Annotated in this window: 49 protein-coding genes and 1 pseudogene (2 of these 50 running past the window's edge); 29 read left to right on the plus strand and 21 right to left on the minus strand. The window is 44.0% G+C overall.

The annotated features are described in order from the left end of the window. On the plus strand, nucleotides 1-1,217 hold the 3' portion of the coding sequence (gene xseA / locus GKR61_RS05075) for an exodeoxyribonuclease VII large subunit (protein ID WP_036953267.1). It extends 151 nt beyond the left edge of the window; 1,217 of the gene's 1,368 nt are visible here — the last part of the coding sequence; its start codon lies off the left edge, out of view; the stop codon is at nucleotides 1,215-1,217. Here xseA and aes read toward each other — a convergent pair. The 6 genes from aes to maeB all read right to left on the minus strand — a co-directional run bounded on the left by aes (nucleotide 1,206) and on the right by maeB (nucleotide 11,194). Beyond that, nucleotides 1,206-2,174 carry an acetyl esterase gene (aes, locus tag GKR61_RS05080; RefSeq protein WP_154599207.1) on the minus strand — a complete coding sequence of 323 codons (969 nt, stop codon included), beginning with the start codon at nucleotides 2,172-2,174 and terminating at the stop codon, nucleotides 1,206-1,208. The two genes, xseA and aes, sit on opposite strands and share 12 nt — an antisense overlap. A gap of 163 nt (nucleotides 2,175-2,337) precedes the next feature. Then, nucleotides 2,338-4,599: a TonB-dependent receptor domain-containing protein gene (locus tag GKR61_RS05085; RefSeq protein WP_036953263.1), complete on the minus strand. Its 2,262-nt coding sequence runs from the start codon at nucleotides 4,597-4,599 to the stop codon at nucleotides 2,338-2,340. Nucleotides 4,600-4,752: 153 nt separating this feature from the next. After that, entirely contained in the window at nucleotides 4,753-6,885 is a 2,133-nt protein-coding gene (locus tag GKR61_RS05090) for a S9 family peptidase (RefSeq protein WP_154639658.1), read from the minus strand. A gap of 42 nt (nucleotides 6,886-6,927) precedes the next feature. Next, complete coding sequence (locus GKR61_RS05095; protein WP_154599206.1) at nucleotides 6,928-7,731, minus strand: energy transducer TonB; 804 nt, start codon at nucleotides 7,729-7,731, stop codon at nucleotides 6,928-6,930. Between the two features lie 136 nt (nucleotides 7,732-7,867). Next, nucleotides 7,868-8,761: a ChaN family lipoprotein gene (locus GKR61_RS05100; RefSeq protein WP_230083121.1), complete on the minus strand. Its 894-nt coding sequence runs from the start codon at nucleotides 8,759-8,761 to the stop codon at nucleotides 7,868-7,870. 153 nt (nucleotides 8,762-8,914) lie between these two features. Then, nucleotides 8,915-11,194: an NADP-dependent oxaloacetate-decarboxylating malate dehydrogenase gene (maeB, locus tag GKR61_RS05105; RefSeq protein ID WP_154599204.1), complete on the minus strand. Its 2,280-nt coding sequence runs from the start codon at nucleotides 11,192-11,194 to the stop codon at nucleotides 8,915-8,917. 448 nt (nucleotides 11,195-11,642) lie between these two features. Between maeB and GKR61_RS05110 the strand changes: the two genes are divergently transcribed. The 4 genes from GKR61_RS05110 (at nucleotide 11,643) to GKR61_RS05125 (ending at nucleotide 14,651) form a co-directional block, all read left to right on the plus strand. Then, a complete protein-coding gene (locus GKR61_RS05110) occupies nucleotides 11,643-12,263 on the plus strand; it encodes a LuxR C-terminal-related transcriptional regulator (RefSeq protein WP_036953257.1) in 621 nt (206 codons plus the stop codon). A 207-nt stretch (nucleotides 12,264-12,470) separates the two neighbouring features. Beyond that, on the plus strand, nucleotides 12,471-12,842 hold the full coding sequence (locus GKR61_RS05115) for an ArsC family reductase (RefSeq protein ID WP_230083122.1): 372 nt from the start codon (nucleotides 12,471-12,473) through the stop codon (nucleotides 12,840-12,842). Nucleotides 12,843-12,852: 10 nt separating this feature from the next. Beyond that, on the plus strand, nucleotides 12,853-13,983 hold the full coding sequence (gene dapE, locus GKR61_RS05120) for a succinyl-diaminopimelate desuccinylase (protein ID WP_036953255.1): 1,131 nt from the start codon (nucleotides 12,853-12,855) through the stop codon (nucleotides 13,981-13,983). Next, nucleotides 13,980-14,651, plus strand: coding sequence for a M15 family metallopeptidase (locus tag GKR61_RS05125; RefSeq protein WP_036953254.1), 672 nt, complete (start codon nucleotides 13,980-13,982; stop codon nucleotides 14,649-14,651). Before dapE ends, GKR61_RS05125 begins: the two co-directional genes overlap by 4 nt. 43 nt (nucleotides 14,652-14,694) lie before the next feature. Here the strand turns inward: GKR61_RS05125 and GKR61_RS05130 are convergent, their stop codons facing one another. Next, nucleotides 14,695-15,087, minus strand: coding sequence for a DUF454 family protein (locus GKR61_RS05130; protein ID WP_036953425.1), 393 nt, complete (start codon nucleotides 15,085-15,087; stop codon nucleotides 14,695-14,697). A gap of 118 nt (nucleotides 15,088-15,205) precedes the next feature. On the opposite strand from GKR61_RS05130, the gene GKR61_RS05135 reads away from it, so the two are divergent. Then, nucleotides 15,206-15,400, plus strand: coding sequence for a YpfN family protein (locus GKR61_RS05135; protein ID WP_036953252.1), 195 nt, complete (start codon nucleotides 15,206-15,208; stop codon nucleotides 15,398-15,400). Here GKR61_RS05135 and GKR61_RS05140 read toward each other — a convergent pair. Next, a complete protein-coding gene (locus GKR61_RS05140; protein WP_154639592.1) occupies nucleotides 15,381-17,429 on the minus strand; it encodes a tRNA(Met) cytidine acetyltransferase TmcA in 2,049 nt (682 codons plus the stop codon). The genes GKR61_RS05135 and GKR61_RS05140 overlap by 20 nt on opposite strands. A gap of 8 nt (nucleotides 17,430-17,437) precedes the next feature. Continuing rightward, entirely contained in the window at nucleotides 17,438-17,890 is a 453-nt protein-coding gene (locus GKR61_RS05145) for a DUF441 domain-containing protein (RefSeq protein ID WP_036953250.1), read from the minus strand. Nucleotides 17,891-18,279: 389 nt separating this feature from the next. Between GKR61_RS05145 and GKR61_RS05150 the strand changes: the two genes are divergently transcribed. The 5 genes from GKR61_RS05150 (at nucleotide 18,280) to GKR61_RS05170 (ending at nucleotide 21,706) form a co-directional block, all read left to right on the plus strand. Then, a complete protein-coding gene (locus tag GKR61_RS05150; protein WP_154639593.1) occupies nucleotides 18,280-18,705 on the plus strand; it encodes a PPC domain-containing DNA-binding protein in 426 nt (141 codons plus the stop codon). A gap of 62 nt (nucleotides 18,706-18,767) precedes the next feature. Beyond that, nucleotides 18,768-19,349 (plus strand): membrane protein, encoded by a 582-nt coding sequence (locus tag GKR61_RS05155; RefSeq protein ID WP_036953246.1) that lies wholly within the window; start codon nucleotides 18,768-18,770, stop codon nucleotides 19,347-19,349. Nucleotides 19,350-19,357: 8 nt separating this feature from the next. Further along, on the plus strand, nucleotides 19,358-20,062 hold the full coding sequence (locus GKR61_RS05160; RefSeq protein WP_195848377.1) for an energy-coupling factor transporter transmembrane component T: 705 nt from the start codon (nucleotides 19,358-19,360) through the stop codon (nucleotides 20,060-20,062). After that, nucleotides 20,053-20,919, plus strand: a complete 867-nt coding sequence (locus GKR61_RS05165) for an energy-coupling factor ABC transporter ATP-binding protein (protein ID WP_230083123.1) — start codon at nucleotides 20,053-20,055, stop codon at nucleotides 20,917-20,919. The genes GKR61_RS05160 and GKR61_RS05165 overlap by 10 nt, the downstream gene beginning before the upstream one ends. Then, complete coding sequence (locus GKR61_RS05170) at nucleotides 20,906-21,706, plus strand: energy-coupling factor ABC transporter ATP-binding protein (protein WP_154599202.1); 801 nt, start codon at nucleotides 20,906-20,908, stop codon at nucleotides 21,704-21,706. The genes GKR61_RS05165 and GKR61_RS05170 overlap by 14 nt, the downstream gene beginning before the upstream one ends. Before the next feature lie 68 nt (nucleotides 21,707-21,774). On the opposite strand, the gene purC is transcribed toward GKR61_RS05170, so the two are convergent. The 4 genes from purC to dapA all read right to left on the minus strand — a co-directional run bounded on the left by purC (nucleotide 21,775) and on the right by dapA (nucleotide 25,536). Further along, nucleotides 21,775-22,488, minus strand: coding sequence for a phosphoribosylaminoimidazolesuccinocarboxamide synthase (purC, locus tag GKR61_RS05175; protein ID WP_036953240.1), 714 nt, complete (start codon nucleotides 22,486-22,488; stop codon nucleotides 21,775-21,777). Between the two features lie 309 nt (nucleotides 22,489-22,797). Then, the gene (locus GKR61_RS17675; RefSeq protein ID WP_230083124.1) at nucleotides 22,798-23,256 is read right to left on the minus strand and encodes a hypothetical protein; all 459 of its coding nucleotides are present in this window, start codon (nucleotides 23,254-23,256) and stop codon (nucleotides 22,798-22,800) included. 302 nt (nucleotides 23,257-23,558) lie between these two features. After that, nucleotides 23,559-24,611, minus strand: coding sequence for an outer membrane protein assembly factor BamC (bamC, locus tag GKR61_RS05185; protein WP_036953238.1), 1,053 nt, complete (start codon nucleotides 24,609-24,611; stop codon nucleotides 23,559-23,561). 16 nt (nucleotides 24,612-24,627) lie between these two features. Continuing rightward, nucleotides 24,628-25,536, minus strand: a complete 909-nt coding sequence (gene dapA / locus GKR61_RS05190; protein ID WP_051422710.1) for a 4-hydroxy-tetrahydrodipicolinate synthase — start codon at nucleotides 25,534-25,536, stop codon at nucleotides 24,628-24,630. Between the two features lie 248 nt (nucleotides 25,537-25,784). Between dapA and GKR61_RS05195 the strand changes: the two genes are divergently transcribed. Then, complete coding sequence (locus GKR61_RS05195; RefSeq protein ID WP_036953236.1) at nucleotides 25,785-26,342, plus strand: glycine cleavage system transcriptional repressor; 558 nt, start codon at nucleotides 25,785-25,787, stop codon at nucleotides 26,340-26,342. 14 nt (nucleotides 26,343-26,356) lie between these two features. Next, nucleotides 26,357-26,827, plus strand: coding sequence for a thioredoxin-dependent thiol peroxidase (gene bcp / locus GKR61_RS05200; protein WP_036953234.1), 471 nt, complete (start codon nucleotides 26,357-26,359; stop codon nucleotides 26,825-26,827). A 77-nt stretch (nucleotides 26,828-26,904) separates the two neighbouring features. Here the strand turns inward: bcp and GKR61_RS05205 are convergent, their stop codons facing one another. Continuing rightward, nucleotides 26,905-27,987 carry an AI-2E family transporter gene (locus GKR61_RS05205; RefSeq protein WP_108478038.1) on the minus strand — a complete coding sequence of 361 codons (1,083 nt, stop codon included), beginning with the start codon at nucleotides 27,985-27,987 and terminating at the stop codon, nucleotides 26,905-26,907. A 143-nt stretch (nucleotides 27,988-28,130) separates the two neighbouring features. Here GKR61_RS05205 and GKR61_RS05210 point away from each other — a divergent pair, with 143 nt between their 5' ends. Together GKR61_RS05210 and arsC (GKR61_RS05215) are read left to right on the plus strand one after the other, a co-directional pair. After that, on the plus strand, nucleotides 28,131-29,597 hold the full coding sequence (locus GKR61_RS05210) for a beta-barrel assembly-enhancing protease (protein ID WP_154639594.1): 1,467 nt from the start codon (nucleotides 28,131-28,133) through the stop codon (nucleotides 29,595-29,597). A 12-nt stretch (nucleotides 29,598-29,609) separates the two neighbouring features. Next, nucleotides 29,610-29,966, plus strand: a complete 357-nt coding sequence (gene arsC, locus GKR61_RS05215; protein ID WP_154639595.1) for an arsenate reductase (glutaredoxin) — start codon at nucleotides 29,610-29,612, stop codon at nucleotides 29,964-29,966. A gap of 50 nt (nucleotides 29,967-30,016) precedes the next feature. On the opposite strand, the gene hda is transcribed toward arsC (GKR61_RS05215), so the two are convergent. From hda to upp, 3 genes are all read right to left on the minus strand, one after another. Further along, on the minus strand, nucleotides 30,017-30,718 hold the full coding sequence (gene hda / locus GKR61_RS05220) for a DnaA inactivator Hda (RefSeq protein ID WP_036953226.1): 702 nt from the start codon (nucleotides 30,716-30,718) through the stop codon (nucleotides 30,017-30,019). A 130-nt stretch (nucleotides 30,719-30,848) separates the two neighbouring features. Then, the gene (gene uraA, locus GKR61_RS05225) at nucleotides 30,849-32,144 is read right to left on the minus strand and encodes a uracil permease (RefSeq protein WP_036953224.1); all 1,296 of its coding nucleotides are present in this window, start codon (nucleotides 32,142-32,144) and stop codon (nucleotides 30,849-30,851) included. 76 nt (nucleotides 32,145-32,220) lie between these two features. Beyond that, complete coding sequence (gene upp / locus GKR61_RS05230; RefSeq protein WP_036953223.1) at nucleotides 32,221-32,847, minus strand: uracil phosphoribosyltransferase; 627 nt, start codon at nucleotides 32,845-32,847, stop codon at nucleotides 32,221-32,223. A gap of 317 nt (nucleotides 32,848-33,164) precedes the next feature. Here upp and purM point away from each other — a divergent pair, with 317 nt between their 5' ends. Both purM and purN read left to right on the plus strand, forming a co-directional pair. Then, a complete protein-coding gene (gene purM / locus GKR61_RS05235) occupies nucleotides 33,165-34,205 on the plus strand; it encodes a phosphoribosylformylglycinamidine cyclo-ligase (RefSeq protein ID WP_336426606.1) in 1,041 nt (346 codons plus the stop codon). Then, on the plus strand, nucleotides 34,205-34,843 hold the full coding sequence (purN, locus tag GKR61_RS05240; protein WP_154599196.1) for a phosphoribosylglycinamide formyltransferase: 639 nt from the start codon (nucleotides 34,205-34,207) through the stop codon (nucleotides 34,841-34,843). The genes purM and purN overlap by 1 nt, the downstream gene beginning before the upstream one ends. A gap of 185 nt (nucleotides 34,844-35,028) precedes the next feature. On the opposite strand, the gene arsC (GKR61_RS05245) is transcribed toward purN, so the two are convergent. The 3 genes from arsC (GKR61_RS05245) to GKR61_RS05255 are packed head-to-tail and all read right to left on the minus strand — an operon-like array spanning nucleotide 35,029 to nucleotide 37,122. Continuing rightward, nucleotides 35,029-35,454, minus strand: a complete 426-nt coding sequence (gene arsC / locus GKR61_RS05245) for a glutaredoxin-dependent arsenate reductase (RefSeq protein ID WP_154599195.1) — start codon at nucleotides 35,452-35,454, stop codon at nucleotides 35,029-35,031. A 12-nt stretch (nucleotides 35,455-35,466) separates the two neighbouring features. Then, nucleotides 35,467-36,756 (minus strand): arsenic transporter, encoded by a 1,290-nt coding sequence (locus tag GKR61_RS05250; RefSeq protein ID WP_108478033.1) that lies wholly within the window; start codon nucleotides 36,754-36,756, stop codon nucleotides 35,467-35,469. A 45-nt stretch (nucleotides 36,757-36,801) separates the two neighbouring features. Next, a complete protein-coding gene (locus GKR61_RS05255) occupies nucleotides 36,802-37,122 on the minus strand; it encodes a metalloregulator ArsR/SmtB family transcription factor (RefSeq protein WP_036953213.1) in 321 nt (106 codons plus the stop codon). A gap of 347 nt (nucleotides 37,123-37,469) precedes the next feature. Here GKR61_RS05255 and GKR61_RS05260 point away from each other — a divergent pair, with 347 nt between their 5' ends. Continuing rightward, entirely contained in the window at nucleotides 37,470-38,057 is a 588-nt protein-coding gene (locus GKR61_RS05260) for a LysE family translocator (RefSeq protein WP_154599194.1), read from the plus strand. Nucleotides 38,058-38,104: 47 nt separating this feature from the next. On the opposite strand, the gene GKR61_RS05265 is transcribed toward GKR61_RS05260, so the two are convergent. Then, nucleotides 38,105-39,001 (minus strand): LysR family transcriptional regulator, encoded by an 897-nt coding sequence (locus GKR61_RS05265; protein ID WP_036953210.1) that lies wholly within the window; start codon nucleotides 38,999-39,001, stop codon nucleotides 38,105-38,107. Between the two features lie 379 nt (nucleotides 39,002-39,380). Here GKR61_RS05265 and speG point away from each other — a divergent pair, with 379 nt between their 5' ends. From speG to trhP, 11 genes and pseudogenes are all read left to right on the plus strand, one after another. Next, a complete protein-coding gene (speG, locus tag GKR61_RS05270) occupies nucleotides 39,381-39,926 on the plus strand; it encodes a spermidine N1-acetyltransferase (protein ID WP_036953207.1) in 546 nt (181 codons plus the stop codon). Between the two features lie 69 nt (nucleotides 39,927-39,995). Then, nucleotides 39,996-42,065 carry a polyphosphate kinase 1 gene (gene ppk1, locus GKR61_RS05275; protein WP_036953204.1) on the plus strand — a complete coding sequence of 690 codons (2,070 nt, stop codon included), beginning with the start codon at nucleotides 39,996-39,998 and terminating at the stop codon, nucleotides 42,063-42,065. A gap of 4 nt (nucleotides 42,066-42,069) precedes the next feature. Next, entirely contained in the window at nucleotides 42,070-43,602 is a 1,533-nt protein-coding gene (gene ppx / locus GKR61_RS05280; protein WP_154639597.1) for an exopolyphosphatase, read from the plus strand. 386 nt (nucleotides 43,603-43,988) lie between these two features. Further along, a pseudogene (mgtE, locus tag GKR61_RS05285) lies at nucleotides 43,989-45,269 on the plus strand (magnesium transporter); the annotation flags it as partial. Between the two features lie 584 nt (nucleotides 45,270-45,853). After that, nucleotides 45,854-47,209: an MFS transporter gene (locus GKR61_RS05290; RefSeq protein ID WP_154599192.1), complete on the plus strand. Its 1,356-nt coding sequence runs from the start codon at nucleotides 45,854-45,856 to the stop codon at nucleotides 47,207-47,209. Between the two features lie 256 nt (nucleotides 47,210-47,465). Beyond that, nucleotides 47,466-48,716 (plus strand): MdtA/MuxA family multidrug efflux RND transporter periplasmic adaptor subunit, encoded by a 1,251-nt coding sequence (locus GKR61_RS05295; RefSeq protein ID WP_108478028.1) that lies wholly within the window; start codon nucleotides 47,466-47,468, stop codon nucleotides 48,714-48,716. Continuing rightward, the gene (locus GKR61_RS05300; RefSeq protein ID WP_154609548.1) at nucleotides 48,716-51,832 is read left to right on the plus strand and encodes an MdtB/MuxB family multidrug efflux RND transporter permease subunit; all 3,117 of its coding nucleotides are present in this window, start codon (nucleotides 48,716-48,718) and stop codon (nucleotides 51,830-51,832) included. Before GKR61_RS05295 ends, GKR61_RS05300 begins: the two co-directional genes overlap by 1 nt. Continuing rightward, nucleotides 51,832-54,921, plus strand: a complete 3,090-nt coding sequence (gene mdtC, locus GKR61_RS05305; protein ID WP_154639598.1) for a multidrug efflux RND transporter permease subunit MdtC — start codon at nucleotides 51,832-51,834, stop codon at nucleotides 54,919-54,921. Before GKR61_RS05300 ends, mdtC begins: the two co-directional genes overlap by 1 nt. Then, complete coding sequence (gene baeS, locus GKR61_RS05310; protein WP_154599189.1) at nucleotides 54,911-56,305, plus strand: two-component system sensor histidine kinase BaeS; 1,395 nt, start codon at nucleotides 54,911-54,913, stop codon at nucleotides 56,303-56,305. The genes mdtC and baeS overlap by 11 nt, the downstream gene beginning before the upstream one ends. A gap of 5 nt (nucleotides 56,306-56,310) precedes the next feature. Then, complete coding sequence (baeR, locus tag GKR61_RS05315) at nucleotides 56,311-57,018, plus strand: two-component system response regulator BaeR (protein ID WP_230083130.1); 708 nt, start codon at nucleotides 56,311-56,313, stop codon at nucleotides 57,016-57,018. Between the two features lie 152 nt (nucleotides 57,019-57,170). Then, nucleotides 57,171-57,671, plus strand: the 5' portion of a protein-coding gene (gene trhP, locus GKR61_RS05320) for a prephenate-dependent tRNA uridine(34) hydroxylase TrhP (protein WP_036953177.1). It continues 876 nt past the right edge of the window; 501 of the gene's 1,377 nt are visible here — the first part of the coding sequence; the start codon lies at nucleotides 57,171-57,173; the stop codon falls past the right edge of the window.

The following is a 57,671-nucleotide window of genomic DNA, read 5'->3' on the forward strand; positions in this document are numbered from 1 at the left end:
TCAAAGATGATCGTGCCCAAGTTCGCGCGGCGATGTTCCGTGGGCAAAATACTCGCGTCACTTTCCGTCCGCAAAATGGGCAACAGGTGTTAGTCCGTGCCACTGTCACACTGTATGAGCCGCGTGGAGACTATCAGCTAATCATTGAAAGCATGCAGCCCGCTGGTGAAGGTTTATTGCAACAGCGCTTTGAGCTACTCAAACAAACCCTCAATGCCCAAGGGCTATTTGATGTTATTCACAAGCAGGCCTTACCATCTCCAGCAAAACGTGTGGGGATTATTACCTCTGCAACCGGTGCTGCCCTGCATGACATTTTAAATATCCTGCATCGCCGTGATCCATCCCTACCCGTAGTTATCTACCCGACGGCAGTTCAAGGGGATTTAGCGCCGGCACAAATCGCCAGAGCCATCGAGCTGGCAAACCTACGCAATGAATGCGACGTTCTCATTGTGGGGCGTGGAGGCGGGTCACTGGAAGATTTATGGGCATTCAACGAAGAGGTCGTAGCGCGCGCTATTTTTGCTAGCCGATTACCAATCATAAGCGCCGTTGGGCATGAAACGGATGTGACCATCGCCGATTATGTTGCCGACGTACGCGCACCTACGCCATCTGCAGCCGCAGAGCTTGTCAGTCGCAATCAAACAGAAATGCTTCGCCAATTGAAATCAGGGCAACAGCACCTAGAGATGGCGATGGATTATTATTTGGCAGCTCAGCAGCAACGTTTCGCACGTCTTCAGCACCGTTTACAGCAGCAACACCCACAATTACGCCTTGCTCGGCAACAAAATCAGCTTTCAGCCTTACGCCAAAAACTGACCAATGCCATCAGCCGCCAGCTACAATTCGCCTCCTTTACATTCGATAAAAACCAACGCCGTTTGATGCAAAATGACCTGCGCCCTCAATTGCAACGCCAACAGCGCCAATTGCAGCAAACTCAATACCATTTGCAGAATATGCTGACCCAGTTAGTGAATAACTACCGCCAGCGTTTTGCTGTTGCCTGCTCAAAAATGGAGGCTGTCAGCCCTCTTGCTACCCTCGCCCGAGGTTTCAGTATCAGCGAAACCACGGATGGCGCGGTATTAAAAAAAACCAGCCAGGTGAAATTAGGTCAACAGCTCAAAACTCGCTTAAATGATGGATGGGTTGAAAGCCAAGTTACCAATATTCAGAAGGTTCGAGCAAAAAAATCACCCAAATAGCCGTTTTTTAAAATATTCCGCGCCATCTCGAATGGCGCTATCCGCCGTTGGCATAAGGCGCGAATAATGCAAAAAGGCATGTAGCACTCCTGGATACATTTTATATTCACAAGGTATTTTATGTGATTGGAGCGTTTGAAATAATGTTGCGCTATCATCAAGTAACGGGTCATATTCCGCACTTGCAATAAAACATGGTGGAACATCTCGCGTAAGATCGTTATTGAACAAGCAATAGTAAGGTTCTTCACGGCTTCCTTGTTCGCCTAAGTATGCATTGTCATACTCTTGGAGTTCTTCTCGTCTTAGCCCATCCCATTCACCACCATATAAACGGCGGCTGCCGGAATCTTGTAAACCATATAACCCATACCACAGTAAAACTGCGCAGATATCACCACAGTAGATTCGTTTATCTCGCAACCATAACACGGTAGCAAGAGATAACATCGCGCCAGCAGAATCCCCCGCAAATCCAATGTGATGCATATTTAGCGCATATTTTTCAGCATGTTGATAATAAAACTGGCATACCGCCGCCGCTTCTTCAATCGCTTGAGGATAACGTGCTTCAGGGGAAAGTGAATAATCAATACCGATGACCGTACAGCCAGAATACAACGCTAATAAACGCATAATTCGGTCATGAGTATCAAGATTGCCGAGGATAAACCCGCCACCGTGTAGATAAAACAGTGTGGCAGGTGTATGTTCAATAGGGTGATAAATTTTCGTGACAACGTCACCTTTGACGGTTTTAACCGTCATGTTTTCAACACGAAAAAGTTCAGGTGCGTTGGCGTTCCAATAACGGCGATCTTCGTTATAAGCAATACGCTGAGCGTCATAGCTTCCATCAGTTGGCTCAGCTGGTATCTGTTGTTCATAATATTGAATAACTTTTTGCATTTCTGGCGAAATTAAATCAAGCACATTGATTTTATTGATAGTTTTCATTGCAATCTCCATACTTTTATTAGTTGATTGTAATGAATCCAAAGGGATAAACTGAGAGTCGAGTATCCAATATTGAAAAGCGTTTAGATAATAAGCCTATCAATCTTCCTTAGAAAGTAAGACTAAAAATAATACTAAACGCTTTCCGTTAGCAATTTCCTGATTAGAAGCGCACTTGACCGCCAATCATATAACTGCGCCCTCTTCCCGTTTCATTGTTTCTGCCGCGTTCTTCCATCACTGCGCCAGAGTTCGCACGGTTTAGCACGTCGGTGTAGTTTTCATTAGTGAGGTTATTAATCGCCATCATTAATTTGAAATGTTTATTGATTTCATAGTCTGCGTACAGATCAACGATAGTTGGCTGTTTTTCATACTTTTCCGTCATTGCATCCCCGTTCATGTCACCGTCAGGAATTGGACTGATACGTTTAGATGGTCCCGTCCATGTCACTGTCGAGCCTACGGTCAGTTTTTCATCAAACAGGCGAACTCCCGAATCTAAAGTCACGTAATATTCAGGTAATTGAGTAAAGTCCCCTGCACTAAATACCGATGTACTGTTGATTGATACTGGTTGTTTGCCAGACTCTTTGGTGTAAGAAACCATGGAGTAAAACACGCCAGCATCGTAGTTAGCTTGCAACTCATAACCGCGCAAATTAACATCTCGAGGGTCGTTCACATACATATCAGCACGTTGAAAAATATCTGGATTTTCTTTATCCCACACATCATCGTTAATTAAGCACCAATCAAATTCTTCTTGAGAGGTTGCACGGCATAACATGAAGGATTTACTGGTAATGTAGTCTTTAATATGAGTATGGAACCACAGTGCTTTTAGGTTAAATTGGTCTCCTTCCACCACTAGGTCCGGCTTGAAACTATTAAAACCAATTTGCCAAGTTTGTGCTTTTTCCCCTTTTAAGAATGGATTCATACTCTGACCGCCATTTTGGGAGAAAAAGGCTTCTTGAGAATTTGGCGCACGCATCGAATGCGCGTAACTCACAAATGGCTGAAATTCAGGAATAATTTGTGCCGAAACTAACACTCCTGGGTTAATACCACTTTCTCGTAAATTTAACGTACTGGCTTCTTGAGGGAAGCATTTCTCAGTTTCATCACAAGCGGGTTTATACCCTTGAACGCGATAATTTAAATAATTGAGGTCGAATGTAGCAGTATAAATATCGTACTGCGCCTCAAATTGCGTATACAAGCTCGCAATATCTTGTGTGCCACTCGGCGAGAATGGGTTGTAAGTAATCGTATTTGGATCTTCTACAGGCTTTGTGATTTTTTGGTATTTGGTCTTCATTAATTTCGAACCAATCTGCCACTTAAAATCAGTGTCACCATAAGAAAAACGGCTGGTATTGGAAATATTAATACTGTCAGATTTATTCTCTGATTCGGCGTCTTTTAATGCACCACCAATTGGCTCACCTTGGAATTTTTGGGTATTAAATCCATGGCTCGCCAGCACTTCCACATCAATCAATTCGTTAATTGGCGTGTATTTATATTTAAGATAATAATCTTCACTATTAATCTTACGGCTGGTTAATTTATTTTGTAAAAATCGACCGCTGAATTCGACTTCATGGCTATCATTCGGTTTATATTTTAATTTGGTTAATTGGGATTGCGGTTTTTGTTTGAATGTCGGATCCGTTGCAAATTCATCTGTATCAAATCCATCACCATTTTTATAACTGCCTGGGATATTGTGCCCACTCACGGCAATTAAGCCACCAAAATACCCATCACCCTCATTTAATAATGATTTTCCCGCGACAGAAACCATGCCGTTATAGCCGAGTCCATTATCTCCCCAGCTCCCTTTGCTACGTACTCCCCACAAATTATCTTTGAAAATCACATCATCAATCGATAAGGTTCGAAAGTTGGCGCTTCCCGCTAAGGCGTTAACGCTGTTGCTGCCATTCAATTGCCCCTTTTCTACCTCAACCTCCACAATAAAGTTAGGGTCAATAAGTGAACCAAAGTCATTACTCGGTTGCATACCGTGAGTGAATTTACTCGGCGATATTCCGTAATAGCTTTGTGTGACACCATCCACCATCATGTTTACGCGCCCAAAGCCACTCAGCCCGCGAATATTCACATTGATGGTGCCTTGGCTCGCATCCATTTGGGTATAGGTTCCGGGCATCGAACGGATAATCTTATCCATGGATTGCAATTTATTTTCGGTGCCGACTGCGCTATAGGCGCCTGGTTTTTCCAATGCTTTGACCAACGGCGTTTGTTTTTGCGCGCCCGACACTTTTAATTGGCTAAAATTAACCACATCATCTTTCTGTTTATTTGTCTGCTGTGTGTTTTCAGACAAAGCGAAGCCGTGGAAGCCAGCGGAAATAGTCCCAGCCACCATGATTATTATTTTATTATTCATTAAACCATTCCTGTAAACGTACTGATAAAACAGTCGCTCACATTGCAAACGCAGAATAAAAATAATGTCTGCGAATAGGATCAGCTACAGTGTTTATAAACCGTACAGCTGATCCTTAATAGCCTTATTTTTGGCTAATTATTATGGGTAACGCTATTTTAAATCTGGAAAATATTTTGCTTTATTTTCTAACATCAGAATAAAGCTATATTCTCTCGCAATATCATCCAAAGCATTAAAGCGGCCGGATTTTCCACCGTGTCCGGCATTCATATTGGTTTCTAATAACAATAAAGAATTGCCTTGTTTCAGCTCTCGCAGTTTTGCTACCCACTTTGCAGGCTCCCAATATTGTACTTGAGAATCATGCAGCCCTGTGGTGACCAAAATATGCGGGTAATGTTGGGCTTTGATATTGTCATATGGGCTATAGGCTTTAATGCGCCAGTAATCTTCCTCATTCTCTGGATTACCCCACTCATCATATTCCCCTGTAGTCAGTGGAATTGAAGGGTCAAGCATGGTCGTGACAACATCAACAAATGGCACTGCAGAAACCACACCTTCATACAGATCAGGAGCCATATTGACAACAGCGCCCATCAGTAAGCCACCTGCGCTACCGCCCATGGCATAGACATGACCTTTTTCCCCATAGCCTTGCGTCAACAAGGCATTAGTCACATCAATGAAGTCCGTAAAGGTGTTCATCTTATGGACGGTTTTACCCTGAATGTACCAATTCTTTCCTAAGTCCCCTCCACCACGAATATGGGCAATAGCATACACAAATCCGCGATCAAGCAGGGATAAGCGAGAAGAACTAAATGACGGATCGATACCATATCCATATGCACCGTAACCGTAAACCAGAAGTGGGTTTTTACCTTGTTTGAAACTATCTTTGCGATAAACTAACGAAACCGGTACTTTCACTCCATCTTGGGCTGTGATCCAAATACGTTCACTTTGATAATTCGCTTTATTGAAATCCTTCACTTCCTCTTGTTTTAATAGCTGTTTCTCTTGAGTCAGCATATTAATTTCATACACCGAGGATGGTGTTGTCATGGAGGAGTAGCCGTAGCGTAATTTATCCGTATCTGGCTCTGGGTTGTTACCAATCCACGCCATATAAGCCGGATCATCAAAGCTCACAGAATGCTCTTTGCGGGTTAACCAACTAATTTGTCGAATATTCACTAAGCCGTTTTGGCGCTCTTCAATCACCAACCAGTTATTAAATAACGCAAAATCTTCAAGGTCGACATCATCACGAGGCGCGATAAAGCTTACCCATGGTGCCGTGGCATTATCCGCAATATACAGCCCGAATAATGGATGCTGATGATTAGAGCGAATATAGAATTTGCCGTTAAAATGATCAGGGTAATATTCCACACCTGTTTTGCGAGGTTGTAGCACTATCGCATCACGTTCAGGTTGGTTTGCATCCAAAAGACGATATTCTGAGGTTTCGGTGCTGGTGATCCCAATCAGAATATAATCTTTGGAGGTGGATTTAGCTAAACTGACGAAGTAAGTATCATCTTTTTCTTCATACACCAATTTATCAGCGGATTGCGCTGTTCCATATTGGTGCTTAACCACTTGATAAGGCAATAGTGTTTGCTTGTCTTTATTAACATAAAACAGTGTGCGGTTGTCATTTGCCCACACAATATTACCGGAAGTGTTAGTTAGAACATTTTCTTGCCACTTTGCATCATCAACTTTACGGAACGAAACTGCATAATCATTACGACCTTGGCGGTCTTCAGCGATCGCTATCGTGGTGTTATCGGGGGAAATGGCTAGCGCCCCCATTCGGTAATATTCAGTACCTTCCGCACGTTGGTTACCATCAACCAAAACTGTCCATTCGCCATCACTATTAATTGGGCGTCTTTCATAAATGGAATAGTTTTTACCGGCGACAACGCGAGAACGGTATGTATAGCCATTGTAGTTGTATGGCACAGACTCATCATCTTGCTTTACGCGAGATAATAATTCGTCGTAAATTTCCTGTTTTAATGGCTCCCCCAATTCAAGCTGCTGCGTGGTGTAGGCATTTTCTTGATTCAGATATTCAAGGATCTCAGGAGCTTCACGGTTATCGCCCCTTAACCAATAATAGTTATCAACGCGCTGATCCCCATGAATAGACATAGTGTGGGGCTGTTTTTTCGCTATTGGTGCTAGCATTTTGTCCTCCGCAGCACTGCTGGCTGCATATAACCCAAGTAGTGTGACCACGCAATAAGTGGTGATTCTATTACGCATGGTTTTATTATGTATGGTTTTATGACGCATGGTGAGTCCAATCTATTTATCATTAAGAGTAAAATCAATAGGTAACCTGACTGTTACCCGTCCATTCTTAAGTATTTCTGATGGCGGTACGGGTAACGGTGCCGCGCGAGATAACACCTGCTGCGCTTCTTTGTCTAAAGAACGTGTGCCTGATGAATTCGCTAGACTGCTATCAAGTAAAAAGCCTTGGCTATCTACCGTAAACATCACCACGGGTTTACCTACGCGATTACGCCTTCCTGCATCTTCAGGGTAACGTTTATATTTATTCAATTTTCCAAGCACCATCGCTTCCCACTCTTTTTGAAGGCTATCGAGGGCTTCGGACTGGCTATTAAGTTCCGCTGCAATTTGCTGGCTTTGGACAAGTGCCGCCGCATCGCTGGTCACTGGCGCATCGCTGGCTTTCGAATCTGTGGTTTGCACCTTCTTCACTTGCTGCTGTTCTTGTTTCTGCTTTTTCAACTCAGGCTTTGGTTTTTTCGCCGTTGTTTTCGTGAGTTGCACTTCCGCTTGCTCATTAACAGGCAGTGTGGGAATAATGGCGTCCTCTGCTTGTGCTTTATGGGATTCACTCGCCACTGCTAGCTCTTGAGTTTGACCAATGTTCACTTCCGTTAATTGTTTGGCTTGTGCTTCGATAGATAACTCCATCACCACCGAGGGCGGCGGCAGGGATTCTTCCCATCGCGCATTGTGTGTTACCCAGATAAAAAACCCCACAATGACAATATGCAGTGCCACGGCTAAAATCAGCCAGCCGCCCATTTTGGAAGTTCTACTCACATACCCACTTTCAAACGTTATTGTGCTCATATTCATCTTACGTGCTTTTACAGAGTTGCAAATGATAATTAATAACGAATGCAAATGGAAATTATTTGTAAATAAATGTGATGATTACTTCACAAAATTAACGATTTTAAATCATCATATTGCTTGTCTTTGTTGATTATTTAGGCGTGTACCAAACATAATCCGCATGCAAGTTATCGATTTCCTCGCCTTGCTCCGAAATAATCAATACTTTCAATGGCTCATCTGGTGCTAAATCGAGCATATGTAACGGCACACCAATCGCTCGCGTTGCATGATAACCACCTGCAAATAACAATGCGGGAGCCGGAGCATCTACTAATCCTTGAGCCATCGCCCTATCTCTTAGTTGCTGGATCACCAGCATCTTTTTCGCTTGTTTATCATCCAACTCACCATTGTGTGAGCGTTTAATGGTTTCACTGATCAGTTCCTGAATAACAGGCTGAGTTGAATGTGTTCCTGTGATCGTAGGCGGATTGTCATAAGCCTTCAGCACAGCATCTCGATTAATATTCGCGGCTAAAACTGGGGATGGCTGAGCCAGTAAATACTTCACGAGTTCCCCATATTGCGCCCACGGCCAACCACTATTCCAATGTAAAATTTCTTGCAGTTTTTCATCTCGAATATACGGGTTCCCTTGCATCTGTTTTTGGACATTGTTAACTCGACTCTGTTGATCTGGGGTGAGCATTTCCAACAGCACCGCACCTTGAGGACGTATTTGCTGCATTTCCTGGGCGACCCATTGCTCAATTTGATGATGGTAAATATTGTCGTGTTTCTCCCCAACAATCACACGAGGAGAGGCTGCAAGCTCTTGAATTAACTGCTGAGGAGTGATGGATTTACCCGAATCTAAATCAATGATTTTGCCAGCTTGTGTGAGTTGGGGATCCAATTGCTGAGCGGGTTTTGGTGTTTGTGAGGTACATCCTAACTGTGTGAAACTCAAAACGAAAAGCATCCCTAAACTCAACAGTGAGGTGTTTTTCGTTAAATAATTCAAAGAACGTGCTGATATCATTATCTTTTCCATATAGTGACTTTGAAGCCATTCAAAATACAGATAATGATAATCATTTTCAAATAAAAAAGACTCCCATTAACCACAATGGAAGTCTTTATGCGGAACTCGATGATTAATCAATCATTCGAGAAACTATTATAATGAAGCTAATTACAGTGGATTCGTTTGAGCTTCCACTGCGGCTAACGCCACCATGTTGACAATACGACGAACAGATGCGATTGGCGTTAAGACGTGGACAGGTTTCGCAACCCCCATCAGTACAGGACCCACAGTAACACCATCAGAACTGGTGACGCGCAGCAAGTTATAGCTAATACGCGCCGCTTCCATATTTGGCATAATCAGTAAGTTTGCTGAGCCTTTCAGTGGGCTATCTGGCATCACATCTTTACGGATTGATTCAATCAATGCCGCATCCGCATGCATTTCCCCGTCAATTTCCAAGTTTGGCTCACGCGCTTTCACTAATGCCAGTGTATCGCGCATTTTTTGTGCTGAACCACAATCTGAAGAGCCAAAGCTTGAGCGAGATAACAGCGCAACTTTAGGCTCAATACCAAATCGACGAACGGTATCCGCTGCCATTAATGTGATTTCCGCTAACTCTTCTGGTGTTGGATCTTCGTTCACATAAGTATCTGCAATAAAGGTATTACCGGTTGGTAATAACAAGGCATTCATTGCCCCTGCAGTATGTGCACCTTCACGGAAGCCGAACAGGTCTTTGACGACCTGGTAGTGTTCACTGTAGCTACCGATTGAGCCACATATCATCCCATCAGCTTCACCACGTAGAACCATGATACCGCCGATAATAGTTGGGTTTGCAACTAATGCACGGCGCGCCATTTCTTGAGAAACACCACGGCGTTTCATAATTTGATAATATTCTTGCCAGTACTCTTTAAAGCGTGGGTCATTTTCATTGTTGACCACTTCAAAATCTTTACCTAGCTCAATATGCAGACCCAGTTTTTGGATACGCATTTCAATCACGCTAGGGCGACCTACCAGAATAGGGAATGCTAAACCAAGAGAAACCAGCTCTTGAGTTGCGTGTAATACGCGCTCTTCTTCCCCTTCCGCTAATACGATGCGTTTTAGCTCTTTTTTCGCTTGGGAGAAAATTGGCTTCATAAATAAGTTTGTTTTATGAACAAACTGATTCAGCTTTTCAACATACGCATCCATATCCGTGATTGGACGTGTCGCGACGCCTGATTCCATTGCTGCTTTTGCTACTGCTGGCGCAATTTTCACGATAAGGCGCGGGTCGAATGGTTTTGGAATGATATATTCAGGTCCAAAGAATAAATCTTGGTTCCCGTACGCTGAAGCGACTTCTTCACTTTGTTCCGCCAGCGCTAAGTCAGCAATAGCGTAAACGCAAGCCAGTTTCATTTCTTCGTTGATTGTCGTTGCGCCAACATCCAGCGCACCGCGGAAGATGAATGGGAAGCACAGAACGTTGTTAACTTGGTTCGGATAGTCAGAGCGCCCTGTACAGATAATGGCATCTGGGCGAACTTCTTTTGCTAATGGTGGCAGAATTTCCGGCTCAGGGTTGGCTAATGCTAAAATCAGCGGGTCTTTCGCCATGGTTTTCACCATTTCAGGTGTTAATACGCGAGGACCTGAGCAACCTAAGAAAATGTCAGCACCAGGAATAGCATCCGCTAATGTGCGCTGACCATTATCGTCAATCGCATACGCGGCTTTAGTCGCATCCATTCGTTCATCGCGACCTTTATAAATCACCCCTTTTGAATCGCAAACGGTGATATTTTCGCGCTTTAATCCTAACGCCACTAATAAGTTCATACAGGCAATCGATGCGGCACCCGCACCGGATACCACTAAACGCACATCGCCAATGTCTTTTTTAACGATACGTAGACCGTTAATCACCGCCGCAGTACAAATAATGGCGGTTCCGTGTTGGTCATCATGGAACACAGGAATATTCATGCGTTCACGTAATTTTTGTTCAATATAGAAGCACTCTGGCGCTTTAATATCTTCGAGGTTGATACCGCCGAATGTAGGTTCCAGCGACGCGATGATATCAATCAGCTTATCAGGATCGGTTTCATCGACTTCAATATCGAAAACATCAATACCCGAGAATTTCTTAAATAGCACCCCTTTCCCTTCCATGACAGGCTTACCTGCCAATGCACCGATATTCCCTAATCCTAGTACCGCAGTACCGTTAGAGATAACCCCCACAAGGTTACCTTTCGCTGTATAACGGTATGCTTTTAGTGGTTCTTCTGCGATTTCTAGGCAAGGTACCGCTACGCCAGGAGAATAAGCTAAGGCTAGGTCACGTTGAGTAGTTAACGGTTTGGTTGGTGTTACAGTAATTTTCCCAGGATGAGGAAACTCATGAAAATCGAGAGCACTTTGTTTTAATTTATCATCCATCATCAAGTCCTTTCAAAATTTGGTAAGGTAAGAGCCATCACAGTATAAACACATCTTGTTAGCAAATCATGATCACGTCTATGATTTCCAGAAAAATCTTTCAGTTACAAGAAATTTACACAAATTTGCCACAAAAATACAATGGCGAATTTATAGACATACATAATATTGTTATTATTTTTATTCATATCATTTTTTAAATCACTTTAATTTTTTTCAATCTTAGTTATTATTTTTTTGAAATTAATGTATTATTCTAAAGCTCGTTTCTTTTTAGCCTTAATATATCCAGCTCCATAATATTCGCTCCCATTATTCATGCTTTTATGCGGCTAATTAATTCATCAATTAAGAATAATGATTTCATGTAATCTTAAATATATTATATTTTAACTATATCAATTCTAGTTAATCTAATAAGTTGTCAGACATAAAAAAGGAACCCACTATGTCTAATCACACGGTTATGATTATCGATGAACACCCTATCTTTCGTTTTGGACTGTCTCATTTATTAAAATCAAAAGCTGACTTTGACGTAACGGCAGAAGTTTCAAATAGTAAAGAAGCGCTGAATATCGCCACCAGCAAACAACCCAACATGATACTGATAGATACTATTCTTCATGGTAATAAAACATTCGAAACGATTCGATTACTACGTAAGCATTGCGCTAATAGTTATTTGCTGGTTCTTTCGCTCTCAACGATGAAGACTGATATCTACGCCGCTATCGATGCCGGTGCCCAAGGTTATTTATTAAAAAATAGCGAACTCGATATGTTGCTTAATAGTATGAAAAAAGCGATGGATGGACACCATGTATTTAGCGAAAAAGTTTATCAGCATCTGATTACTCGGCATCAATCTAAAGATCCACTCTCCACATTAACTCGCCGTGAATGCGAAATATTGCACGAAATGGCGGCAGGGTTAAAGAACAGAGAAATCTCTCAACTATTATTTATTTCTGAAGAAACCGTTAAAGTTCACATTCGAAATGTTTTAAAGAAATTACGAGTCCGATCTCGTTTAGAAGCCAGCTTAATATACATGCGTTCAAAATAATTTAATCTGATTTAATTTAATTAACGTAAGTTGCCTAAATTAATTATTTTATTATTTATATATAAAATTATGAATATTAACTCTGCCTTAGTTATTATTAAATCGCTTATTAGATTAATAAATCTTTTCGATTCAAAGGGGTAGACCATAATTGTATTTTCCCGCATTATGTATGGCATACATTGTTCGCCATCAGAGGAAAATCATATGTCCAACACCCCTACATCCCCTTATATCATGTACGGAATTAAAAACTGCGATACCATTAAGAAAGCTCGCCGTTACTTAGACGATAACGCAGTCAGCTACCAATTCCATGATTACCGCGTTGATGGCATCACTGATGAACTCCTCTCTACATTTTTGCAACACATCGATTGGGAAGCCTTGGTAAATAAACGAGGTACAACTTGGCGTAAGCTCAGTGATGAAGAGAAAAATGCAGTTGTTGATGCTGATAGCGCGAAAAAAGTCTTACTGGCTGAACCTGCGATGATCAAGCGCCCTGTTCTTGTTTCCGCTAATGGTCATTATCTTGTCGGGTTTAACACCGACGACTACAAAAAATTCACAAAATAAAGGTGACTCAATGAATTGCCCTGTCATTGAACTTGCAAAACAACTTATCGCCCGCCCCTCTATCAGCCCAGATGACCAAGGTTGCCAAGATTTACTCATCGAACGTTTGAATAAAATCGGCTTTACGGTAGAAAAAATGCCATTTGGGGATACTCTCAATTTTTGGGCTCACCGTGGTGATAATGGCAAAACTCTCGCCTTTGCGGGTCATACCGATGTCGTCCCTGCTGGCGATCACAGTAAATGGCAAACTCCGCCATTTACGCCAACAATTATCAATCAACATTTATATGGTCGTGGTGCTGCCGACATGAAAGGCTCTATTGCCGCCATGGTCGTTGCCGCTGAGCGCTTTGTAGAAAAACACCCAGCTCATACTGGTCGTCTCGCGTTTTTGATTACCTCCGATGAGGAAGCTAAAGCGACCCACGGAACCGTAAAAGTGGTAGAGACGTTACAAGCCCGTCATGAGCCAGTCGATTACTGCTTAGTAGGGGAACCATCCAGCCAGTCTGCGCTTGGTGACATCATTAAGAATGGTCGTCGCGGCTCTATCACCGCTCACTTAACTATTTTGGGCACCCAAGGGCACGTTGCCTATCCACATCTGGCGGATAACCCAGTACATCGTGCAACTGGCTTTCTGCAAGAGTTAGTCTCCACTAAATGGGACGATGGCAACCAATATTTCCCAGCTACCAGCATGCAAATAGCCAATATCAATGCAGGTACAGGCGCCGATAACGTCATTCCTGGTGAACTAAAAGTACAATTTAATTTCCGTTTTAGCACCGAACTGACAGATACCGTGATCCGCGAACGTGTAGTTGGCATGTTAGAGCGCCATGGGCTGAATTATCATTTAGATTGGTTCTTATCAGGTCAGCCATTCTTGACGGGCGACAGTGAATTAGTAAGTGCAACAGTACAAGCGATCCAAGAAGTCACAGGGCGCGCAACCACCTTATCTACCAGCGGCGGCACCTCTGACGGGCGTTTTATCGCCCAAATGGGTACCCATGTTATCGAGCTAGGTCCATTGAATGCGACAATCCATAAAGTGGATGAGTGCGTTAGCGTCGATGATTTACAACAGCTCGCCGTGATCTACGAACGTATCATGGAGCTACTATTACTATGACTCTCTCCATCGAGATGTTAACAGGGCGCTCAACCGACCATTTAGTGACTTTGGGCGGTAATCACCGCCTACAGTTTAATACCACTAAAGCATTCCTTGCCATGCAGCAAGTGGCGGCACGCGCCGGGTTTAAACTACAATCCGCCAGTGCTTTTCGTGATTTTGCTCGTCAGCAGATCATTTGGAATGAAAAATTTGCTGGTAAGCGCCCTGTTCTTGATACCCACAGTCAGCCGTTAGATATTTCAACATTATCTGAAGGGGAATTATGTGAGGCAATCTTGCATTGGTCTGCGCTACCAGGGGCTAGCCGCCACCACTGGGGTACAGAGATTGATGTTTACGACCCGCTACGCATTCCTGCTGGACAAACTTTGCAACTAGAACCGTGGGAATATCAAGAAGAGGGATATTTTGCTGAGCTTAATCACTGGTTAACCGACAATATGGCGACCTTTGATTTTTACCGCCCTTTCACCGCAACTAATGCAGGTGTAGCGGAAGAACCTTGGCACATTAGTTATTGGCCGTTGTCTCATGAAGCTGAGCAGCTATTAACGCCAGGAATTGTTAGGCAGGTACTAACCGAGGAAGATATCAGTGGAAAAACCTGGTTATTAGATAACCTTGAGTATGTTTTCAACCGCTATATTAAAGTGCCTGAATGATTTATCTGTCACTCAGTCTCTTGCTGAGTGACAACTTTCCTTATTACGAACCTTCGTTATTCTGATCCGAATTTGACACATCCACGACAGGCAAGCGGTACATAAAAATCAGTAACCAACACATCCCTAAAAATAACCCAATTTTTAGCCAGCCATAGCTGACCACCCAAATCGAAAAAGCAAACGTAATAACAATTAATGTCATGGCTTTCGGTTTTACACCTTTTGGTAGCGCGCGATGCGTTTGCCAGTGACGTAAATACCCGCCGAACCATGAACGATATAGCAACCAGTTATGAAAGCGTGGTGAGGAACGCGAAAAACACCATGCCGCTAATAATAAAAAACAGGTCGTTGGCATGACGGGTAAAATAGCGCCAAGAAAAGCTAAGCCAACAGCAATCCATCCTACTGTAATGAATATGATTTTCTTTATATTCACTCAGGCTCTCCCGTTACAACAAAAAACATGGTTAAATGACCCCACTAAAACCTACCAACTGCGTCATGTGGGCAGGGCTACACATTATTATGATTAAAATAAGAAGGCAAATATGCATTGGTTAGCCGATTACTGGTGGATCATCCTACTGTTATTAGTCGGGGTCATTTGGAACTCAGTAAAAGAGATGATGCGACTCGACCCCAAAAAGTATTTAGATGACAAACCTGAAATTCCACCTCACAAAGATAATAATCACCTCTGGGATGATGAAGACGACGACTGGCCTAAAGACAAAAAGCGCTAATTTGTTGCCTTAAACTTTTCACCACTTCAGGGTAATAGTCATTCAGCCACTGCGCAACTTCGGCTCTTGCGTGTTTTAACCACTGTTTTTGCCCTACTAACCCTAAGTGCATAGCAATACACTCCACAGATAGCCCTTGATGATAATACTTCGCAAGGGTAGAACCTGTTATTTCAGCCGAATGTTGTTGCTGTAAAATCGCTAAAAAACGCTGTAATGACGGCTCACTGGCGGCTAACGAACGATGGTAGTCGCTAAAGCCGACCAATTCTAGCCAATCTCCAGCGTCAAGATGCTGTTCAAATGTGCTTTTCAGACTAAATTCATTCAGATCATGACGCCAGAATAGATCTCGCTCTAATCTCTGTTGCCCTAAATGGCAAATTGACTGCGCTTCTGCGGATAATGGCAATATCGCCATCGCCGTGAAACAACCGCTACTCGCCTCAACATGCCGCCCAATTCGCACGATCTGGAACCCTGATGATTGCCAAAAAGCCAATAATTCTGGGGTTAAACCAAAGCTGACCGATAGGAAGTCTAAACCGTCCTGAATGCCTTGCTCGATTTGCGATTCTAATAACCGGTAGCCAATTTTTTGGCGACGATATCCAGCATTTACAGCGATACGCATCACTCGTCGAGAACGTAATGTCGGGGCTTGAGGGAAATAGCAATGCGCCGCAAGGGATTGAGCAACCAGATTTCCCCGTGGGCGCCGCTGTCCTGCCCAAATTTGCCAGCTCAGTTTTTCATCTAAACCGCCTTCATCCACCATCCATACTGCGGCAATAACATCCTGATTATGATGGCTTGCGACAGCAAAGTGCTGGTGTTGCGCATCCAATAATCGGCGTAAATCTAACGGCGAAGTCCGATAATGCGCTGCGGTCAATAAACCATAAAATGCGTGGAGTTGTTTGGGATCATGAGCCAGTTGCTGCTGGCTAAGTGACTTAAGAATAATCGGTTCTGACACAACATTCACCGATATAGAGCTTTCCAATAATAAACTTTGGTTAATAACCTTTTCGAGCGGGTCATGTTCTGCAAAGCGAATCGGCTGAGTGAGCCACAGCGAGGTAAAATTTTCGAGGCTATCACAAAATTTCATCATAAACCCACGCCCCGTACCTTCATAACCTTCCACCGTCGTGGTCATAAGGACCCGAGGGAAAAAGGCGATAATCTGACGCAGGATATGGGAAGAAATGGCGGCAGCTTCATCAATAATTAGCCAATCAGCCTCAATTTTCTGCCCTGATTGGCAATAGTGAAGTAGCGCATCAGGCGCCCAAAATTTAAGTTCATGCTCTGCATATTCAGCAATCACACCAGTGGTCACTTTCGCTGGCGCACAACACCAACACACACCTTTCCATGCTTTTATCAGCATACCCGCAACGGTGGACTTGCCTCGTCCGCGAGGGGCTATTAACCCCCATACTCCGTTTTCTGCTGACAGCAATTGTCCAAGCGCATCTTGTTGCTGTTGGGTCGGCTGACCACTGGGTGCTATCCATTTGGGGTGATCGGGTAGCAAATTCAGTACGCCAGGTTGGTTTTGCTCCTCTCGCTGTTGATCAACAAACAGTACATCAGGGAGATTCTGGAAAGTGCGTTGTAAATGATGGACAAAATTCAGTGTGGGGATTTCACCAAATTGCTCATTCCATCTCACACTATCCTCATCATTTTGCTGCGCCCACAGAGATTGGGGTGGAGTGCAAAGCACCAACAAACTTCCTGCTTTTAGGGTTCCCGCTAAGATAGCCAGCGCTTCGCTGTGTAACCCTTTACGCGCATCAAAAATACCATGAACAAATTCACGACCAAGCAATAGTTGGGCTTTTTCTGGTGGAATGCTATTAGGTAATTCAGGTGAAATACAGAGCCAATCCCCTGCTAAGAAATCTTGAAATTCCTCAAGCTGAGATGTGACCCACTCATGCTCCCCAGATAACACCAGCAAGCGGCGAAAACCGATATGATGTAGTTGCTCAACAATCGCTTGTAATGAATTTTTCATCGCCAAGATTACGATTTACCAATAAGTAATGACAGAATCCCTGCGGCAATCAATGGTCCAACAGGAACGCCTCGGAATAAGGCAACACCAATCACCGTGCCCACCAATAGCCCTGCCACCGTCGAAGGCTGGCTCCCCATCAGCGCTACACCCCGACTGCCTAGCCAAGAAACCAATATACCAATCACTATTGCCAGTAATGATTTCCAATTCAAAAAGGAGCTTAATACATCATTTGCTGAGATTTTTCCGCTCGCAATGGGCGCCATGACACCTATAGTCAAGATTAAAATTCCGATGGTTAACCCATATTTTTCGACCCAAGGGAAGAAATTATTCAGCGGCGTGATCCGCACCACCAGCAAAAATAGCATGGCTAACGTTACTGTCATGTTGTGGCTGATAATGCCTAATCCTGCCAATACCAGCAAAATGATCAGTGTAGGATCCACTTGGCTCATAATTTTTCCCCTGTAAAATAAATGCATTGCGACAACACAGTTCCACCGCGTCAATTGAGTGAGTATGTTATTGATCTCGCGTTGAAGAGGCAAATCATCCTTCACCTTCAAACGCTATTTTCTGTAGTCTATCTGAAAAAAGTTTATCTTAGAAAATAGGTTTCCCTTCATTCATGGAACCCTAATAAAACTTAAGCTAAATAATCAGAATATTCGATACTCCCCATTGTTTTTTCATCCACTATTCCGACCTTCTTGATCAATATTTTTTAAGATACAGAGTGTTTCACTAAAAAAAACCAAAAAAAATGTCTTTAACAGACAGCAATTTATCTATTCGTATAATAGATTGCCGTAATCTATAAACACGATTCACTAGGATCTCGGCTATGTCTCACGATTTAACCACTTATTCAAACGCTCGCTTTATCGCACTGCGTCTACGTCCAGGGGAAGATGTCATTCTTACCTTACGTGAACAGGTCAAACATCATCAGTTGCAAGCCGCATTTATTGCTGGATGTGTGGGTAGCTTGACCGATGTCGCCTTGCGTTTTGCTGGGCAGGAAAATACCCATCTTACCTCAGGTAAATTTGAAATTGTGTCACTGATAGGCACCCTTGATGCTCAGGGTGAACATCTGCATTTGGCGGTTTCCGATGAAAACGGGCAAATGAGCGGTGGACATATGATGCCGGGTTGCACCGTCAGAACTACCCTCGAATTGATTATTGGCGAACTGGAAAACAAAACCTTTATCCGTGAGCCTTGCGCGCTCTCAGGATATGAAGAATTGGTCGTCACTTCTCGTTAATTTTTGTTCTATTTTGATTTCATTCTAGCTTTAATTTACAACTTATTAGGGATATTAAATTCATGGCAAACTCGTCAATCATTTCCAGCCGAACATTGGCTTTAATTGTTTTTTCGATTGCAATCAACATGGTAGTTGGGCAATTAAGTTCCATGCTAAAACTACCTATCTTCCTTGATTCTATTGGCACGATTATCTGTGCGCTGCTCGCAGGTCCGTGGGCAGCTATCTTTAGTGGTTTAGCGACTAACTTGCTTTGGGGTCTTTTAACTGGGCCTATCGCAGCAGCATTTGCCCCAGTCGCGATGATGATCGGCTTAAGTGCTGGTTTGCTAGCGCGTGCCGGCGGTTTTCGTACCCTACCACGCGTTATTTTATCGGGAGTGGTGATCACTATCGCACTGATGATTGTTGCGGTACCTATTCGCACCTACTTATTTGCAGGAACCACTGGTAGCGGAGCAGACTTTTTTGTGGCTTATTTCCATGCTGTCGGTGAAAACTTATTAGAGTCTGTGGCTATCACTGTTTTAGGCGCCAATATTGCGGATAAGATAATTTCAGCCATTGTGGCTTGGTTGCTTGTCCGCCGTTTACCTGAGCGCGTTCAGCGTACTTTCCCGAATATGGCTAAAGTTCGCTAGGGGTTAGGATGCACCCTTTTACTTCATTGGCCTTATGGTTCTGGTTTAGCGCTAGCACATTGATGCTACCGCTAGGCTGGGGATTAGTTATCGTTGCTTTCGCTACCCTTGCCGCAGTCATCTTGCGCTCAGCATCATTCCATCGCTGGAAATTTATCGCGGGAATAATGTTACCAATGGCGGTAGGACTTTGGCTAATCCACGGAGGGTGGCTAAGTGAATTATTAACAGGCTCACCGCCACAAGCCCTTCAGCAGCAAAAAGCCATGGCTTTATGGCTGCGTCTGCTCGCCATCATTAGTGCCTCTCAGTTATGGCTACAGTATATTCCCACTGAACGGTTTATCCGAGCGCTATTTGCCAGTCGCCTCCCGGCCAGCTTTGCCTATGTGCTTGCGGGTCCACTTTTACTTGTTGAACAACTTCGTCAGCAGCTTGCCACGATTCGTGAGGCTCAGCTTGCCCGAGGGGTTCCCTTAGATGGCCACTTTTGGCAACGATTAACGACGTTACCCGCCCTATTGCTTCCCCTGGCGAGCCAAGCACTCAGTGAGCTAACTGTCCGCAGTGCAGCCCTTGATATGCGAGGTTTTCGCTACACTCGCCATCGCACCACATTGAATAAACCTGCGGATAGCCGCCTTCAATATGCATTGCGTCTTGGCTTATTAGCACTAATCGTGATTGAAGCAGGGGTGGCGCTATGTTGGTAAACATGATGGAAAATAGGGTGGTAAGTCTACAGCAACTAACATTTACGCCTCAAGACAGCGAGAAACCTATTCTGTCAGAGATTAACCTAGCTCTATCACACGGAAATTGGCATTGTGTGTTAGGCGGAAATGGTAGCGGAAAAACCACATTAGCCCAACTATTAGCGGGTTGGTTGCCTGATCAGCTAACCGGAAATATCACGGGTAATGGCATGATCCTTGCTCAACCATTAGGGGAGCAATCTTTAGTTGAACTCTCTATTGAGCGTCAACTCGTGCAACAATCTCCGCAGTTACAACTCTCTGGCTGTACGTTTACCGTTGAGCAAGAAGTAGCTTTTGGTCCCGAAAATTTAGGGCTTCCGCCTGAAGAAATCGTTCAACGGGTTGAACAGGCTCTTGAGTTAACATTCAGCCAAAATTTACGCACTCGTCACCCGGCAACACTCTCCGGCGGAGAAGCGCAGCGCATTGTATTGGCGAGTGTTCTTGCTATGCAACCTCGATTATTACTATTAGATGAAGCCTTTAGCCGCTTAACGCCCGTAGCCACACATCGATTACTCACTCAGTTAAAAAATTACAGTGAACAAACCGGCTGTTGTGTAATTTTGTTCGAACGGCATTTACTGCCAGCTCTGCATTTTTGCGAAGATTTTTCGTTGCTGGAACAAGGCAGTATTACTGCTCAAGGGAATATTGACGCCATATTTTTACCCGCACAGCAGACAATCAATATGCCCGATGGATGGCGTGTTGTCGGGAAATTAATGGAGCGTGGTAGTTGGCACTCCCCGGTGCCTCGCAATGAACAACAACTGATTCAAAGTATTGAGGCGTGTTATGCTGCAAATTAATCAATTAAGCTTTCAATACACTCCGAAAACCGCACATGCCATTGAGGATCTCACACTGACAATTCACTCTGGGGAATGGGTGGCATTGGTGGGAGACAATGGCGCAGGCAAATCCACCTTATTGCGTTTAATGGCCGGTTTATTGCTGCCTTCACAAGGGGAAATCGATTTTAATCAACAACCTCTCAGTGGATTGAAAGCAGCAAAACGCGCTCCGCAGATTGGGATTTTATTCCAAGAGGCTGAAAAACAGATTTTTCATAGCACGGTGAAAGATGAAATTATGTTTGGATTACGCCGCCAAAAATTATCCTCATCGGATATCGCTGAAAAATTAAAGCGAGCTTTAACACTCTGCCATTTAACAGATGTTGCGGATAAACACCCGCTTGATTTACATTCCGCTCAGCGGCGCATGGTCGCAGTGGCCTGTTTAACCGCTATTCAGCCTAAATTACTGCTGTTAGATGAGCCAAGCCGTGATTTCGATACACAGTGGTTAGGGTATTTTGAGCAATGGCTCGATTATCAAAAACAATTGGGTGCTACGGTTGTCACGATCAGTCATGATTTGGATTTTGTGGCTCGCCATTTTGCGCGTGCGCTACATTTATCCCAAGGTCGCTTAGTGGCAGATGGTAATATTGAGATGGTATTACGCCACTCTGAGTTACAGCCAGATTCTGTTTTACCTTCCCCAACTTTGCATTCTCTCAGCCATCAGCTAAATCTACCTATCGAAAACCAAGCTGAGCGTTGGGTTCAGCGATTTCTGGCACAGTCATGATTTGAAGACAAAAAAATAGCCTGCTGTTGGCAGGCTATCATTCTTCATATTAGCGAAGCTTTAGAAACTTAATCGAGTTTAACGCCGATACGACGAGCAACTTCTTCATAAGCTTCAATCAAGCCACCAAGGCTTTGACGGAAACGGTCTTTGTCCATTTTGTTCAGGGTTTCTTTATCCCACAAACGGCTACCGTCTGGAGAGAATTCATCACCCAGCACAACTTCACCTTTAAATAGACCAAACTCAAGTTTGAAATCGACTAAGATAAGACCTGCGTCCGCAAAAATCTTGCTTAAAACATCGTTCGCTTTGTAGCTCAGTTCGCGCATTTTCGCTAAGTTTTCTTTGCTCACCCAACCAAACGTTTCGCAGTAAGACTCGTTCACCATTGGGTCATGCTTAGCGTCATCTTTCAGGAATAAGTCGAACAGAGGCGGGTTTAAAATCATCCCTTCTTCAACCCCAAGGCGCTTAACCAGAGAGCCTGCCGCACGGTTACGGATAACGCATTCAACCGGCACCATATCCAGTTTTTTAACCAATGCTTCAGTGTCAGATAATAAGGCTTCCATCTGTGTAGGAATGCCTGCTTCTTGCAACTTAGTCATGATGAAATGGTTAAATTTGTTATTAACCATTCCCTTACGGTCAAACTGTTCGATACGCTCGCCATCGAGTGCTGATGTATCATTACGGAACTCCAGAACTAATAAATCTGGATCCTCTGTGGTATAGACCGTTTTTGCCTTACCACGATACAACTCAGCTTTCTTTTGCATCTTAAACACTCCAGGGATGTGATTACACTCAATAGAAATCAACCTGCACAGCAGATTCAGATAAGTAACAGTAGAATAGATCGCTAAAAATAGCGGGTTCATTGTTAATTTTCTGCTCTGATTCAGTCAGTTATCCCAAAAACATTGATACAGCGCTAACTAACTGATATTCAATATTTTATGATTAACTGCTAATTATGATAATAAAATTCTCTCGCATACGCAAACGATTACTTAGCTGCAAATACTGATTTTTTGTCCATTTGTTTCACCGAGAATTTTATGAAGGATAGATGTGCAGATGGGTAGTTAAAGTAATGGATGTTTGCTGATTACAATCAGTTTGTGGGTATATACGTCGATATCTCTACCCCAAAGTTGATTAATCCATTGCTCAAAGAATTCAGATTCAGTATGGATTTGCGTTAGTGGCCTGTCTTCGAGCGTGCCATCGGAAGCATAAATATAATAGCATTGATAAAATGCCCAAGAAATCATGATTTCCCAGAAGCGTTGCCCATCACGAGTATGCTCTTCATCCGTTACCATGATGCTATGATTGTCGAGTAAATGAATGAAAAATACTCGAGGTAAATCGCCAATATTATTCCGGTGTAGATGGGATATAGTGCGCCAAACTTTAATTTGCGTGCATGTGGTTTCACCAAAGACAATATCGGTACGCAGTTTCAATTCTAGCAAATATATCGTTTCTGGCTCTTCTCCAGTAGTCACCATCCGATATTGGTTTTTCTTACATGATTTCATTAATCGGTATCCTTGAGGTACCACATAATTTGGTAAATCAAAAACAGTGGCCCCCTCCTCTAGAAAACTTCTTGTATGAGCAATATTATTTAATGAATTTAGTAAATTATCATTAAAGCTTGTCCCAGCAATTCTTCTTGGCATCGTTATATTATTCCTACTATCCATTGGTTTCGATGCGCTATTATCCATAACTTTTCTTTCACTGTTAGCCATTAGAGCCTGAAGTTTATCCGAAAAAAAACGCCATCCCATAGGACGGCGTTTTCACTTGATAGAACAAATAAGTTAGCTATGTAAACTTATTTTTTAGTCGGTGCTTTACTGAAAGCGGCTTTCAGTGCGGCGACCATTTCATCATTCTGTTTCTGAGTTAATGGCACGCCTTTAGTGTTGATAAACTGTAGGCTACTACGGTTATTCAAATCACCCACTTGAACTTTATAGTCATCTTCAGGTACCGATGGGTCATCAATACCCAGCGCTTGCCACTCAGAGCTGCTCAAGCCTTTGTAAGTCACCATGACGGAACCTGCTGAGCGGCTACGGTCACCCACTTTCATACCAACACTTTCTAATGCGTGAGGTAAACGCTCCCAAACTGCATCGTACGGTGCACGAACGATAACCACTGGTAAGCCAGTGTCATTGCTACCTGTTTGAACATCAATGATGCCATAGGCGCTTTGCAAGCTATTTTTGCTTGAGGTATCACGCAGTGTGTACAGAGCGTCGGTTAAATCGTTTAATAACAGTTTGTTATAGCGTTGAATTTCCGCTGCATCTGTTACCGTTTCATCACCTTGGCGTAAGCCTAAGTTAGTCACTGTTAATGCAATCATGCCATTTTCTGGCTGAACAGTGACTTTATGACGGCTCTCTAATGGGACGTTTTCGTCTGCACGATCCCATTTAATCCAGTCAGTTTCGATAGAGCGAGAACCATCGTTCTTCGTAGAGACTGGGATGCCACGCTGTTCTAAAATCATGGTCACTTGTGACCATAAAGCATTATTTTCAGGAGTATTATCTAGCAACAAACGGCTGGCTTCTGCGCTGTTTTCAGTGCGTGAACCTGCTAATTGTGAAATCGTCAGTACTGGTGGGCGAATATCTAACGCTTTCCCAACCGCCCCTGTTGAGGTGGTTTTAGGAATGTCATATTCTCCATTAGTTGCTGGTAAAGTGATCCCCTGCGGCGCATTCAGCACTTTCAATGGCGCAGCATTAAGATATTCCTCATCACCACTAACCTGACGTTTATAGCGCTGATCGCTGGAGCAGGCTGCCAGTAACACGACAAGTGACAGGCCAGCAACCTTCATAACCTTCGATTTTTGCAATAATGTTGCCATTAAAATTCCCTAAATTTTACAGTAAACCCGCGAGTTTCAAGGCATCTTCAACCTTTTGCTGTCCAGATACAGTTAACGGTGTCATTGGTAACCGTAAAGTATCATCCGCAATAAGACCTAAACGATGACAAGCCCATTTCGCAGGGATTGGATTCGGCTCAACAAATAACTGATGATGAAGTCCCATCAGCTGTTTATTCAATTCACGGGCCTCAGTATATTTGCCCGCAAGCGCTAAGTCACACATTTTTACCATCTGCGCAGCCGCGACGTTGGAGGTGACCGAGATGACGCCCTTTCCACCGAGTTGCATAAAATCAAGTGCGGTCGCATCATCGCCAGAAAGTAGAACAAAATGGTCATCAACCAACTCTTTGATTTGATGAACCCGTGCTAAGTTCCCTGTGGCTTCTTTAATTGCCACAATATTCGCCAATTTCGCCAAGCGGCCCACAGTTTCAGGTAATAAATCACATCCAGTGCGCGATGGTACATTATAGAGAACTTGTGGCAAGCTGGTGTTTTCTGAAATAGCTTTAAAATGCTGATATAAACCTTCTTGTGACGGTCTATTATAATAAGGTGTTACTGTTAGGCACGCAACTACACCACTGTTTTCAAACTCATTTGTTAGTGAAATCGCTTCTGCGGTTGCATTTGCACCTGTTCCCGCAATAATTGGGATACGTCCATCAGCTAACTCAAGCGTCGCTTTCACTACATCAACATGCTCTTTATGGTTTAATGTTGCTGATTCCCCCGTTGTTCCCACTGACACAATCGCAGAGGTTTTGTTTGCGACATGGTAATCCACCAGTTGTTTCAAGCTTTTTCTATCAACGTTACCCGCTGAATCCATTGGTGTGATCACAGCAACAATACTGCCTTGTAAAAAGTCTTTGTAGTTTACGTTTTGATTAGCCATCGCAATGCCCCCTAAATAGTGAGTTTCCATGTTACGTTTTCATTTCACAGAAGAAAACCACCCAAACGCAAGATTTTAATGAATTTTGTTAATGCCGATGACATTAACTTAAATAGAAGTAATAATTCAGCCATATTTGTCGCAAGAGTGAATCGCCCCACTTGGCAGATTCACAATTTTATGGTTTCCTTACCACCATCCTGAGTCAATATCATTGACCTAAATTTAGTCAAAATAAGGAAGATACTTTGCCTAAGACTGAACCGCAATTTCTTGTTATTACTGCGCTGGGAACAGATCGTCCGGGCATTGTGAATACAATTACACGCCTTGTCAGTGAATGTGATTGTAATATTGAGGATAGTCGACTCGCTATGTTTGGCGAGGAATTTACTTTTATAATGATGTTATCCGGCAGTTGGAATGCTATCACGCTTCTAGAAGCGATTTTACCGACTAAAGGGGCTGAGTTAGATTTGCTGATTGTTATGAAACGCACGCATAGTGTACAAAAAACCTACTATCCGTCTACTGTAACTGTGAATGTGATGGTGGACGATGCGCCGCGTATTATTGAACAGTTTACCAATTTGTTTACCACTCAACAGTGCAACATCGCAGAATTAATTTCTAAAACACAGCCTGCAAATGATACTCAACCGGCTCAATTGGAAATTCAAATTACAGCCCATGACCCACTGGATGATAATGGCATAATTATAAAGAATAAATTTCAACAACTATGTACAATGCTAAATGCCAAAGGCAACATCAGTATTGTTAACAACCCCAAAATGCAGAGTTAACGGAGATATATGTAATGAACCCATTGAAAGCCGGTGATAAGGCACCTCAATTTAGCCTTCCTGACCAAGATGGTGAAATCATCAATCTTTCTGATTTCCAGGGTCAACGCGTATTAGTTTACTTTTATCCTAAAGCGATGACACCAGGCTGTACAGTTCAAGCATGTGGACTGCGTGATGAGATGGATACACTAAAAGCAAAAGGTGTCGAAGTTTTAGGTATTAGTACAGACAAACCAGAAAAATTGGCTCGTTTCGCTGAAAAAGAGTTATTAAACTTCACACTGTTATCCGATGAAGATCATCAAATTTGTGAACAATTTGGTGTGTGGGGTGAAAAACAATTTATGGGTAAAACTTATGACGGTATCCACCGCATTAGTTTCCTTGTCGATGCAAATGGTACCATCGAGCACGTATTTGACGATTTTAAAACCAGTAATCACCATGAAATCGTATTAGCGTACATCAACGCTAACGCCTAATACTGATACATAGTGATTAAAACCTAATCACTAAAAAGGGTTGCTTATTTTGCAACCCTTTTTTCTTATTGGCTCTTTTAGCCTTCTGTTTTTTCTATTGTTTCACTATCACTCAAATCTTGTGGCCACGCGTTAATTACCGCTTTGATTAAGGTTGCGAGCGGGATCGCAAAAAATACGCCCCAGAATCCCCATAAACCACCAAAAATCACCACCGACAAGATAATCACGAGTGGGTGTAAGTTCACGGCTTCTGAGTACAACAGCGGCACAACGATGTTACTGTCTAGCCCTTGGATCACCAGATAAACAATAAACAGTGACCAGAACTCAGTACCTATACCCCATTGGAATAATGCGACTAAAACCACCGGAATGGTGGCTGCCACTGCACCGATGTACGGAATCAAAACAGAAACGCCAACCAATACCGATAACAGCACTGAGTAACGCAAATCAAAATAGGCAAAACCAATATAGGTACAGACGCCAACAATCACCATTTCCGTGACTTTACCACGTAAATAGTTGGTAATTTGTTGATTCATTTCCAACCAGACTTTACTCACTAACTGGCGATTTTTTGGAAGAAGTTTAACAAAGCTTTTGGTGATCTTTTCTTTATCTTTTAGTAAGAAAAACATCATTAATGGCACTAAAACCAGATAGACGGCTAACGTAAAAATACCAATTAATGAAGCGACTGACGCTTTCACCACAGACTCCGCAACAACTGACAATCTACTGCGCACATTATCTGCCATCATATCAATGATGCCAGCATCAACGAGTGCAGGATATTGCTCCGGTAATCGGCGAGCAAACTCGCTAAAGCGATTAACCATGTTAGGTAAATCCGCCACGAGGTTGATCCCTTGTTGCCACGCTGTTGGTGCAATAATTAAGATCACCATGGCACTTATTCCAGCAAACAAGGTCAAAATGATGCTAACCGCTAAAACGCGGGATAAACCAAGTCGTTGGAGTAAATGTGTTGGCCATTCAAGTAAATATGCTAAGACAATTGCGACTAATAATGGAGCCAGTATACTGCTGAAAAAAAAGATGACCAGAAAGCCAATAACCAGCAAACTAAACAAGGCAACTGCTTGCGGGTCAGCAAAACGCCGACGGTACCATTGTAAAAACATTTCTAACATTCATTGGCTCCTGGGAATGTAAAACAAAGACAGTTCCTAAATTAAAGAAAATTATACCGAATAACAGATTTTACGATAGCTTTTGCTATCATATCTCCCAATTAATTCGTATTTTCTGTAGGTAATAAGTGAAGATATGCACTATGACTAAAAAATTGAAATATCCACTGCTCGCTATCCTGATGTCCGCACTTATCCATGGTGCTGTATTACCTGCCTATAGTGCTGTTGAAGATACCCTACCCGATATCGGTACAACCGCGGGAGGTACTCTCAGCATTAACCAAGAAATCATTATGGGTGATGCCATCACTCGTCAAATTCGAGGAAGTACTCCTCTTATTTATGACCCCTTACTAACTCAGTATGTGAATAAGCTGGGGCAACGTTTAGTGACGAATGCCGATTCTGTCAAAACGCCATTTAAGTTTTACCTAGTCAATAACCCGAATATTAACGCTTACGCCTATTTTGGCGGTAACGTGGTTCTTCACTCTGCGCTATTTCGTTATAGCCAAAATGAGAGCCAGCTTGCTTCCGTTATGGCGCACGAAATCTCTCACGTCACCCAGCGCCATCTGGCGCGAATGATGGAAGACCAGAAAGCCACAACACCGTTAGCTATCGCGGGGACTATCGGTTCTCTATTACTGGTGATGGCGAACCCGCAAGCCGGTTTTGCCGCATTAACGGGAACATTCGCGGGAATGCAGCAAGGGATGATCAGCTTTACACAAGCCAATGAACAAGAAGCTGACCGTATTGGTCTGCAAACATTGCGTCGTTCTGGGTTTGACCCTCATGCCATGGCTGATTTTATGCAAATCATGTCTGACCAAACCCGCTATATGTCTAAACCGCCAGAAATTTTGCTGACTCACCCCTTACCAGACAGCCGTTTAGCCGATGCCCGTAACCGTTCAAACCAACATCCGAAAGTCCATGCCCCATCTTCATTAGACTTTATGTTGGCACGCGTTCGTATTTTGTCTATGTACAGCCCTGCGGATCAACTCAATGCGCTGGACCAAATCATCGAAAACTACAGTAAAGGTAATGCTCAAGAGCAAATGGCCGCGAAGTACGGTAAAGCATTATTGTTATCTCAAGATAAAAAATACAGCGAAGCGGGCGTGATTATTTCTGAATTGTTAGCCAAACAGCCGGATAACCCATGGTTTATCGATTCCATGACCGATATCGATATTGAGCAAAAACAAGTCGGTAAAGCGGTCGCACGTTTGCAAGATGCATTAAAAAAATCACCAAAAAATACGGTATTTATTGTCAACCTTGCGAATGCATATGTCAGCAATGGACAGTATAAAGATGCCACTAATTTATTGAATAAATATACATTTGATTACCCAGACGACCCAATTGGCTGGGATCTGCTTGCCGAAGCCTCCGCAAAACTGGGGGATCGTAATGCAGAACTGGCGGCGTATGCCGAAGGTATGGCACTGCGCGGCAACTATGATACTGCCATCAATTATTTAAGCGAAGCGAGCCGTAAAAGCCGTTTAGGCAGTTATGAACAACAACGTTTTGATGCGCGAATCGATGAACTTACTCGATTAAAAGAGCGCGATAGCAACGCAAAACCGTAAGGAATAAAGATAATGACGGATTCAATTAAAATTTATCACAACCCTCGCTGCTCCAAGAGCCGTGAAACACTGGCTTTATTGCAAGAAAAAGGCATCACGCCGACGGTGGTTGAATATTTAACGACGCCACCTTCAATCGCTGAGATTGAAAAATTGCTGAAGATACTTGGATTTACCGATGCGCGCCAATTAATGCGCACCAAAGAAGATATCTATAAAGAATTGAAATTAGCGGATAACAGCGTCACTCAAGCGCAGCTTATTCAAGCCATGCATGATAATCCAAAGTTAATTGAGCGCCCGATTGTGGTGAAAGGTAAAAAAGCCAAGTTGGGTCGACCACCAGAGCAAGTGCTGGAAATTTTATAAGCAGGCTACTTGGCAGACAATAAATTGGCAGTCGATGGGCTGCCAATTTTTTATAATTTGAGAATGTCTTTAACGAAAGGAATAGTCATTTTACGCTGAGCGACAATCGAGGCGTGATCAAGCTTATTTAAGATATCAAATAAAGTGCCCATCTTTCTGTCTAACCGTTTTAATACAAACCGACAAACGTCTTCAGGCAATTCAAATCCACGAATACTGGCACGTAATTGCAGCGCACAAATTTTGTCTTCATCACTTAAAGGGTGCAGTTTATAAATTTGCCCCCAATCGAGACGAGAGGCTAAATCCGGCAACTTCAAGTCAATCTGGCGCGGTGGGCGATCCCCGGTGATCAGTAAACACGTTCGACCAATTTCTAAAATACGGTTATACAGATTGAAGATGGCCATTTCCCACTCTTCATCTCCCGCGATGCATTGAATATTATCAATACAGACCAGAGAAAGATGTTCCATACCTTCAAGCACATCAGGTACAAAGTAAGCGCGTTTATCCAGTGGCACATAACCCACAGCAACACCTTGCTCAGACAACTCAGCACATGCCGCATGCAGTAAATGACTCTTACCGCCCCCTTCTCTTGACCAGTAATAAATATAACTACCATGAGGCTGATTAATCGCCGTTTTGAGCGCAGAGAGTAATCCCTCATTTTCCCCTGCATAGAAGCTAGCAAAGGTTTCATCATCAGGAAGAGAAAGTGGTAATGAGAGTTGAGATGGTGTATTCAGAAGCGCCTCTGATTGTGCAGTTCAATTAACGCCATTGAGTTTATCATAAATAACAAGAAGAGATGAACAGCCTGGCGGTTAATTGCCGGAGCTTTAGCCACTCCGGCAATCTATTTTAGTTAATCGTGACTCATTTTTTATTTTCGTCTAAGACTTTCACTTCAGAAGTCACAAACTGTTTTTCTGGACGAACAAAGGTAATAAAGCGGAACAACAGCGCCATCAGAATACCGACGATTGTCGCCAATGCCATCCCTTTCAGTTCAGCTTGACCAATGTGGATCACTGCACCACTCACACCGATGATTAAAATTACTGAGGTTAAAATCAGGTTTTGTGGTTTGTTATAATCCACTTTCGAATCAATCAGAACACGAATACCCGAAGCTCCGATTACGCCGTACAGTAACAGTGAAACACCCCCCATAACAGGTACTGGCACTAATTGAATTGCAGCCGCTAATTTGCCCACGCAAGAGAGTAAGATAGCGATAATTGCCGCGCCACCGATGACCCACGTACTGTAGACCTTAGTAATCGCCATCACGCCGATGTTTTCACCGTACGTGGTATTTGGTGTCGATCCAAAGAAACCCGATAACACAGTAGAGAAACCGTTTGCGAACATAGAACGATGTAAGCCAGGGTTTTTCATTAAGTCGCGCTCAACGATATTCGCTGTCACCACTAAGTGTCCAACGTGTTCCGCAATGACCACTAACGCCGCAGGCAGGATGGTTAAAATCGCAAACCACTCAAAACGCGGTGTATAGAAAGTCGGAATGGCAAACCATGGCGCTTCGATAACCGGTGTAAAGTCAACAATCCCCATAAAGTAGGAAAGTGCGTAACCTGAGAGGAAGCCAATTAAGATTGGGATAATCGATAAAAATCCACGGAAAACCACGGCACACAAGATAGTGACCGACAATGTGGTGATCGAGATAATTAAGGTGTTTGAATCAACCGCGGCGCCTTCTTTAGGTAATAAGCCCGCCATACCCGCTGCCGTTTGCGCTAGTTCCAGACCGATAACCGCGACAATCGCCCCCATCGCTGCGGGGGGGAACATCACATTGATCCAGCCGCGCCCTGCCACTTTGACAATCAACGCTACGATACAGAACAGCACCCCACAGATAATAAACCCGCCAAGCGCTAGCTCATACCCAAGAGGCAGTAAAATTAATACCGGAGAAATAAAGGCGAAGCTCGATCCTAAATAAGCTGGGATTTTGCCCTTACAGATAAATAAATACAGCAGCGTACCGATCCCGTTGAATAATAAAATCGTTGCCGGGTTCACGCCAAACAAAATAGGAACAATAACCGTTGCCCCAAACATGGCAAACAAATGTTGAAAGCTTAATGGAATAGTTTGTAGTAATGGTGGTCTTTCTTCAACACTTATCGTGCGGCGTGTCATGCTCATCATCCTCTTATGCGTCGTGAATATTCTTTTTTTTATCAAAAAAAAGCCGACTCTTCAGTCGGCTTCATTATTATTTAGTACCAAATATCTTATCGCCCGCGTCTCCTAGACCCGGAACAATGTAACCTTCTTCATTTAAGTGTTGGTCAATTGAAGCCGTGTACAGTTCAACGTCTGGGTGCGCTGCTTCTAATGCAGCAATACCTTCCGGTGCAGCAACTAAAACTAAGACTTTAATTGAATTACAGCCGGATTTTTTCAGAAGATCGATGGTTGCAATCATAGAACCACCAGTTGCTAACATTGGGTCTACAATCAGCGCCATGCGCTCATCAATGTTAGAAACTAATTTTTGGAAATAAGGGACAGGTTGTAACGTTTCTTCATCACGGTAAATACCCACTACGCTGATACGTGCACTTGGGATACTTTCCAATACGCCATTCATCATACCAATACCCGCACGCAGGATAGGGACTACAGTGATTTTTTTACCTTTAATTTGTTCAATTTCTACAGGACCACACCAACCATCAATTGTTACTTTTTCAGTTTCTAGGTCAGCGGTCGCTTCATAAGTCAGTAGGCTACCAACCTCTGAGGCCAGTTCACGAAAGCGCTTAGTGCTTATGTCATGATCTCGCATCAGGCCGAGTTTATGTTTAACGAGAGGGTGTTTTACCTCAACGATCTTCATGGGTTTCTCCTACTTTTTTAAAACGTCACCGGACAAAAAAATCGCGGGATTATACCGCTTTTTTCCCTCAATGCCACTAGTATCATCTTGATTAAGGTCAAACAATCATCAATCAGGCGTTATTTGCTGAATTAGTATACACATAATATTTTTTATGGTGTAGGCAGCGAATAAAATCATGCGCTTTGCGTCACGACATCACGATTTATTGCATCAAATATTTCAGTCAGAAAGCTATCGCAAACGTTTGCGGAGCCTGATAGAATATCGGCAAATGAAGTTATCTTTTCCAAAATGCAATTGCCTTGGGGGCCGTAGTGACTGATAAAACCTCTCTCGGCTATAAAGATGCCGGTGTTGATATTGATGCAGGTAACGCATTGGTTGAACGAATCAAAGGTGTGGTGAAAGAGACTCGCCGTCCAGAAGTGATGGGAGGATTGGGAGGGTTCGGCGCACTGTGTGCCCTACCACAAAAATACCGTGAGCCTGTTTTAGTCTCAGGCACTGACGGTGTGGGAACTAAACTACGCCTCGCGATGGACTTAAAACGTCATGAATCCATCGGTATCGATTTAGTCGCTATGTGCGTCAACGACCTGATTGTCCAAGGTGCTGAACCACTGTTTTTCTTAGACTATTATGCAACCGGTAAGCTGGATGTGGATACCGCTGCAAGTGTTATCACGGGTATCGCGGAAGGCTGTAAGCAGTCTGGCTGTGCATTAGTCGGTGGTGAAACCGCTGAAATGCCAGGCATGTACCACGGCGAAGATTATGATGTTGCTGGCTTCTGTGTGGGTGTCGTTGAGCGCTCTGAAATTATTGATGGCACAAAAGTCAGTGCGGGCGACGCGCTGATCGCGTTAGCCTCAAGCGGTCCTCACTCTAACGGTTACTCATTGGTGCGTAAAATTCTGGAAGTCAGCAAAACCAATCCAGAAACCACGCAATTAGCGGGCAAACCGCTTGCTGACCACCTGTTAGAACCAACGCGTATCTATGTTAAAAATGTCTTAGAATTGATCGCTAAAAGCGACATTCATGCCATTGCACACATTACTGGCGGCGGCTTCTGGGAAAATATTCCTCGCGTTTTACCTGATAACACCCAAGCCATCATTGATGGCAACAGCTGGGAATGGCCTGCGGTATTCGAATGGCTTCAACAAGCAGGTGATGTTACCACTCACGAAATGTATCGTACATTTAACTGCGGCGTCGGTATCATCATCGCTCTGCCTCAAACCGAAGTTGAGTCCGCATTAAAACTGCTGACGACATTAGGCGAAAATGCTTGGCAGATCGGGACAATTGGCGAATTACCTGCGGGTGAAGAGCAGGTTGTTATCCGCTAATGAAAAACATCGTTGTTTTGATTTCAGGCAGTGGCAGTAATTTGCAATCAATGATTGATGCCTGCCAACGCCATGAGATCGATGGGCAAATCGTCGCAGTGGTCAGTAATAAAAGTGATGCTTACGGTTTGGTTCGCGCACAAGAGGCTGGTATTCCAGCCCTTTGTGTTAGCTCAAAAGCGTTCGCCGACCGCCAAGCCTACGATGCTGCACTGTTAGAAGCTATCGAGCAGTATCAACCGGATTTAGTGGTCTTGGCGGGGTTCATGCGTATTTTAACCCCTGAGTTTGTGAAACATTTCACAGGAAAAATGCTGAATATCCACCCTTCTTTACTGCCTAAATATCCGGGGTTACATACTCATCGACGCGCACTTGAGAACGGCGATAAAGAACACGGCACTTCCGTGCATTTTGTCACTGAAGAGCTCGATGGCGGTCCGATTATTTTACGGGGACATGTGCCGGTTTTGCCGCAAGATACTGAAGACGATTTGGTTGAACGCGTTAAACTCCAAGAGCACCTGATTTATCCTCAAGTTATTGCGTGGTTTGTTTCGGGTCGCCTCGTGATGCAAGACGGTAAAGCCCTGCTTGATGGCCAGCCGCTATCAGCGACAGGTTATCAAGCAAATTAATGCGCAGTTAGGTAAGTTTAAATGTATTCGCTCAGATTTGGTTGGCAGGTCTGAGCGAGTAATACAATCTCAGCCATTTGCCCTTTGTAAGAAATGTTTTGTCAGGCAACCCGAGAAGTAGTTTTGATCGGAAAGCGGGCGTCAGTGTGAAATAAACAGACACTCGATAATATTAATTCGAAAAATTATTTCACTCGTTTCCCTGTTTCATCTATAACCCTTTCACCATCCTCTTTAGTAAAAGAACCTTTCTGAGCTTCAGGTAGAATATCCAGCACAACTTCTGAGGGACGACAAAGACGTGTACCAAGCGACGTAATTACAATTGGTCGATTAATCAGAATAGGATGCTGAAGCATAAAATCAATCAACTGCTCATCAGAGAATTTGTCTTCATCAAGACCCAATTTCTCATAAGGTTCAACGTTTTTACGCAGCAATGCACGCACAGAAATTTCCATATCTGAAATTAGTTTAATAAGTTCATCGCGGGTTGGCGGCGCATCAAGATAGTAAATAATCGTTGGTTCATTACCGCTGTTACGTATCATCTCTAGTGTATTACGTGAAGTGCCGCAGGCTGGATTGTGATAAATAGTAATGTTGCTCATATCAATATCTCATTACAAAGTGATAGATAGCCGCCACGCTAGCGCGACCAGAGTAAAAAATAACACTGGTAGGGTCATGATAATGCCGGTACGGAAATAATACCCCCACGTGATTGTCATATTTTTCTGAGCCAGTACATGAAGCCATAACAGTGTAGCAAGACTGCCTATCGGGGTAATTTTGGGGCCTAAGTCGCAACCAATCACATTGGCGTAAATCATTGCCTCCTTGATGACACCAGTTGCAGCACTCCCGTCTATCGACAGCGCTCCAATCAGCACCGTCGGCATATTATTCATCATCGACGATAAGAAGGCGGTCAGGAAGCCAGTACCGAATGTCGCAGCCCATAAGCCTTTATCCGCCAGTATATTGAGTACGGAAGAAAGATAGTCAGTGAGTCCAGCATTACGTAGACCATAGACAACCAAATACATACCCAGAGAGAAAATCACGATCTGCCAAGGCGCACCACGAAGCACTTTCCCAGTATTAATGGCATCTCCCCTCTTGGCTACCACTAGCAATACCACTGCGCCAATAGCTGCTATCGCGCTGACAGGGATCCCCAGTGGCTCCAGAACAAAAAAACCAACTAGCAGGAACAGCAGAACAACCCAGCCAGCCCTAAACGTTGCAGGATCCTTAATCGCACTACTAGGAATTCTCAGCAAGGAAACGTCATATCTGGCAGGGATATCACGACGAAAGAAGAGATGCAGCATAACCAGCGTGGCAGCAATAGCCGCCAAATTCACAGGAACCATCACGGAAGCATACTGCGTAAAGCCCAGACCGAAGAAATCTGCTGAAACAATATTGACTAGGTTAGAGACAATCAGAGGTAAGCTAGCGGTATCAGCGATGAATCCTGCCGCCATGACAAATGCCAGTGTTGTTCCCTGACTGAACCCCAGAGCGAGTAACATTGCAATCACAATCGGTGTTAATATCAATGCAGCACCATCGTTTGCAAACAGTGCAGCAACCGCGGCGCCAAGCAGAACAATCCAGGTAAACAGCAGACGACCGCGCCCGTTTCCCCAGCGGGAAACATGCAATGCAGCCCATTCAAAGAAACCAGATTCATCTAACAGCAAGCTGATGATGATGATCGCAATGAATGCTGCTGTAGCATTCCAGACGATATGCCAGACGACGGGAATATCATCAAATTGGATCACCCCCGTTCCCAAAGCAAGCACAGCTCCAATACTTGCACTCCAGCCAATACTGAGTCCTCTTGGTTGCCAGATGACTAGAACCAACGTCAGTATAAAGATGCTTCCAGCAAGAAACATTTCCAGACTCCTTTATATATGTTTATGCGCATATAATTAAACTTATCAGCAAGACGTACATACGGATTTTTTCAAGCGTTCACGTATATCATCGCGCAAGCAGTGCCATGCCGTCGTTATTGTTTCACTCGCCCATGCGGGAATGTGAGGTGAGAGACGATAGTGAATCCATTTACCTTCTCGACGATCTAGCACCAGCCCAGCCTCACGCAGGATAGCCATATGGCGAGAAATTTTAGGCTGTGATTCAGTAGTAACCGCACATATATCGCATACGCACAGTTCACCCGATTCCCGGAGAAGCATAACAATGGTGAGACGAGTTTCATCCGATAAGATTTTAAAAAGCTGAACAGGTTGTAGCATTGTTTACTCCGTTTAGCACACCAAACACATATGGTATACCATATGTGTTTATTTTGAAATCATCAAAACATCTCGTAGGAGCAAACGTAATTATGGCTTGGTTCTGCGCATAAAGTGAGCACGTAAAGCGAATGACAAGACCTTGCTTTTCAACCCCCTGAAAATACGATGGTATTGTCTGATCGATACATGAAACGATAATGTGGAAAAATCAAATACACCTTTAAAGAAAACCGACTTAATTTAGCGTTTTTATTTCTATAACCTATAAAGACTACAGAAACTCAACCGGGTAATAAAAATTCGGTATATTTTTTATTGTGCGTTAATAAGAACGCGGAGAGAAAATGATTCTAATCTTTACTATGTTTATGTTTTCCTTAACGATGTCAATTTCACCAGGTCCTGTCAATATGGTCATTGTCTCTTCAGCGGCAAGCCATGGCGTTAGAAGAACTCTCCCATTTGTTTCAGGCGCCACAATCGGATTTACGTTATTACTTATATTTATCGGATTTGGTTTCTACACAGTCATCGATAAGCATCCACTGTTCCTCAAATACCTCAATATTACTGGATCAGTGTTTATAATATATATCGGTTATAAAATTGCCTCATCTCAGCCTGAGTTAACTTTGAATAAAGTTGATATCCCAAGTTTTACCCACGGTTTTTTGCTTCAATGGCTCAATCCAAAAGCTTGGATAGCTTGCGCTTCAGGGATTGCCTTGTTCTCTGAACCATCAACGCAAACTACACTAATAACCTTTATCATCATCTACTTTCTCGTGTGTTATTTCTCGTTGACTGCATGGGCTATTCTTGGGGACAAAGTTTCAATATTACTGAATAGCACCCAGAGAATTCGCATTTTTAATTTTTTGATGGGGGGAACATTAATTATTACAGCATGCTATCTGCTTTATTCCCAATAACTCAAATTGTCAGCTTCCATTAATACGCTAATCATTCAACAATTCAATCAATCCAATTGATGAGACTCAAACGCATTATAAAGCTTATTAATCAATGTGTAAGCAATACTGCTAGTCGATATATTGGGAGGCCAAATTGCATAAACTTTAAGCGGCTCTAATGACCACTCAGGGAGTACCTCTTGCATCTCTTCACGTTTAATGTCTCCTCTGCAGAGATAGAGGGGAGGTGCGGTTAGACCCACTTGCTGTTTTGCAAGGGCGTAGGCAGCCTCAACATTATCGACATTAACAGTTGGTGTGTACTTAATTAAAGCTACCTCCCCATTTTTGTGCTTAAATTCTCGAATACTCTGCCGCATAGTTAAACCAATCCAAGGCATTTTTTCTAAGTCCTTAGGATGGTTTACTGGCTTGTAATTTCTGAGAAATCGCTTAGATGCTACAACTTGTCTAGGCAATACAAAAAGATGTCGAGATTTGAGTGAACTGTCCGGAAGTTCCCCAATCCGAAATGCAACATCAATACTGTCCGCAATGATGTCTTTGCGTGTATCACTATAAGAAATATTCAGGCAAACATCTGAATATTCTTTTATAAAATCGGCAAGATGATGAGTAAAATCACTATTTAGAAAAACAGCGGGAATAGAAATATTCAACTTATTTGTTGTTGAAATGGCACGTTGCTTAAACTCAATAAATCCCTTTTCATACAACTCAAGCATGGAATTTGCTGTCTCAAGTAATTTGGCACCATCATGAGTTAGAGAGAGTTTTCGGGTATTTCGATATAACAATGCACTTCCAAGGTTTTTCTCAAGTTTAGATAAATGAGTACTTGCCGTTGCAGTAGTGAGCCCTAAAGCGTCTGCCCCTCCTGAAATTGAGCCTGACTCCACAATTTTTGCAAAAACAATCAGGTAACGGATATCATCTATCATTTATATACCTATGGACATGAATAAACTCTCAATTTGATATTCATCATACTATCGTATTCTACACCTAATTCGAAATGGCTATATTTTTATAAATAACACCAAAGCCTATCCTCTGAGAGCGATTCATCAACGCCCACTCATGGTACAAAGCGACCACACTGACTAGATTAATATCACAATCATCTCAGTGTACCGCTAACTACATGCTAATCATTCCCACTTAAACAAACTAATCTTCGACAAACTCTCCCTCACCCTGCTTTCTGTCATTATTTTATTGCAAATAAGTGGTATCCTTATTACAGCGCTAAGTAATTAATTTTCTAGTTGATACTTTCGCCTTAAATAGTTTTATAATTAACAACAATCGAGGTGTTTTATGACGACCGGGCAAGCTCATCTGTTTAGATTGCGCCCACTTGAGCGTGAAGATTTAGCTTTTATCCACCAGCTGGACAATAACGCCAACATTATGCGTTATTGGTTCGAAGAGCCTTATGAGGCATTCGTTGAGCTCAGTGATCTTTACGATAAGCATATTCATGACCAATCCGAACGCCGCTTTATTGTCGAATCTGACAGTGAAAAAGTCGGTTTAGTTGAGCTGGTTGAAATTGATTATGTTCACCGTCGTTCTGAATTCCAGATTATTATTGCACCCCGCTATCAAGGCAAAGGGTATGCAAGCCGCGCTGCAAAACTGGCCATGGACTACGCCTTTTCAGTGCTCAATTTGTACAAACTTTATCTGATAGTCGATAAAGAAAATGTCAAAGCTATCCATATTTATAATAAACTCGGCTTCCACACAGAAGGCGAGCTGATTGATGAATTTTTTGTTAATGGTCGCTACCACACCGCAATCCGTATGTGTGTGTTCCAGCACCAATATTTTGCAATGAAACAGCAGTCTGAAAACGCGTAAATAACGCAATAGAAGTCAAAGGTGATAATCGGTTTTTATCAGCATTAACCAGTCGAATACGGAGCAACAATGTCCCAAGAACGCCTCTATCATGAAAAAGAGCTCAGCTGGCTCTCTTTTAACGAACGAGTTCTCCAAGAAGCCGCGGATAAGCGGAACCCTCTTATAGAACGAATGCGTTTTTTGGGCATTTACTCCAATAACTTAGATGAGTTCTATAAAGTCCGTTTTGCGGATGTAAAACGTCGCATCTTAATCAATGAAGAGCGCGGTTCCGCCAGCGGTGCACGTCATCTACTCAAACGCATTCAATCTAAAGTGGCCAAACAAGAGCAAGAGTTCGACGTTCTCTACAACGACCTGCTCCTTGAAATGGCACGCAACCAAATATTCTTAATTAACGAGCGTCAAATTTCACCTCGTCAGCAAATTTGGTTACGCCAATATTTTCGCCAAAATTTACGCCAACATATCACGCCAATTTTAATTAATCGTGATACTAACTTAGTGGAATTTCTGAAAGACGATTACACCTACCTTGCCGTTGAAATTATTAATGGTGCTGAAGTGCAATACGCTTTATTAGAAATCCCATCGGATAAAGTTCCGCGTTTTGTTAATCTCCCGCCAGAGATGCCAAAGCGCCGCAAGTCAATGATTTTGATTGATAATATCCTTCGCTATACTCTCGATGAAATTTTCAAAGGCTTCTTTGATTACGACAAACTCAACGCCTACTCCATGAAAATGACCCGGGATGCGGAATATGATATCGCCACGGAGATGGAATCTAGCCTGCTGGAAATTATGTCATCCACGTTAAAACAGCGCTTAACGGCTGAGCCTGTTCGCTTTGTTTATCAACGTGATATGCCCGATGAAATGGTCGCGCTGCTACGAGAAAAACTGGGGTTATCAAGTGATGACTCGGTGATTGCGGGGGGGCGTTACCATAACTTTAAAGATTTTATTAACTTCCCAAATGAAGGAAATAAAAACTTACTCAACAAACCGCTACCGCGCTTACGTCACCGTTGGTTTGATAATTTCCGTAACGGATTTGATGCCATTCGCGAACGCGATGTGTTGCTCTACTACCCGTATTACACCTTTGAGCACACATTAGAATTGCTGCGCCAAGCGTCGTTTGACCCGAATGTGTTATCCATCAAAATCAATATTTACCGTGTGGCAAAAGACTCACGCATCATCGACTCGGTGATCCACGCCGCCCACAACGGTAAAAAAGTCACCGTGGTAGTGGAGCTGCAAGCGCGTTTTGATGAAGCCGCCAATATTCACTGGGCAAAACGCCTGACTGAAGCGGGTGTCCACGTTATCTTCTCCGCGCCAGGGCTTAAAATTCACGCCAAGTTATTTATTATCTCCCGCATGGAAGAAGGACAAATTGTTCGCTATGCCCATATCGGTACGGGTAACTTTAACGAAAAAACCGCTCGTCTCTACACCGATTACTCATTACTCACCTGTAATGAGCAAATCACCAATGAAGTGCGCCGAGTATTTAGCTTTATTGAAAACCCGTATCGCCCTGTAACTTTCGATAATTTGATGGTATCTCCGCAAAATACACGCACCAAAATCACTGAATTAATTGACCAAGAAATTGCGAATGCTGAAGCTGGGTTGCCTAGCGGCATCACGCTGAAAATTAATAATTTAGTCGATAAAGAATTGACCGATAAGCTCTATGATGCTTCTAATGCAGGCGTTAAAATTCGCTTGCTAGTGCGTGGTATGTGTTCACTTGTTTCAGGGCAACAAGGCTATAGCGAGAATATCCAGGTCACCAGTGTGGTGGACCGATTCTTAGAGCATGACCGAGTTTATGTCTTTACCAACGGCGGTGACGAAAAAGTCTTTATCTCCTCAGCCGATTGGATGACCCGCAACATCGACTACCGTATCGAGGTGGCTGTTCGTTTGCTGGATCCGCGACTTAAACAGTTGGTTTTAGATATCCTCGAATTACAGTTCAGTGATACCGTCAAAGCCCGCTTTGTTGACAAAGAACTCAGTAATCATTATGTTCCCCGCGGCAATAAGCGCAAAATTCGCGCTCAATTAGCTGTTTATGAATTTTTAAAAGCACTCGAAATGCCTGAAACAAGAGCTTGATACTATGCCAATTGCCAGTTCATCTACCCCAAGACCACAAGAAATTGCCGCAATTGACTTGGGTTCAAACAGTTTTCATATGGTTATTGCGCGTATTGTCAATGGAGCACTACAAGTTCTAACCCGTTTAAAAAAACGTGTTCATCTTGCTGATGGGCTGAGCGATACCAACGAACTCAGTGAAGAAGCCATGGAGCGCGGCTTAGCGTGTTTATCGCTATTTGCTGAGCGTCTACAAGGTTTCACGCCTGATAACGTCTGTATCGTCGGTACCCATTCATTACGAGTCGCCACCAACGTTGAAGAATTTCTACGCCGAGCCAAAGCCATTATCCCCTACCCGATTGAGATTATTTCAGGACAAGAGGAAGCGCGTTTGATTTTTATGGGTGTTGAGCACACGCAGCCGGAAAAAGGACGCAAACTGGTTATCGATATTGGCGGTGGATCTACGGAGCTGGTGATCGGTGAAAAATTTGAGCCGATTTTAATTGAAAGCCGCCGTATGGGCTGCGTTAGCTTCGCGCGTCACTATTTCCCTAATGAAACGATTTCCCCAGATAATTTTAATCGCGCTTATTTAGCCGCCTGCTTAAAATTGGAAAGCACCGCTACCCTGTTTAAGAAGCAAGTTTGGGACGTCGCGATGGGGGCCTCCGGCACCATTAAAGCCGCACATGCGGTGATTGTAGAGATGGGCGACCGTGATGGGATTATTACCCGCGAACGCCTTGAAAAAATAAAACAAATAGCATTGAAGTACAAAACGTTTAAATCACTAGAAATTCCAGGACTTTCTTCTGATCGTAAACAAGTTTTTGTGCCGGGTTTAGCTATCTTAATTGCGGTGTTTGATTCCCTCGACATCAAAGAATTACGGCTCTCAGATGGCGCTCTGCGTGAAGGTGTTCTCTATGAAATGGAAGGCCGCTTTCGCCACCAAGATATTCGGCAACGCACCGCATTAAGCCTTGCCGAACACTATAATATCGACCGAGAACAAGCTAAACGGGTTTTGAAAACCATGGAAGAGCTGTATTATCAGTGGCGCCAGCAGAACCCTAAACAGGCCAACCCGCAATTAGAATCCATTTTAATTTGGGCGGTTATGCTGCACGAAGTGGGATTAAGTATTAACCATAGTGGCATGCATCGCCACTCCGCTTATATCTTACAAAACACCAACTTACCAGGATTTAGCCAAGAGCAACAATTGCTATTAGCGACATTGGTTCGTAATCATCGTCGTGCCATTAAATACGATGAAATACCTAAATTTAACTTATTTAAACGCAAGCAATTTATGCCGTTGATACAGATTTTGCGCTTATCTATCTTATTGAATAATCAGCGCCAATCGACAACGACGCCTTCAACTATGCGCATTGAAACTGACGATGGTCATTGGACACTTTTCTTACCTGCTCAGTATCTCGCCCACAATGCGTTAATGCTGCTTGACCTTGAAAAAGAGAGTGCCTACTGGGAAGAGGTTCCAGGCTGGAAACTCACCATTTGCGCAGAAAATGAGCCATAGGCTTATATGACTCAAAAATGAATATGATTTAGAAAATAGAAATAAAAAATAATGATTTGCGGTCAGTGTTGTTTTGTTCTTCTTATTCGAAATATGAACAGATTTGATATTTTTTTGGGATCAGCGACAATACTGGGTAGAAGTTTCGTCACCTCGCAGGCGAATTAATTTAAAGCGCTTCGGCGCCGAATGGTTTAAGGATTAACATGTCACAAACTGCTTTTTCAACTGATGCGGCACCAATAATCAATCCGCATTCACAAAGACTGGCGTACATCCGCCAGCAAATACTGACGTTATTCATGGAAGACGAAGAGTTTGTTCACGCTCTTGTCGAGAAAGACCAACACGTCAGTATGGATGATAAAGCATTTAGTGAAAAAATTAGCACTGTTAAAGAACTGCTTGTTGACCTCCACACCGCGGATATCGCCGATATCCTTGAAATGCTACCGTACGACGAGCGTCTCGCACTTTGGCGCTTAGTCGACAACAACGAACGCGGTGAAGTATTGGTTGAGGCCTCTGTCTCTGTTTGGGACAGCCTGATTAAAGATATGTCAGACCGAGAACTGCTGCGAGCGGTTGCTGGCTTACATGTGGACGAACAAGCGTATATCGCCGAGCACTTGCCCCGCGATACGATGCGCCGTCTCCTTACCTACTTAGACCCAAGCTTACGCAGCCGTATTCGTGAAGTTCTCCAATACGCCAAAGACAGCGTTGGGCAAATGATGGATTTCGAATTCGTCACCGTGCGTTCCAATGTCACCCTAAAAACAGTACAACGCTATCTACGCCAACGGGGAAAAATTCCAGAAGCAACGGATAAAATTTTCGTTGTCGATAAAGATAATTATCTGCAAGGTGAATTACCCCTGACCACCATTTTGATTCAAGCACCAGAACGTATTGTTGCCGACGTGATGAAAACCGATACCGTTACCTTCTTACCCGATGAAAAAGGGGAAGATGCGGCAAGCGCGTTCGAACGTTATGACTTAATTTCTGCCGCCGTTGTAGACAGCAATGGTTTACTGATGGGGCGCCTAACCGTTGAAGACATCGTTGATAATATCAGCGAAGAAAATGACAACAGCATCCGTCGTATGGGGGGGTTAAGCCCTGAAGAGGACGTATTCGCCCCTGTTGGTCAAGCGGTTAAAACCCGTTGGACATGGCTTGCCATTAACCTGTGTACCGCGTTTGTGGCTTCCCGCGTTATCGGGGTGTTCGAAGATACCATTTCACAGTTAGTTGCCCTCGCAACATTAATGCCAATCGTGGCAGGTATTGGTGGTAATACCGGTAACCAGACTATTACGATGATTGTCCGCGCCATTGCGCTACACCAAATTCAGAACGGTAGCTTCTCCTTCCTCATGATAAGAGAGCTCGGAGTCGCCTTTATTAACGGGGTGGTTTGGGGTGGTATTATGGGCGTCGTCACCTACCTTCTCTATGGGGATCTCGCCATGGGCGCTGTGATGACACTTGCGATGGTGCTCAACCTCTTGATGGCTGCCATCATGGGTGTTCTGATCCCATTAATTATGATTAAGATGGGTAAAGATCCTGCTATTGGCTCTAGCGTGATGATCACCGCAATCACTGATACTGGTGGTTTCTTTATCTTCTTAGGGTTAGCAACCCTATTCTTAGTTTAACTAACTACCCGCGTACTTTGCCTTAAGCTAGGTATGCGGGTTTATAAAAACCTGCCATTTCCTGCAAAACCTCCTAATTCTACTAAAATAGAAATCACTGACAGATCATATCCGCGAGTATTATTTATTTAAATAGCCTTATCCCCTGCAAGTTAATTATATTATTTTATTTATTCCCGTTATTCATTCTATTTAATTTCACACTTAATAAATGAGTACCATTATATTTATTGTATTTTTCCCCATTATTTTGCACCTAAAAATATACAATCGTCTGTAATTGCTCGTTTATTAATATCATATCGTGACATTCAATTGTCATTTGGAGTAGTAATTTTACCTTTTCAAACTAAACAGAATATTACGCTTGTTTTTAAGGTGGTAGTTTACAGAATATGAAACTTTCTGCTATAAATGAACTCACGTTAGAGATACAGAGTATTACCTTGGTTTATTTTCCCTCGTTTTATCTCTCATATCCTTTGCCAAATAATATTAATTACTTCGCTATTTAACGTACCTATTATTACAAATAACCTCATCGCGCTAATATTGAATTGTTGTGTATTTAGAAGGACAGAATTATGACATCGCAAACAACCAGCCAGCCTGCGGCCAGACCGTTAGGCAAAGAAGATTATAAAACATTGGGCTTATCCTCTTTAGGTGGCACTTTAGAATTTTATGATTTCGTTATTTTCGTTTTTTACGCGAAAATTATCTCCCAGCTATTTTTCCCGGGCGATAATGAATTTCTCGCATTAATGGCGACGCTGGGTCTGTTTGCTGCGGGTTATCTTGCTCGCCCATTGGGCGGCATTATTATGGCCCACTTTGGCGATAAAATCGGTCGTAAGAAAATGTTTACCTTAAGTATTTTCTTGATGGCATTCCCAACTTTTATTATTGGTTTCTTGCCAACATTTGAGACCATTGGCGCTGCTGCACCACTGTTACTGTTATTAATGCGTATCATGCAAGGCGCTGCTATTGGCGGTGAAATGCCTGGTGCATGGGTGTTTATTGCCGAACATACACCGAAACAGCGTTATGGTTTAGGCGTGGGAACATTAACCTCCGGGATCACTGGCGGGATTTTATTAGGCTCTATCGTCGCTATTATCATTGAGCGTTCTTATACTACCCAAGAAGTGCATGATTTCGCGTGGCGTATTCCGTTTATCTTAGGGGGCATTTTTGGTTTTATCTCTGTCTATCTGCGTCGCTTCTTACAAGAGACCCCGATTTTCAAAGAGATGGCCGCTAAGAAAGCATTAACCAAAGAGTTGCCAGTAAAAACCGTGGTTAAATCCCATAAACAAGCTTGCATGATCACTGCAGCACTGACGTGGTCGCTGTCTACCGCTATCGTTGTCACCATTTTGATGACCCCTGACGTGGTATTAAAAGGTATTTATGGCATCGATCGTAATATTGCTTTACAAGCCAACTGCGCAGCAACGTTGACCTTAACCTTAGGCTGTATTTTCTGGGGATGGTTAGGAGATAAAACGGGAACACGTACGTCGATGACATTGTCTTGGGGCGGATTAGCTGTCACGGCTATCTACTTCTATTCATCATTGTCATCCGATATTTCTGCGAATACCTTAACGTTTAATTACGCATTAATGGGCTTCTTCGTGGGAGCGATTGCGACAACGCCAATTATCAGTACTCGTGCGTTCCCACCAGAAATTCGTTTCTCTGGCTTATCCTTTGCGTACAACTTGGCATATGCCGTATTTGGCGGGTTGACTCCAATCTTAACCGGTGCATGGTTACAACAATCCCATATGGCGCCAGCCTACTATGTGGCGGGGGTTTCCTTGTTAGCCGTTGCCGTGGCATTTATCCCTCTGTCATACAAAGGTTGGACTCGTACCGCAGAAGAGGAACGTAACCCTGCGGCAGCATTAAAAACCAGCGTAACTCAATAAAACGAATGAGAACAATTACTCGCCTGTGGCTGTAAAGTCACAGGCTTTTTTATTTTCTTACGAAAAACCGTGCTTTTATCCATAGTTCTTTTCCATTTTTTCATATTTCCTCCATTTTCTTTTGTTCCCCTCAGGCTAAACTATTAAAATACGCAACTGATTAATTTTTAATATATACCTTATTATATTCAGTTAAATTTATTGGAATGGTTCCTAACTGATTTTACTCAACCTTGAGTTAAGCGAATTACCCACCATGACGACACAGAAACGCCGTACAATTTTGACTCGCTCTGCCCTGTTTGTTGCTCTGTTAGCTGCGGCTGGCGCAACCTGGTATGTCTACCATAAAAATAACCAAAATGAAGTACCAACCACAGCCAGTGCAACTCAAGATGGACAAGGGAAAAAAGCAGGTGGAAGACCAATGCGCCCACTTGCACCCGTTCAATTTGCCACTGCCCAAGAAAAAGTCGTTCCGCGCTTCCTATCCGGTTTAGGTACTGTACAGGCTGCTAACATGGTGACGGTCACTAGCCGAGTTGAAGGTCAATTAATGAATATCTACTTCACCGAAGGGCAATCCGTTAAAGCGGGTGATTTACTCGCGCAAATTGACCCACGTCCTTTTGAAGTGCAACTTGCTCAAGCGGAAGGTCAATTAGCTAAAGATAAAGCGACTTTAGCCAATGCTCGATTAGACCTGACCCGCTACCAAAAACTGGCGGGAACCAAAGTCATCTCCCAACAAGAGCTGGATAACCAGCGGGCTACTGTGTTACAAGCCGAGGGTAGCATCAAAGTTGACCAAGCCGCGGTTGATAACGCCAAGCTGCAACTCACCTACAGTAAAATTACCGCCCCTATTTCTGGACGCATCGGTTTAAAACAAGTGGATGTGGGTAACTTTATCTCTTCAGGGACTTCCACGCCGATTGTGGTGATCACCCAAACACAACCTGCTGACGTGCTATTTGCTTTACCTGAAGGCGACATTCCTGCAATCCAGCAAGCACAAGCTGCAGGAAATAAAGTCCTGATTGAAGCGTGGGATCGTAATAACATTGCTATGATTGCGCGCGGTGAATTACTGAGTACCGATAACCAAATTGATCCCGCAACCGGTACACTGAAAATCAAAGCACGCTTTACTAACGAAGAGCAAAAACTGTTCCCGAACCAGTTTGTGAACGTCAAAATGCAGGTAGAGACCTTACAAAATGCTGTCGTGATCCCAACTGCTGCCCTGCAAATGGGCAATGAAGGTCACTATGTTTGGGTACTAAGCGATGATGATACCGTGACGAAACACCTTGTGACGGTGGGCATTCAAGACAGCCAACAAGTCGTGATTGAAAGCGGTTTATCCGCCAATACAAAAGTCATTACCGATGGCGTCGATAAGCTAACAGACGGCGCGAAAGTTGAAGTGGTCAACGCTTCAACCCTTGAAAAGAAACCCGCTTCCGCTGAGAAAAAACCTCGCAATAGCGCGGAGAAAGCCTAATGCAGCCGGATACTCATAAAGGCGGTGGCCCATCCCGCCTCTTCATTCTGCGCCCTGTTGCAACCACCTTATTTATGGTGGCGATTTTGCTCGCGGGGATCATCGGTTATCGGTTTTTACCTGTATCAGCATTACCGGAAGTTGACTACCCAACCATTCAGGTGGTGACCTTATATCCTGGTGCCAGCCCTGATGTAATGACATCGGCTATCACTGCACCGCTAGAAACTCAATTTGGTCAAATGTCTGGTTTGCAACAGATGTCATCTCGCAGCTCTGGCGGCGCGTCGGTGATCACCTTAATGTTCCAGCTCTCTTTGCCTCTCGATGTGGCAGAGCAAGAGGTTCAAGCAGCGATTAACTCCGCCACCAGCTTGCTGCCCTCCGATTTACCGTATCCACCGATTTACAACAAAGTAAACCCTGCGGATCCGCCCGTTTTAACGCTCGCCGTCACCTCCAATGCGATGCCGTTAACGCAGGTACAAGATATTATTGAAACCCGCGTGGCGCAGAAAATTTCCCAAGTGACTGGGGTCGGCTTAGTCACCTTAGCGGGGGGACAACGCCCTGCTGTGCGCGTCAATCTTAATCCGCAAGCCATGGCGGCAAAAGGATTAGACAGCGAAACCATTCGCACCGCTATCAATAATGCCAACGTCAACTCTGCAAAAGGGAGTTTTGATGGTCCAACCCGCTCTGTAACGTTATCTGCCAATGACCAGATGAAATCCCTTGAGGATTACCGCAAGTTGATTGTGGCTTTCCAAAATGGCGCCCCTGTTCGTTTGGGAGATATTGCCACCATTGAACAAGGCGCTGAGAACGCCTATCTCGGTGCATGGGCCAATAGCCAACAAGCGATTGTCATTAACGTTCAGCGCCAACCTGGCGCTAACGTGATTAGCACCACGGATACTATCCGCGCGTTGTTGCCTGAATTGATTGAAAGCTTACCAGCATCCGTTAACGTGGATATTTTGACTGACCGTACCAGCACCATTCGCGCCTCTGTTAATGATGTTCAATTCGAATTAATGCTCGCTATCGCCCTCGTGGTGATGGTGATTTACCTATTTCTACGTAATGGTATTGCGACGCTGATCCCCGGCATCGCCGTACCTTTATCGTTAGTTGGCACCTTTGCCGTCATGTATTTTTGTGGTTTTTCCGTCAATAACCTCACCTTGATGGCACTCACCATCGCCACGGGATTCGTGGTGGATGACGCCATCGTGGTGATTGAAAACATTTCTCGCTATCTCGAACAAGGGGATAAGCCGGTTGTTGCCGCCTTAAAAGGCGCAGGAGAAATCGGTTTTACCATTATCTCCCTGACCTTCTCTTTGGTTGCCGTACTGATCCCGCTGCTGTTTATGGGGGATATTGTCGGGCGCCTATTCCGTGAGTTTGCGATTACGTTGGCGGTGGCAATTCTGATCTCTGCGGTGGTATCCCTCACCCTCACCCCAATGATGTGCGCCCGCTTACTCAAACCGGAATCTCAGCATAAACATAACCGCTTTGAAATCGCCTGTGAGCGTTTTTTTGAGTGGATGATTGCGGGTTATGGTGTTTGGCTAAAACGCATTCTTAACCACCAATGGTTAACTCTGTGTGTCGCGCTGGGAACCTTGGTACTTACTGTGCTGCTGTATATGTGGATCCCGAAAGGGTTCTTCCCACTGCAAGATAGCGGAATCATTCAAGGCACAATTGAAAGTCGCCAATCCATTTCGTTTGCCGCGATGTCGAAGAAACAGCAAGAAGTGGCTGGCATTATTCTGGCAGATCCGGCGGTTGAGAACGTTACCACCTATGTGGGTATCGATGGTAACAATGCCACTCTGAATAACGCCCGTATTCAAATCACATTGAAGCCTCTTGATGAACGCGACGATCGTGTTCCTACGATTATTCCTCGCTTACAACAAGCCACCAGCGGCATTGCAGGGGTTAATCTTTACTTGCAACCGTCACAGGATTTAACCATTGATACGCAGGTTTCCCGTACCCCGTATCAATTTACGCTGCAAGCAGGTTCTCTGGATGAGCTCAGCACTTGGGTACCAAAATTGCAGGAAGCCTTAAGTCAGCAACCTGAATTGATTGATGTCAGCAGCGATTGGCAAGACAAAGGTTTAGTGGCGTATGTGAATGTGGATCGGGATACCGCGAGCCGTTTTGGTATTACTATGTCGAATATCGATAACGCTCTGTATAACGCATTTGGTCAGCGTATGATCTCCACCATTTACACCCAAGCTAACCAGTATCGCGTGATTTTAGAGCATAATACCCAAACCCGTGATGGAATGGATGCGCTCAATGATATTCGCTTGAAAGGTACTGATGGCGCCATTGTTCCACTAAATACCCTTGTGAATATTCAAGAAGGCTATGGTCCTTTGGCGATTAATCACCTTGATCAATTCCCGTCAGTCACGTTCTCTTTTGATGTAGCGGGAGATTCTTCATTAGAAGAGGCGGTCAATGCGGTGAAACTGGCTGAAAAACAGATAGCGATGCCAAAATCGATAACGACACAATTCCAAGGCGCCACCCTCGCCTTTGAAGCAGCGCTGAGTAGCACCGTTTGGCTGATTTTTGCTGCTATTATCGCCATGTATATCGTGCTGGGTATTCTATACGAAAGCTTTATTCATCCAATCACTATTTTGTCCACTTTGCCGACCGCTGGTGTGGGGGCTCTGCTCGCACTCATGATGGCGGGCAATGAGCTCGATGTTATCGCCATTATCGGGATTATTTTGCTGATCGGGATTGTGAAAAAGAACGCCATTATGATGATTGACTTTGCTCTCGCCGCAGAGCGTGAACAAGGTTTATCCCCGTATGATGCGATCTATCAGGCCTGTTTACTGCGTTTTCGCCCGATCTTGATGACCACCATGGCTGCGTTGCTTGGTGCGCTGCCACTGATGCTCAGTACTGGTGTCGGAGCAGAACTGCGTCAACCACTGGGGGTCTGTATGGTGGGCGGGCTGATCATGAGCCAGATTTTAACTCTGTTCACCACGCCTGTAATTTACCTGATGTTTGACCGTTTAGCCCATCGCTTCAATCGCCGTGAGCACAAGGTACAGGAGTCTTAATGAAACGCTTCTTTGCTTTGTTTATTAGCCGTCCGGTGGCGACCACGTTAATCAGTGTCGCCATTACCCTGTGCGGTGCATTGAGCTTTCTGTTTTTACCTGTGGCGCCATTGCCACAGGTAGACTACCCTGTGATAAGGGTGACAGCGTCACTTCCTGGCGCCTCCCCTGAAACCATGGCATCCTCTATCGCGACACCGCTTGAGCGCTCATTAGGTAGTATTGCTGGGTTAAATGAGATGACCTCGAGCAGTTCGTTAGGGCGAACCTCCATTACCTTAGAGTTTGATTTAACCAAAGATATCAATAATGCCGCGCGGGAAGTACAAGCGGCGTTGAATGCCGCACAAAATTTATTACCTAGCGGCATGCCAAGTCGACCACGTTACTATAAATCAAACCCATCTGACGCGCCGATTATGATTTTAACCCTCACATCAAAAACCTTAAGTACCGGGGAAATGTATGATGTGGCATCCACACGCTTAGCTCAGCGTATCGCGCAAATCGATGGCGTCAGTGAAGTTGCCGTAGGGGGTGGTTCTCTTCCTGCTGTGCGTGTAGAACTCAACCCAACCGCCCTATTTAATCAAGGGGTTTCCCTTGATGCTGTGCGCTCTGCCATCAGTAGTGCCAACGTGCGCCAGCCCCAAGGTTATATTAATAATGACGATAATCGCTACCAAGTCCAGACTAATGACGAACTGAAAAAAGCCGCCGATTACCGTCCGATTATTGTGCATTACAGCAATGGCAATGCCGTCAAACTCAGTGATGTAGCCGTCGTAAAAGATTCCGTCCAAGATGTGCGAGCCGCAGGGATGTCCAGTGGTGAACCGGCGGTTTTGATCATTATTCGCCGCGAAGCGGGTGCCAATATCATTGAAACTGTCAAACGCATTCGCGAAGAACTTCCTGAATTTAAAGATATGATCCCCGCCGCTATTGATTTACAGGTTGCTCAAGACAGAACACCCACAATCAAAGCGTCGCTGGCAGAGGTCGAACGGGCGTTAATGATTGCGATTGCGCTGGTGATCCTCGTCGTATTGCTATTTTTACGTTCAGGGCGTGCCACTTTAATTCCCGCTATTGCGGTACCTGTCTCGTTAATTGGTACCTTTACCGCCATGTATTTATGCGGGTTTAGCCTCAATAACTTGTCATTGATGGCCTTAACTGTCGCCACCGGATTCGTAGTGGATGATGCCATTGTAGTGTTAGAGAACATTTCTCGGCACATTGAAAATGGTCGAAAACCGTTTATCGCGGCGGTTAAAGGGGTTTCTGAGGTTGGCTTTACTGTTGTTTCTATGAGTATTTCTTTAGTGGCAGTGTTTATCCCACTGTTATTGATGGATGGATTAGTTGGGCGATTATTCCGCGAATTTGCTATTACGCTCTCTACTGCCATCGGAATATCATTGATTATCTCGCTGACGTTAACCCCGATGATGTGCGCGCATTTACTGAAAAAACGTGGCTCTGCTAATACCAAGCAACGAGGATTTGGACGCGTTCTTATTCGGTTACAAGAAAGTTACGCCGTCACGTTAAATTGGGTGCTATCTCATCGTCGCAGTGTACTGGCGGTGCTGATTGCGGCAATTGGCTTGAATGTTTATCTGTATATTTCGATCCCTAAAGCCTTTTTCCCTGAGCAAGATACAGGGCGTTTACTGGGATTCGTTCGAGCAGACCAAAGCATCTCATTCCAGTCAATGAAGCAAAAAATGACCAGCTTTATGCAGCAAGTGAAAGCGGATCCTGCCGTGGATAGCGTCACTGGATTTACGGGCGGCAGCCGCGTCAACAGCGGTTCTATGTTTATCTCCTTAAAACCACTGGATGAGCGCAAAGAGAGTGCCAACAGCGTGATTAATCGCTTGCGCATGAAACTGGCGAACGAACCCGGTGCCAACTTATTTATGATACCCGTTCAAGATATTCGCGTGGGCGGACGCCAATCCGAAGCCAGCTATCAATTCACCCTGTTAGCCGACGAGCTGGATGCATTACGTTCATGGGAGCCCGCTATTCGCCGAGCGCTGGGGGATTTGCCTCAATTAACCGATGTGAACTCTGATAAAGAAGATAAAGGCGCGGAGATGGCATTAACCTATGACCGCGATTTGATGGCGCAACTGGGTATCGATGTGCGTGATGCGAACAACCTGCTCAACAACGCCTTTGGTCAACGTCAAATTTCCACCATTTATGAAGCCATGAACCAATATAAAGTGGTGATGGAAGTGGCACCGGAATATACCCAAGACGTCAGTTCGCTGGATAAAATGTTTGTGGTGAATAAACAGGGAGAAGCTATTCCCCTCTCCTATTTTGCCCGCTGGCAACCCGCCAATGCACCTTTAAGTGTTAACCACCAAGGGTTATCAGCCGCGTCTACTATTTCCTTTAACGTGGCAGACGGTTATACCTTAAACGATGCGATTGTGGCGGTGGAAAAAACCATGACCGCTTTAGGCGTTCCATCGACGGTACGCGGTACTTTCGCAGGAACAGCGCAAGTTTTCCAAGATACCTTAAAATCTCAGTTATTTTTAATCTTAGCGGCGATTGTCACGGTCTATTTGGTACTGGGTATTTTGTATGAAAGTTATATTCACCCACTCACCATTTTATCGACACTGCCATCCGCAGGTGTCGGCGCGTTATTAGCCTTGGAATTATTTGATACGCCATTTAGCCTAATTGCTCTAATCGGCATTATGTTGCTTATCGGGATTGTGATGAAAAACGCCATTATCATGGTAGATTTTGCCCTTCAAGCCCAACGCAATGCGAACTTATCGGCGAAAGAAGCTATTTTACGCGCGAGCCTGCTGCGCTTTAGACCGATTTTAATGACGACCCTTGCCGCGATTTTTGGGGCGCTCCCTTTGATGCTAGGTACAGGTGATGGCGCAGAATTACGCCAACCACTGGGGATCGCAATTGTTGGTGGTTTGGTCATGAGCCAGTTGCTGACGCTATTTACCACCCCAGTGGTGTATCTCAGTTTTGATACTCTGAGACAGCGGTTTTCACGCAAAGCGCCTTCAATGCAGGAGAAATCCCATGAAGCTTAAACTCTCGAGCCTCAGTACTCGGTTATTTATCGCTATCTTTGCCACCTGTTTGCTGCTGGTTGCTATCATGCATCAAGGGGTCAGAATGGGCTTCCAGCATGGTTTTATTGACTATATAAAAGAGAATGACCAGCAACGTGCTGAGTTACTCGCTTTGGCGCTTGCCGAACAATACGAGGAGCGAGAAAGTTGGCGTTTTTTGGCGGTTGATGAGCGGATGTTTTTCCGTATTTTACGCAATGTCGATAATCAGCACCAAGGGCAAGGTCATGGCGGTGGTCATAAGCGAATGCGCGGTATGTTTTGGGTTTATGACACCAAAGACAACCTCATTTGGGGGCGTGACCTCCCCCCACCGGATCAAGTCATCCGCGTGCCAGTTAAAACGAGCCGAGGAGCAACCGTCGGCTGGCTAGTTGCCAGTTATGAAAGTGGTATCAGCAACCAATTAGACCAACGTTTTGATACCCAGCAGATGCACATTAGCTGGGTAATTGCAGGGCTATCTCTGTTCGTGGCGCTGTTAGTAACCCTATTTTTAGCTCGCGGCTTTTTAAAGCCCATCACCCGATTATTGGAAGGTACTCAACAGCTCGCTAAAGGCAATTTCAGCGCACGGATATCTGAGATTGGCCAAGATGAGTTGGGGCAATTGGCAAAAGACTTTAACCATCTCGCCTCGACGTTGGAAAAAAATGAGCAAATGCGCCGCGATTATATGGCGGATATTTCCCATGAATTACGCACCCCGCTCTCCGTTTTACGCGGAGAACTTGAAGCTGTGCAAGACGGCGTACGCCAAGCGACTCCTGAAACCATCAATTCCCTACTCAATGAGACTCAAACACTGATAAAACTGGTCAATGACCTGCATCAGCTTTCGTTATCCGATAGAGGCTCCTTGGTTTATCGTATGGAATCTATCGATATTATCCCGATTATTGAGATGAATTTAGGGCAAGCCAAATGGCGATTGGAAGATAGACAACTGACGTTAGAAACTCACTTTTCCTCCCATTCCCACCTATTTGCTGACCCTGACCGCATTAACCAACTGTTTTATAATTTGATGGAAAACAGCCTGCGCTATACCGATCCTCACGGCAAAATTGCCGTCAACGTGAACCAACATGACCAACAACTAGTGATCACGTGGGAAGATAGCGCGCCGGGATTAAGTGTTGAAGAGTGCCAGCGTCTGTTTGAGCGATTTTACCGTGTAGAAGTTTCTCGTAACCGTGCGAGTGGCGGCTCAGGTTTGGGGCTGGCGATTTGCTATAATATTGTCGAAGCCCATAACGGGACTATTTCTGCTGCCCCCTCTCCACTCGGTGGCGTGAAGATAACCATTCAAATTCCCATTACGACGCAGGAGGAGCAATAGTGTCTTTGCCTGATTCCCCTTTATTGGGAGCCAATAGCGCCCATGTTCTGATTGTTGAAGATGAACCCAAACTTGGACAATTACTGTTTGATTATCTGCAAGCGGCAGGCTATGTTCCCGCCTTGCTGATGCGTGGTGATGAAGTGATCCCCTATGTACAAAAGCACTTTCCTGACCTGATTTTATTAGATTTGATGTTGCCGGGACTCGATGGCATTTCAGTCTGCCGTGAACTGCGTAAATTCAGCGACGTTCCTGTGATTATGGTGACGGCTAAAACGGAAGAAATTGACCGTTTATTAGGGTTAGAAATTGGTGCCGATGACTACGTTTGTAAGCCCTTTAGTCCGCGAGAAGTGGTTGCCCGAGTGAAAACGATTTTGCGCCGTTGCCAAAAAGCTCATTCGTCTACAGGTAGCCAAGAGACTCAACTGATTATCGATGAAAATGCGTTCCAAGTCCGTTATGGCGATAAATTACTGGAATTAACCCCCGCAGAATTTCGCCTACTAAAGTTTTTGTCTGATAACGCAGGTACGGTGTTTTCTCGGGATCAATTACTGGATATTTTGTATGACGACCATCGCGTGGTCACCGATAGAACCATTGATAGCCACGTCAAAAATTTACGCCGTAAGCTCGAATCGTTGGATGACGAAAAAACCTTTATCCGCTCCATCTATGGTTTAGGCTATCGTTGGGACGACATCTAATTGCTGCCAGCGTTTCTGTAACAAAATTATAACCCTGTTTTTTACATGGGAAATTTGGCATTCCCGTCATTTAGCGTTAAAATCCCCACCCTCGAATTTTTACACCAAGCCATCCGGCTTGGTGCTGACCTGACATCAGACTGAGAACTAACATGTTTACACCAGAATTATTATCCCCAGCAGGTTCCTTGAAGAACATGCGCTATGCTTTCGCTTACGGTGCCGATGCGGTTTACGCTGGCCAACCACGTTATAGCTTACGCGTGCGTAATAACGAATTTAACCATGAGAATCTCGCGAAAGGGATCAACGAAGCCCACGAGCTGGGTAAAAAATTCTATGTGGTCGTCAATATCGCGCCACATAACGCCAAGTTAAAAACCTTTATTCGTGATCTGACTCCCGTGATTGAAATGGGACCCGATGCACTGATTATGTCAGACCCTGGTCTGATTATGATGGTGCGTGAAGCCTTCCCGGAGATGGATATTCACTTGTCGGTTCAGGCTAACGCCGTCAACTGGGCTTCCGTAAAATTCTGGAAACAAATGGGATTAACTCGCGTGATTTTATCCCGCGAATTATCGTTGGAAGAAATCGCTGAAATCCGCCAGCAAGTGCCTGAAATTGAGCTGGAAGTCTTTGTACACGGT

The sequence above is a fragment of the Providencia sp. wls1916 genome, from assembly GCF_009706585.1.
GTDB lineage: Bacteria > Pseudomonadota > Gammaproteobacteria > Enterobacterales > Enterobacteriaceae > Providencia > Providencia lanzhouensis.

Bases quoted from the DNA above. Each gene is read 5' to 3' on its own strand.
- aes (WP_154599207.1), bottom strand. From the start codon at position 2,174: ATGAAAACTATCAATAAAATCAATGTGCTTGATTTAATTTCGCCAGAA.
- GKR61_RS05085 (WP_036953263.1), bottom strand. From the start codon at position 4,599: ATGAATAATAAAATAATAATCATGGTGGCTGGGACTATTTCCGCTGGC.
- GKR61_RS05090 (WP_154639658.1), bottom strand. From the start codon at position 6,885: ATGCGTAATAGAATCACCACTTATTGCGTGGTCACACTACTTGGGTTA.
- GKR61_RS05095 (WP_154599206.1), bottom strand. From the start codon at position 7,731: ATGAGCACAATAACGTTTGAAAGTGGGTATGTGAGTAGAACTTCCAAA.
- GKR61_RS05100 (WP_230083121.1), bottom strand. From the start codon at position 8,761: ATGATATCAGCACGTTCTTTGAATTATTTAACGAAAAACACCTCACTG.
- maeB (WP_154599204.1), bottom strand. From the start codon at position 11,194: ATGGATGATAAATTAAAACAAAGTGCTCTCGATTTTCATGAGTTTCCT.
- GKR61_RS05110 (WP_036953257.1), top strand. From the start codon at position 11,643: ATGTCTAATCACACGGTTATGATTATCGATGAACACCCTATCTTTCGT.
- GKR61_RS05115 (WP_230083122.1), top strand. From the start codon at position 12,471: ATGTCCAACACCCCTACATCCCCTTATATCATGTACGGAATTAAAAAC.
- dapE (WP_036953255.1), top strand. From the start codon at position 12,853: ATGAATTGCCCTGTCATTGAACTTGCAAAACAACTTATCGCCCGCCCC.
- GKR61_RS05125 (WP_036953254.1), top strand. From the start codon at position 13,980: ATGACTCTCTCCATCGAGATGTTAACAGGGCGCTCAACCGACCATTTA.
- GKR61_RS05135 (WP_036953252.1), top strand. From the start codon at position 15,206: ATGCATTGGTTAGCCGATTACTGGTGGATCATCCTACTGTTATTAGTC.
- GKR61_RS05140 (WP_154639592.1), bottom strand. From the start codon at position 17,429: ATGAAAAATTCATTACAAGCGATTGTTGAGCAACTACATCATATCGGT.
- GKR61_RS05145 (WP_036953250.1), bottom strand. From the start codon at position 17,890: ATGAGCCAAGTGGATCCTACACTGATCATTTTGCTGGTATTGGCAGGA.
- GKR61_RS05150 (WP_154639593.1), top strand. From the start codon at position 18,280: ATGTCTCACGATTTAACCACTTATTCAAACGCTCGCTTTATCGCACTG.
- GKR61_RS05155 (WP_036953246.1), top strand. From the start codon at position 18,768: ATGGCAAACTCGTCAATCATTTCCAGCCGAACATTGGCTTTAATTGTT.
- GKR61_RS05160 (WP_195848377.1), top strand. From the start codon at position 19,358: ATGCACCCTTTTACTTCATTGGCCTTATGGTTCTGGTTTAGCGCTAGC.
- GKR61_RS05165 (WP_230083123.1), top strand. From the start codon at position 20,053: ATGTTGGTAAACATGATGGAAAATAGGGTGGTAAGTCTACAGCAACTA.
- GKR61_RS05170 (WP_154599202.1), top strand. From the start codon at position 20,906: ATGCTGCAAATTAATCAATTAAGCTTTCAATACACTCCGAAAACCGCA.
- purC (WP_036953240.1), bottom strand. From the start codon at position 22,488: ATGCAAAAGAAAGCTGAGTTGTATCGTGGTAAGGCAAAAACGGTCTAT.
- GKR61_RS17675 (WP_230083124.1), bottom strand. From the start codon at position 23,256: ATGAAATCATGTAAGAAAAACCAATATCGGATGGTGACTACTGGAGAA.
- bamC (WP_036953238.1), bottom strand. From the start codon at position 24,611: ATGGCAACATTATTGCAAAAATCGAAGGTTATGAAGGTTGCTGGCCTG.
- dapA (WP_051422710.1), bottom strand. From the start codon at position 25,536: ATGGCTAATCAAAACGTAAACTACAAAGACTTTTTACAAGGCAGTATT.
- bcp (WP_036953234.1), top strand. From the start codon at position 26,357: ATGAACCCATTGAAAGCCGGTGATAAGGCACCTCAATTTAGCCTTCCT.
- GKR61_RS05205 (WP_108478038.1), bottom strand. From the start codon at position 27,987: ATGTTAGAAATGTTTTTACAATGGTACCGTCGGCGTTTTGCTGACCCG.
- GKR61_RS05210 (WP_154639594.1), top strand. From the start codon at position 28,131: ATGACTAAAAAATTGAAATATCCACTGCTCGCTATCCTGATGTCCGCA.
- arsC (WP_154639595.1), top strand. From the start codon at position 29,610: ATGACGGATTCAATTAAAATTTATCACAACCCTCGCTGCTCCAAGAGC.
- uraA (WP_036953224.1), bottom strand. From the start codon at position 32,144: ATGACACGCCGCACGATAAGTGTTGAAGAAAGACCACCATTACTACAA.
- upp (WP_036953223.1), bottom strand. From the start codon at position 32,847: ATGAAGATCGTTGAGGTAAAACACCCTCTCGTTAAACATAAACTCGGC.
- purN (WP_154599196.1), top strand. From the start codon at position 34,205: ATGAAAAACATCGTTGTTTTGATTTCAGGCAGTGGCAGTAATTTGCAA.
- arsC (WP_154599195.1), bottom strand. From the start codon at position 35,454: ATGAGCAACATTACTATTTATCACAATCCAGCCTGCGGCACTTCACGT.
- GKR61_RS05250 (WP_108478033.1), bottom strand. From the start codon at position 36,756: ATGTTTCTTGCTGGAAGCATCTTTATACTGACGTTGGTTCTAGTCATC.
- GKR61_RS05255 (WP_036953213.1), bottom strand. From the start codon at position 37,122: ATGCTACAACCTGTTCAGCTTTTTAAAATCTTATCGGATGAAACTCGT.
- GKR61_RS05260 (WP_154599194.1), top strand. From the start codon at position 37,470: ATGATTCTAATCTTTACTATGTTTATGTTTTCCTTAACGATGTCAATT.
- GKR61_RS05265 (WP_036953210.1), bottom strand. From the start codon at position 39,001: ATGATAGATGATATCCGTTACCTGATTGTTTTTGCAAAAATTGTGGAG.
- speG (WP_036953207.1), top strand. From the start codon at position 39,381: ATGACGACCGGGCAAGCTCATCTGTTTAGATTGCGCCCACTTGAGCGT.
- ppk1 (WP_036953204.1), top strand. From the start codon at position 39,996: ATGTCCCAAGAACGCCTCTATCATGAAAAAGAGCTCAGCTGGCTCTCT.
- ppx (WP_154639597.1), top strand. From the start codon at position 42,070: ATGCCAATTGCCAGTTCATCTACCCCAAGACCACAAGAAATTGCCGCA.
- GKR61_RS05290 (WP_154599192.1), top strand. From the start codon at position 45,854: ATGACATCGCAAACAACCAGCCAGCCTGCGGCCAGACCGTTAGGCAAA.
- GKR61_RS05295 (WP_108478028.1), top strand. From the start codon at position 47,466: ATGACGACACAGAAACGCCGTACAATTTTGACTCGCTCTGCCCTGTTT.
- GKR61_RS05300 (WP_154609548.1), top strand. From the start codon at position 48,716: ATGCAGCCGGATACTCATAAAGGCGGTGGCCCATCCCGCCTCTTCATT.
- mdtC (WP_154639598.1), top strand. From the start codon at position 51,832: ATGAAACGCTTCTTTGCTTTGTTTATTAGCCGTCCGGTGGCGACCACG.
- baeS (WP_154599189.1), top strand. From the start codon at position 54,911: ATGAAGCTTAAACTCTCGAGCCTCAGTACTCGGTTATTTATCGCTATC.